The sequence below is a fragment of the Nostoc sp. genome, from assembly GCF_036919495.1.
In the GTDB taxonomy this organism is placed as follows: Bacteria; Cyanobacteriota; Cyanobacteriia; order Cyanobacteriales; family Nostocaceae; genus Nostoc.
The window spans coordinates 1-57671 of the sequence record NZ_JBALBZ010000150.1; the positions used below are offsets into that span (position 1 = coordinate 1).

At 42.3% G+C, this 57671-nt stretch carries 44 protein-coding genes and 7 pseudogenes (1 of these 51 running past the window's edge); 16 read left to right on the top strand and 35 right to left on the bottom strand.

Annotation, left to right across the window (positions count from 1 at the left end):
* The 7 genes and pseudogenes from V7K25_RS20940 to V7K25_RS20970 form a co-directional block, all read right to left on the bottom strand.
* Positions 1-396 (bottom strand): annotated as a pseudogene (locus V7K25_RS20940) (hypothetical protein); the annotation flags it as partial.
* Positions 397-408: 12 nt separating this feature from the next.
* The gene (locus V7K25_RS20945) at positions 409-1866 is read right to left on the bottom strand and encodes a tyrosine-type recombinase/integrase (protein WP_335160386.1); all 1458 of its coding nucleotides are present in this window, start codon (positions 1864-1866) and stop codon (positions 409-411) included.
* Positions 1863-3035 carry a tyrosine-type recombinase/integrase gene (locus V7K25_RS20950; protein WP_335160387.1) on the bottom strand — a complete coding sequence of 391 codons (1173 nt, stop codon included), beginning with the start codon at positions 3033-3035 and terminating at the stop codon, positions 1863-1865. The genes V7K25_RS20945 and V7K25_RS20950 overlap by 4 nt, the downstream gene beginning before the upstream one ends.
* A gap of 105 nt (positions 3036-3140) precedes the next feature.
* A pseudogene (locus V7K25_RS20955) lies at positions 3141-4055 on the bottom strand (YifB family Mg chelatase-like AAA ATPase); the annotation flags it as partial.
* Positions 4056-4202: 147 nt separating this feature from the next.
* Positions 4203-4907, bottom strand: a complete 705-nt coding sequence (locus V7K25_RS20960; RefSeq protein ID WP_335160388.1) for a DevA family ABC transporter ATP-binding protein — start codon at positions 4905-4907, stop codon at positions 4203-4205.
* A 95-nt stretch (positions 4908-5002) separates the two neighbouring features.
* On the bottom strand, positions 5003-6178 hold the full coding sequence (gene devC / locus V7K25_RS20965; RefSeq protein ID WP_335160389.1) for an ABC transporter permease DevC: 1176 nt from the start codon (positions 6176-6178) through the stop codon (positions 5003-5005).
* On the bottom strand, positions 6175-7485 hold the full coding sequence (locus V7K25_RS20970) for an HlyD family efflux transporter periplasmic adaptor subunit (protein ID WP_335160390.1): 1311 nt from the start codon (positions 7483-7485) through the stop codon (positions 6175-6177). The genes devC and V7K25_RS20970 overlap by 4 nt, the downstream gene beginning before the upstream one ends.
* Positions 7486-7620: 135 nt before the next feature.
* Here V7K25_RS20970 and V7K25_RS20975 point away from each other — a divergent pair, with 135 nt between their 5' ends.
* From V7K25_RS20975 to V7K25_RS20985, 3 genes are all read left to right on the top strand, one after another.
* Positions 7621-7980 (top strand): hypothetical protein, encoded by a 360-nt coding sequence (locus V7K25_RS20975; protein ID WP_335160391.1) that lies wholly within the window; start codon positions 7621-7623, stop codon positions 7978-7980.
* Positions 7981-7983: 3 nt separating this feature from the next.
* On the top strand, positions 7984-8598 hold the full coding sequence (locus V7K25_RS20980; RefSeq protein WP_335160392.1) for a TetR/AcrR family transcriptional regulator: 615 nt from the start codon (positions 7984-7986) through the stop codon (positions 8596-8598).
* 148 nt (positions 8599-8746) lie between these two features.
* On the top strand, positions 8747-8962 hold the full coding sequence (locus V7K25_RS20985) for a hypothetical protein (RefSeq protein WP_335160393.1): 216 nt from the start codon (positions 8747-8749) through the stop codon (positions 8960-8962).
* On the opposite strand, the gene infC is transcribed toward V7K25_RS20985, so the two are convergent.
* On the bottom strand, positions 8959-9447 hold the full coding sequence (infC, locus tag V7K25_RS20990; protein ID WP_100899045.1) for a translation initiation factor IF-3: 489 nt from the start codon (positions 9445-9447) through the stop codon (positions 8959-8961). The two genes, V7K25_RS20985 and infC, sit on opposite strands and share 4 nt — an antisense overlap.
* Before the next feature lie 237 nt (positions 9448-9684).
* Here infC and V7K25_RS20995 point away from each other — a divergent pair, with 237 nt between their 5' ends.
* Positions 9685-11028, top strand: a complete 1344-nt coding sequence (locus V7K25_RS20995) for a DEAD/DEAH box helicase (protein WP_335160394.1) — start codon at positions 9685-9687, stop codon at positions 11026-11028.
* A 178-nt stretch (positions 11029-11206) separates the two neighbouring features.
* Here the strand turns inward: V7K25_RS20995 and dnaG are convergent, their stop codons facing one another.
* Positions 11207-13156 (bottom strand): DNA primase, encoded by a 1950-nt coding sequence (dnaG, locus tag V7K25_RS21000; protein ID WP_335160395.1) that lies wholly within the window; start codon positions 13154-13156, stop codon positions 11207-11209.
* Positions 13157-13414: 258 nt separating this feature from the next.
* Between dnaG and tftA the strand changes: the two genes are divergently transcribed.
* Together tftA and V7K25_RS21010 are read left to right on the top strand one after the other, a co-directional pair.
* The gene (gene tftA / locus V7K25_RS21005; protein ID WP_335160396.1) at positions 13415-14767 is read left to right on the top strand and encodes a hormogonium tapered terminus morphoprotein TftA; all 1353 of its coding nucleotides are present in this window, start codon (positions 13415-13417) and stop codon (positions 14765-14767) included.
* Between the two features lie 111 nt (positions 14768-14878).
* The gene (locus V7K25_RS21010; protein ID WP_335160397.1) at positions 14879-17476 is read left to right on the top strand and encodes a BsuBI/PstI family type II restriction endonuclease; all 2598 of its coding nucleotides are present in this window, start codon (positions 14879-14881) and stop codon (positions 17474-17476) included.
* A 108-nt stretch (positions 17477-17584) separates the two neighbouring features.
* Here the strand turns inward: V7K25_RS21010 and V7K25_RS21015 are convergent, their stop codons facing one another.
* The gene (locus tag V7K25_RS21015) at positions 17585-19429 is read right to left on the bottom strand and encodes a tetratricopeptide repeat protein (RefSeq protein WP_335160398.1); all 1845 of its coding nucleotides are present in this window, start codon (positions 19427-19429) and stop codon (positions 17585-17587) included.
* A gap of 327 nt (positions 19430-19756) precedes the next feature.
* On the opposite strand from V7K25_RS21015, the gene V7K25_RS21020 reads away from it, so the two are divergent.
* The 3 genes from V7K25_RS21020 to V7K25_RS21030 all read left to right on the top strand — a co-directional run bounded on the left by V7K25_RS21020 (position 19757) and on the right by V7K25_RS21030 (position 25901).
* Positions 19757-20497 (top strand): RNA methyltransferase, encoded by a 741-nt coding sequence (locus tag V7K25_RS21020; RefSeq protein ID WP_335160399.1) that lies wholly within the window; start codon positions 19757-19759, stop codon positions 20495-20497.
* A gap of 174 nt (positions 20498-20671) precedes the next feature.
* On the top strand, positions 20672-22243 hold the full coding sequence (locus V7K25_RS21025; protein WP_335160400.1) for a serine hydrolase: 1572 nt from the start codon (positions 20672-20674) through the stop codon (positions 22241-22243).
* A gap of 67 nt (positions 22244-22310) precedes the next feature.
* Entirely contained in the window at positions 22311-25901 is a 3591-nt protein-coding gene (locus tag V7K25_RS21030) for a beta strand repeat-containing protein (RefSeq protein ID WP_335160401.1), read from the top strand.
* A 38-nt stretch (positions 25902-25939) separates the two neighbouring features.
* On the opposite strand, the gene dprA is transcribed toward V7K25_RS21030, so the two are convergent.
* Positions 25940-27055: a DNA-processing protein DprA gene (gene dprA, locus V7K25_RS21035; protein ID WP_335160402.1), complete on the bottom strand. Its 1116-nt coding sequence runs from the start codon at positions 27053-27055 to the stop codon at positions 25940-25942.
* A 156-nt stretch (positions 27056-27211) separates the two neighbouring features.
* Between dprA and V7K25_RS21040 the strand changes: the two genes are divergently transcribed.
* Positions 27212-28372, top strand: a complete 1161-nt coding sequence (locus V7K25_RS21040; RefSeq protein WP_335160403.1) for an alpha/beta hydrolase — start codon at positions 27212-27214, stop codon at positions 28370-28372.
* A 224-nt stretch (positions 28373-28596) separates the two neighbouring features.
* On the opposite strand, the gene V7K25_RS21045 is transcribed toward V7K25_RS21040, so the two are convergent.
* From V7K25_RS21045 to V7K25_RS21065, 5 genes and pseudogenes are all read right to left on the bottom strand, one after another.
* A complete protein-coding gene (locus tag V7K25_RS21045; RefSeq protein ID WP_335160404.1) occupies positions 28597-29127 on the bottom strand; it encodes an ElyC/SanA/YdcF family protein in 531 nt (176 codons plus the stop codon).
* Between the two features lie 158 nt (positions 29128-29285).
* Positions 29286-29942 carry a DUF2301 domain-containing membrane protein gene (locus V7K25_RS21050; protein WP_335160405.1) on the bottom strand — a complete coding sequence of 219 codons (657 nt, stop codon included), beginning with the start codon at positions 29940-29942 and terminating at the stop codon, positions 29286-29288.
* Between the two features lie 728 nt (positions 29943-30670).
* Positions 30671-31566 (bottom strand): annotated as a pseudogene (locus V7K25_RS21055) (NB-ARC domain-containing protein); the annotation flags it as partial.
* A gap of 272 nt (positions 31567-31838) precedes the next feature.
* Positions 31839-33098 carry an ISAzo13 family transposase gene (locus V7K25_RS21060; RefSeq protein WP_335160406.1) on the bottom strand — a complete coding sequence of 420 codons (1260 nt, stop codon included), beginning with the start codon at positions 33096-33098 and terminating at the stop codon, positions 31839-31841.
* Between the two features lie 342 nt (positions 33099-33440).
* Positions 33441-33642, bottom strand: a pseudogene (locus tag V7K25_RS21065) (hypothetical protein); the annotation flags it as partial.
* A 10-nt stretch (positions 33643-33652) separates the two neighbouring features.
* On the opposite strand from V7K25_RS21065, the pseudogene V7K25_RS21070 reads away from it, so the two are divergent.
* Positions 33653-33958 (top strand): annotated as a pseudogene (locus V7K25_RS21070) (transposase); the annotation flags it as partial.
* 7 nt (positions 33959-33965) lie between these two features.
* Here the strand turns inward: V7K25_RS21070 and V7K25_RS21075 are convergent.
* From V7K25_RS21075 to V7K25_RS21140, 14 genes and pseudogenes are all read right to left on the bottom strand, one after another.
* Entirely contained in the window at positions 33966-35153 is a 1188-nt protein-coding gene (locus V7K25_RS21075; protein WP_335160407.1) for an amidohydrolase family protein, read from the bottom strand.
* A gap of 1 nt (position 35154) precedes the next feature.
* A complete protein-coding gene (locus tag V7K25_RS21080; protein ID WP_335160408.1) occupies positions 35155-35592 on the bottom strand; it encodes an SRPBCC family protein in 438 nt (145 codons plus the stop codon).
* Positions 35593-35665: 73 nt separating this feature from the next.
* A complete protein-coding gene (locus tag V7K25_RS21085; RefSeq protein WP_335160409.1) occupies positions 35666-36187 on the bottom strand; it encodes a DMT family transporter in 522 nt (173 codons plus the stop codon).
* A gap of 55 nt (positions 36188-36242) precedes the next feature.
* Positions 36243-37340 carry an NAD(P)-dependent alcohol dehydrogenase gene (locus V7K25_RS21090; protein ID WP_335160410.1) on the bottom strand — a complete coding sequence of 366 codons (1098 nt, stop codon included), beginning with the start codon at positions 37338-37340 and terminating at the stop codon, positions 36243-36245.
* A 98-nt stretch (positions 37341-37438) separates the two neighbouring features.
* Positions 37439-39595 carry a xanthine dehydrogenase family protein molybdopterin-binding subunit gene (locus tag V7K25_RS21095; protein ID WP_335160411.1) on the bottom strand — a complete coding sequence of 719 codons (2157 nt, stop codon included), beginning with the start codon at positions 39593-39595 and terminating at the stop codon, positions 37439-37441.
* 13 nt (positions 39596-39608) lie between these two features.
* A complete protein-coding gene (locus V7K25_RS21100; protein ID WP_335160412.1) occupies positions 39609-40079 on the bottom strand; it encodes a (2Fe-2S)-binding protein in 471 nt (156 codons plus the stop codon).
* Positions 40080-40306: 227 nt separating this feature from the next.
* Positions 40307-41734, bottom strand: coding sequence for a hypothetical protein (locus tag V7K25_RS21105; protein WP_335160413.1), 1428 nt, complete (start codon positions 41732-41734; stop codon positions 40307-40309).
* Entirely contained in the window at positions 41694-43286 is a 1593-nt protein-coding gene (locus tag V7K25_RS21110) for a hypothetical protein (RefSeq protein ID WP_335160414.1), read from the bottom strand. The genes V7K25_RS21105 and V7K25_RS21110 overlap by 41 nt, the downstream gene beginning before the upstream one ends.
* A gap of 499 nt (positions 43287-43785) precedes the next feature.
* Positions 43786-44979, bottom strand: coding sequence for a calcium-binding protein (locus tag V7K25_RS21115; protein ID WP_335160415.1), 1194 nt, complete (start codon positions 44977-44979; stop codon positions 43786-43788).
* Positions 44980-45754: 775 nt separating this feature from the next.
* Positions 45755-45898, bottom strand: a pseudogene (locus tag V7K25_RS21120) (IS4 family transposase); the annotation flags it as partial.
* A gap of 299 nt (positions 45899-46197) precedes the next feature.
* On the bottom strand, positions 46198-46827 hold the full coding sequence (locus V7K25_RS21125) for a glutathione S-transferase family protein (RefSeq protein WP_335160416.1): 630 nt from the start codon (positions 46825-46827) through the stop codon (positions 46198-46200).
* Positions 46828-46979: 152 nt separating this feature from the next.
* On the bottom strand, positions 46980-48038 hold the full coding sequence (locus V7K25_RS21130; protein WP_335160417.1) for a methyltransferase: 1059 nt from the start codon (positions 48036-48038) through the stop codon (positions 46980-46982).
* A 175-nt stretch (positions 48039-48213) separates the two neighbouring features.
* On the bottom strand, positions 48214-49077 hold the full coding sequence (locus V7K25_RS21135) for an NAD(P)-dependent oxidoreductase (RefSeq protein ID WP_335160418.1): 864 nt from the start codon (positions 49075-49077) through the stop codon (positions 48214-48216).
* A gap of 574 nt (positions 49078-49651) precedes the next feature.
* Entirely contained in the window at positions 49652-50758 is a 1107-nt protein-coding gene (locus tag V7K25_RS21140) for a calcium-binding protein (protein WP_335160419.1), read from the bottom strand.
* Between the two features lie 219 nt (positions 50759-50977).
* Here V7K25_RS21140 and V7K25_RS21145 point away from each other — a divergent pair, with 219 nt between their 5' ends.
* Positions 50978-51880: a LysR family transcriptional regulator gene (locus V7K25_RS21145; protein WP_335160420.1), complete on the top strand. Its 903-nt coding sequence runs from the start codon at positions 50978-50980 to the stop codon at positions 51878-51880.
* 90 nt (positions 51881-51970) lie between these two features.
* Here the strand turns inward: V7K25_RS21145 and V7K25_RS21150 are convergent, their stop codons facing one another.
* The 4 genes from V7K25_RS21150 to V7K25_RS21165 form a co-directional block, all read right to left on the bottom strand.
* Entirely contained in the window at positions 51971-52201 is a 231-nt protein-coding gene (locus V7K25_RS21150; protein WP_335160421.1) for a hypothetical protein, read from the bottom strand.
* Between the two features lie 221 nt (positions 52202-52422).
* Positions 52423-52827, bottom strand: a complete 405-nt coding sequence (locus tag V7K25_RS21155) for a hypothetical protein (RefSeq protein ID WP_335160422.1) — start codon at positions 52825-52827, stop codon at positions 52423-52425.
* A 267-nt stretch (positions 52828-53094) separates the two neighbouring features.
* Positions 53095-53220 (bottom strand): hypothetical protein, encoded by a 126-nt coding sequence (locus V7K25_RS21160; protein ID WP_335160423.1) that lies wholly within the window; start codon positions 53218-53220, stop codon positions 53095-53097.
* A gap of 30 nt (positions 53221-53250) precedes the next feature.
* Positions 53251-54024, bottom strand: coding sequence for an AIM24 family protein (locus tag V7K25_RS21165; RefSeq protein ID WP_335160424.1), 774 nt, complete (start codon positions 54022-54024; stop codon positions 53251-53253).
* Positions 54025-54174: 150 nt separating this feature from the next.
* Between V7K25_RS21165 and V7K25_RS21170 the strand changes: the two genes are divergently transcribed.
* Both V7K25_RS21170 and V7K25_RS21175 read left to right on the top strand, forming a co-directional pair.
* Positions 54175-54381, top strand: coding sequence for a hypothetical protein (locus tag V7K25_RS21170; RefSeq protein WP_335160425.1), 207 nt, complete (start codon positions 54175-54177; stop codon positions 54379-54381).
* Between the two features lie 87 nt (positions 54382-54468).
* Complete coding sequence (locus V7K25_RS21175; protein WP_335160426.1) at positions 54469-54789, top strand: hypothetical protein; 321 nt, start codon at positions 54469-54471, stop codon at positions 54787-54789.
* Positions 54790-54930: 141 nt separating this feature from the next.
* Here the strand turns inward: V7K25_RS21175 and V7K25_RS21180 are convergent, their stop codons facing one another.
* The gene (locus V7K25_RS21180; protein WP_335160427.1) at positions 54931-55272 is read right to left on the bottom strand and encodes a putative toxin-antitoxin system toxin component, PIN family; all 342 of its coding nucleotides are present in this window, start codon (positions 55270-55272) and stop codon (positions 54931-54933) included.
* Here V7K25_RS21180 and uppS point away from each other — a divergent pair.
* A pseudogene (gene uppS, locus V7K25_RS21185) lies at positions 55200-55622 on the top strand (polyprenyl diphosphate synthase); the annotation flags it as partial. The gene V7K25_RS21180 and the pseudogene uppS overlap by 73 nt on opposite strands.
* 819 nt (positions 55623-56441) lie before the next feature.
* On the top strand, positions 56442-57671 hold the 5' portion of the coding sequence (locus tag V7K25_RS21190; RefSeq protein ID WP_335160499.1) for an iron uptake porin. 690 nt of this gene lie beyond the right edge of the window; 1230 of the gene's 1920 nt are visible here — the first part of the coding sequence; its start codon is at positions 56442-56444; its stop codon lies beyond the right edge, outside the window.

Consider the following 57671-nt stretch of genomic DNA (forward strand, 5'->3'; position numbering starts at 1 on the left):
ATATTTACGTTCTCTAGGGCTTCCATGTTTAATAGTTTCAGAACTCTCGCAGTATGGACAATTTACACCCGCAGGTTGAGCTTGAGTTTTCTTACGGCCCAAAGTAAAGCTCTTGCGACATTTCTTACATAAGCATTTTTGGACAATTCCATGTTTGCGTTCTGTAGGGCTTCCATGTTTAATAGTTTCAGAACTCTCGCAGTATGGACAATTTACACCCGCAGGTTGAGCTTGAGTTTTCTTACTGCCCAAAGTAAAGCTCTTGCGACATTTCTTACATAAGCATGGCTGGACAATTCCATGTTTGCGTTCTTGAAGTCTTTGTTTTTTAATAGTTTTAGAACTATCACAGTATGGGCAATTTACACCCGCAGGTTGAGCTTTTCTTTGACTCATTATGTATTTATTTTACTGTTGCAAGCTAACAATGATAGGGTTGAGAATATTGATGAATTGACGAGCGCTGTTAGCGCGACGACTGTCTGATTGATTGTTCTCCAGACATTTATCCAATAACTGTTGGTTCGCCTGTTTTATCTCTATTAATTTAAGTAAATGCTCCTGTGAAAAACGAATATGTTCGCAACCTAAACATACATATTCATACTGGCATTCTTTAAATTTAATTTCAGATCGAGTACAAAGTCCTAGTTCCACCTGTCTAGCTGTCCATTCTTCACGAATGAATTCACTATCTTGGTCTGTGGAATAAATAGCAGTCCGTTCTCCATCTTTGTTTACTAGCACTCTCTCTATACGCTTTTCCTGCTGTTGTGGTGAAACGTGAACATAGGAATCCTGCATATCAGGATTAGTATGTCGTAACCCATGCTGAATTAAATCTGGGCGTTTACCCATACGATCAGCTACTGTTGCATAAGTGCGTCGAAACATATGAGTCGTTACATACGCCAGTTTGCCATCATTAGTACGAATATCGTTTTCTTTAATAAGCGATTTTAGTAGCTGATTAAGTTTTTTATCTATTTTTATAATTTGCTCTTGATGGTATTTAAAAGTGAGTGGCCAACCTTTACAACCTTTACTGTTAAACCCTGGTCTACGGCTTCTCCAGTTGGGAAACAACCACGGGAATGTGTCCCCAAAATGCTCCCGGACAAATGCCTGTTGTTGATGCACTAGCGGTATCAATTCTTCAGGTATGTCTTGCTCTTGTTCTATGTCATTTTGTTTGCCTGTACACAGACGGATTCGGTGTATCTCCTTGCGTGTCCTTAAGCAATCCAAAGGAATTTTAGCAAGTTCTATACTTCTAGTTCCCAACGCCTCATGTAACTTGAAGATGAGATACATAGGTTTATCTAGTTGTCCCAAAGCTAGATCAATTTTATGTTTAACCTCCTCTGGGATAATGTTAGGAGATTTCGCTTGTTTATCAGATCGCGAACCCCATTGAATTTTAAACTGAATACAACCTAGTTCATTTAGTACAGAAAGGAATCCTAAAACAGCACCTTTATTAACTTCGGTTACACTTTGTGCCCACTTTTGCACAACTTGATCATTTAAGACAGATAGTGTGACATACCCGTGATTAACCAACCAAACACTAAATTTATTCACTGCACTAATAATAGTACCTAGCCTAGCTAGGCTCCATCGTCGGTTTCCGACCGCAATAAGTGCTGCCAGCTTAAGTAAATCTTTCAACCACTCCAGAGTAATTCTCTGAAAATTTATAGTATTACGTCCGCTTATGTGTGCCTGTTCTCTCAGTAGAGGTAAGTCCTGCTCTATATTCCAGATATCTCGTTGCAACTTTACATCAGTGATATATGTAGATGCTATATTTCCAGGATCAGAAAGTATTTCAAACAGTTGTGCCTCTTGTAATGCTAGGGTCATTTTCCTTCCGTTATACGTTCCATTTCATTCAACATTTCAGCCTCGTCAAAGGAATGCTCGTAAATATCTAAGGTTGTAGCGATTGACTTATGCCCCAATTGTCGTTGTACACTCTTTGCTGTCTTCTCTTGATCTTGCCCTTTTTCCCTTCCCTTACGAATGTTGTGAGTTGCAAAGGTGTGCCTGAACAAGTGCGGATATACCCTTGTTATGTCGATATCTGTTTTTTGATGAAGTCGTTTTAGCAACTTGTTTAGATTTTGCGGTTCTAATGGTTTACCGTAACTGGGTGAACCTTTATGTAAGACGACGAAAACCATGTCATGTCCTAAATTTTTGACCACATCATGGGGATAATCGATATCAGAGTATTTACTAAGGATTTTGCAAAACTCTCGATTTGTCATAAGTCCAGCTAAAGAAAGTTCGCGTTCCCGACCTTTAGCATAAGCATGATTAATATTGTCTCGCCGTACTATCTTTAGTGTTCGAGCATTCCAATCTATATCAGTCCAATGAAGCCCCAGTAGTTCACCTTTTCGCATGCCAGTATCAGCTAAGAGCCAAAGGATTAGCTTGTCTCGATCTTGGTAACAGGCATTAATTAGGGTACGCACTTGATCAGAGTTTAGACACCCAGGAAACTTTTGTGGCTCCTTGTATTTCACCAATTTGACTTTAACAAGTGACTCCTTTCTATAGCCTGCAAACATCCCAATTCGTTTCTGTCTATAGAGTTTACGATATTCCCACAGATACTTGTTATCGATAGTTCCATTACTAATGTGAAAATCATAGAATTGCACCACAGCAGTCAATGCTAGGTTCGCTGTAGATTCGTTACGTGGAGATAAGATATCTTCTGAGTTAGGAGAGGCAAACTTTTCCTCAAGCAGCAGCCCACCAGTTAAATACCAGTAGCCGAACTCAGCCATTTTCTCTTGATTAAAGTCTTGCCAGTTAAGCATTTTTATGTCTAGATATTTCCAGAAATCTTTGAGCTTTTCTGCGTATGTCTTAATTGTTCCGACAGCAGAACCGCCTAATTGCTTAAACCGCAGAAACCGCTCAACAGGCTTAATAACCTGATAATTATCATCCACCAGATGCCACCGAACTAATTCTTTACCGTGCGGTAGGCATTGTACTGACTCCAGAACTTTAGCCACTATGAATACTGTGAATAGGATGAATAACTTACTTGAAAGCAAGTTTACACGATTAGTGGTGATGTTGTTGTTGTTTTTTTGAATAGATAGTTAATGTATATAAAACAGGAACAGCACACCCCTGTGAGATAATGAGATTTCCCCAGGACGAGGAAAGCTACCACCACCAACGAGAGAAGGCCCGGATGCTGAGTGGTGAGGACTGCGAAAAGGGCGATCGCGTACCAAGGAACCGCGATTTTTCAATAAACCAGCCACCGAATGGATCCGAGTCACTTCTAAAGATTCGGTAAAACTTAGGGGCGGCAAAATTCCTGGTAAGCGCCGTGCTAACATGGTTTTTCCACTACCAGGCGGACCGACAAAAATTAGATTATGCCCACCAGCCGCCGCAATTTCTAAAGCACGACGCCCATGAGCTTGTCCTTTCACATCATGTAAATCTGTGCCAGGGTAAGATACTGTTGCTATTTCTGTTGTACGATCAATTTGCACAGGTTTGTAACGCCCCGGATTATTTAAAAAATCCACCACATCAGACAGATGTTTGCAGCCGTAAACAGCTAAGTCTTGAACCACTGCTGCTTCTTGGGCATTATCAGCAGGGATTACTAAACCTGCAATTCCCATCTTTTGGGCTGCTGCTGCGATCGGCAAAACACCAGCCACCGGACGCAAACTGCCATCTAGAGAGACTTCGCCCAAGAATAGATAATCCCCTAACAAATCAGCGCTAACTTGCTCAGAAGCCGCCAAAATTCCCACACTAATAGGCAAATCGAAACAGGGACCTTCTTTCCGTAAATCTGCCGGAGTTAAATTGATTACAATTTTTCGCATGGGAAAGGCGAAACCTGCATTCTTCAGCGTTGCTTTAACTCTTTCTCGTGATTCTTGAATCGCTGAATCTGGCAGTCCCAAGACAACAATTCCCGGTAATCCCCCTGACACATCGACTTCTACGCCGACTTTTACGGCATCGATGCCCACAATTGATGCACTCCAAACTCTGGCAAGCATTGATTATATAACAGTAAACCTTTCAAATCTCTAGCAGATGATTCGCTACATTGGCATTAGTGAAATTACAGAGGCTATTTTTGAGCAAAATAATCAAACACCGTTTTCTGCCTGTTTTCTTAATAAAAAATCTTGAGGAGAACCAACTTAACCGGCTGCAACAACAGCAGTGTCATTTATTAACTTGCCATCTTCCATGTAGACGATGCGATCGGCAATATCTAGAATGCGATTGTCATGAGTAACTAAAAGAATAGTACAATGCTGTTCTTTGGCTAGGGTCTGCATGAGGTTGACCACATCTCGTCCCGATTTACTGTCAAGGGCGGCGGTGGGTTCATCCGCTAAGACAATTTTAGGACGACCGACCAAGGCACGAGCGATCGCAACTCTTTGTTTTTGTCCCCCAGATAAATCATCAGGATAATAATTCAGGCGATGCCCTAATCCTACCTCCTCTAACATTTGGGCTGACCGGGTTTTCATTTCTGCCGGGGAAATATTATTATGTACTTCCAACCCCATTCTGACGTTCTGGAGTACTGTCAGGCTACCGTGCAAGTTGTGCGCTTGGAAAATATAACCGTTATTGCGTCGCGCTTGGGTAAGTTGTGCTTTGTTAGCGCTACACAGTTCTTGTTCCAATATCTGCAAACTGCCGGATTGAGCAGAACGCAAGCCGCCGACTAAAGTGAGAAGTGTAGTTTTACCAGAACCAGAAGGCCCAGTCATAATAATAATTTCGCCAGCGTTAATATCGAGGTTGATATCAAAAAGAACTTGCTTGCGAAGTTGACCATGACCAAAATAGTGGTCGAGATTTTTAACAGAGATGACGGGTTTGCTAGTCATAAATAGCTCGATTACTCGTGATAATTGTCATTTGTCCGCAGTCATTAGTCCTTTTGAGTAACAAATGACAAATGATTAATGACAAAGGACTAATTTCAAAACATATCTGCGGGATCGGCTGACTGTAATTTACGGGTGGCGATCGCACCAGAAATTACACACATAATCATAGTCAGAGTTAATACCGTCAAAGCTCGTGCTACGGTCATATAAAGTGGTAAATTGGTAGCATTACGAGTTAAATGATAAAGTCCTAAAGGTGCGATCGCTCCTGGAATAAAGCCTAAAACTGCCAAAATTATTGCCTCTTCAAACACCACACCTAATAAGTAAAGATTGTTATATCCCATTGCTTTGAAAGTCGCATATTCTTTTATATGGGAATTCACATCTGTAGAAAGAACTTGATAGACGATAATCACGCCTACCATAAACCCCATTGCTACACCCAGGCTGAAGATAAAGCCGATAGCAGTATTTGTTTTCCAGTAATTTATTTCAAATTCGATAAATTCTGCTTTGGTTAAAACTTTAACATCATTATCTAAATAAGCTTCTAAAGCTGTTTTCATCTGTTTTGGGTCGTAGCCTGGTTGTAGTTGTATTAAACCTAGACTGACACCGCTAGCTTCTCGTCTGGGAAATAGTCGCAGAAAGTTCTGGTCGTTGGTGATTAAAGTACCATCGGCTATGAAGGAAGCTCCGACTGAAAATAAGCCGCTAATGGTAATTGTCCGGCGTTCTATTTCGGTTGTGACAGTTTTACCTTGGTCAATTTTAGCGATCGCATCATTGTAATCTCCTCTAGAGGCGCGATCGAACAAAACGGTATCTGGTAGCTTAAGAGCATCTAGCTGGCGATTCACATCCGCTAAGTTAAACACTTGCCGATCGGGATTGAACCCCATAACTAATATTGTCGTCTTCTGATGTGTTTGGGGATTTTTCCAATCAACAATGTTAATATACATTCCTTCTGCCGACTTTACACCTGGTACATCCATTGCTTGATACAGCCGTCGCCGCGTAAAGCTAGACATATTTGCTAGGTTACGTGCTTGGGGACTGATGACAAACATATCAGCCTGCATACTGCGATGCAGGATTGTATTACTTTCAAACAGGGCAGTCTGAAACCCTAGCTGCATGAACATCAGAACATCGGCAAAGGCAATACCTGACAATGCTACTAAAAGACGGCCTTTTTCATGACTTAGTTGCAGCCATCCTAAAGGCGTTCGCCGCCGCAGTTGCTGGATAAATCCAATCACAGTTCAATTACCGCCTTGACTTGCAAATTAGTTAAGCTAGAAGCATTTTGGCTAGATAGTTTATTCAGTTGCACATGCACTTCCACTACTCTGGCATCAATATTGCTAGAGGGATCAGCGTTGATCAGATTTTGCCGCTTTACCTGCATACCAATCCAATCCACTCTTCCCTCTAATTCATGGTGTAGGGAATCACTACTTACCCGCACATCCTGTCCCGGACGCACTTTCTTGATATCACTTTGGTATACTTCTACTACTGCATACATCTGGTCGGTTTGGCCTAGAGCCACAATTCCTTCATTGCCAACAGTTTCTCCGGCTCGTGTATTAATCTCCAAAATTCGACCGACTTTAGGAGCCACAACATAAGCCTGCGCCAGTTGTACTCTAATTTTATCTGCCGTGGCTTGAGCGCTGTCTACCTCTGCTTGTGCGTTTGCTATATCTGTTGGACGGACTTCAGCAGTTTGATTCAAGTTAGCTTTTGCTTCGTTAATCTGCTGTTGCAAGCTGGCGAGGGTTTGATCTTGGTTGGCTTTTGCTTCCTTAAGTTGCTGTTGTAGGGTAGCTACAGTTCTTGTCTGGGTGGCTTGGCTTTCAATTAACGCTTGAGTGGAAGTTTCGGCATTTAAGCGTCTGCTATCAACTTCCTGGCTAGAAATTGCTCCTGCTTTATATAAAGCCTCGTAGCGCTGCACGTCAACTTCGGCATTACGTCTCTCGGCTGCGACGCGAGCCACTGTTGCTTGCAAGCTGCGTTGTTGCCCAAGGAGTTCTGCTTCTATACGATTAATTGTGGCTTGCTGAGTTTTAATATTTCCTTCTAGTTCTACTTGCAAACGATTCACCGTAGCTTGACGCGCTCCAATTTCTCCTTGTTTGGCTCCAGCTTTTACCTGGTTAAGGCGAGATTTGGCAACTTGAACTTGTTTTTGTGCTTCAATCAAACTAGCTTGTAGGCGATCGCGATTGTCCATAACCGCAACTACCTGCCCTGCTGTGACGCGATCGCCTTCTTTCACCAATAGTTGCTCTACCCGATTTCCTTCACCAGTTGTAGAAGGCGCTGACAGTTTTATTACCTCTCCCTTTGGTTCCAACCGCCCTAATGCTGTTACTGTTTTTACTACAGGCTGAACTGCTACTGGGATTTTTTGTTTCTCATTAGCTATAGTCTGGAACTTCATCACAGCATAAACACTGATTCCGCCTATTGCTAGAGCTGTAATTATTGCAAGTAGAACAGGCGATCGCACAAGATTCTGAGAAGACCTTAAACCCTCTGAATTCCTGTTTTGCTCCATACTATTTTTCCCTTACCACCAGTAGCAACTTGTACTAAACTGTCCAGTTCAATTCATGCTAAACTAAACTGACTAGTTTAGTCAATATGATACAACTAAACTTGTCAATCAATTTACTCGGCATTATGCAGCAGAATGCTATTCCTGCCCCCTGCCTCCTTCAAGGAAGGATATATTAGGGACTTCCAACTAAAAAAATATCCCATCGCATTTAGGGCAGGGGAGCAGGGGGCAGGGAGCAGGGGGAAAAACAGTAGTGTTGAGTCCAGAAATTGGGATAATTTATTTTTTGGAGTTCCCTTGGACCTCTTGCATAAATCAAAAAAAAAGAACCCCACCCCGCCAAAGCTACGCTTTGTCTCCCCTCCCGAAAAGCGGGGAGGGGTTGGGGGTGGGGTGTTAGGGACTTTTGCAAGAGGTCTATTTATTTTCGCCATTTTGGACTGGGGCATTTTCCAGCATCTATTAATATTGTTTATAAGAAAGGATGATTAATACATGGTACGCATCAAAGCTGACGAAGTTGATCGAGACAATTCCGTTGATAAAGTGGAGCAAATTCTGCAAGGGGCAATGCAAGAATTCCTTCAACATGGCTATGCTGGCACAAGTATGGATCGGGTAGCAGTAGCAGCAGGTGTTTCTAAAGCGACAGTCTACAGCCACTTTCAAGATAAAGAAGGACTTTTTAAAGTACTGTTAGAGCAACTGGCAAGCAAAAAGAACAGCTCCATTTTTGGCACAGAACCTATTGAGGGAGAACCAGCCGCCATACTGCACCAGGTAGCAACCAAAGCATTAGAGCAGATGCTTAACGACAAAGAACATAGTGCATTTATGCGAGTACTAATCGGAGAATCTGGGCGTTTTCCTGAGTTAGCTCAAATTTGTGTTCAGGCGATGATTAAGCCAGTAGCAGAAACTCTGACTCAGTACTTTGCGGCTCCTGAACTAAAGATACCTGACCCAGAGGCAACAGCGAGAATTCTCATAGGAGCATTGGTGCATTTTCATATCACTCAAAATGTGATGCATGGAGAGGACATTATACCAATGGAAAGCGATCGCCTGATTGATGCCTTGACACACCTAATCAATAAATGCGCCGATTAGATTAGCTATTTCCCGGTACTTGTTCGGTCAATATGTGAAGCGCATTAGAGAAATCTAAAAGCCGCACCTTTAAATGTCAGTGCGGCTTGCAGAAATAAATATTTGTACAAAGGATCTGAAATGTTTCTATGCCCCAGTACTTGGGGTTATGGCATCCCTCACTGGTTTAAGGTTCCATATTCATCTCCAGTGTAGCTCTGTGCAAGTGCTAGTGGATGCACAGCGAAAAAATCCCCTTGCTACCTTTAGTGGGGATAATCTCAATGTTTTTTCCATAGAAGCTACAGTGTTGCCTGCCTCCAGCTTTTTTCGTTCCTTACAAGCTGTTACAAATATATCCTCTAGCGATCGCAAGATTAACTAGGCAGGAATCACTTGAACAACTAGTGCGCGTTTATCCAACGACTGGATTTTACCTACTTGACTGAGATCATTTGCAATTCGGTCTAGCAGTTCTCCTGCTTTGTCACGATATTGATGTTCTCGGCCTCGTAAACGGATGGCAAACTTGACTGAATCGCCTTTACTCAACCACTCACCTGCTTGTTGGATGCGTAAATTGTAATCAGCTACGCCCACGTTTAGACCAAATCGAACTTCTTTTACCGTGGGTCTAGCACTCTGGCTCTGACGTTTTTTCTTTTGATACTGAAGCTTGCCATAATTAAGAATCTTGGCTATTGGAGCCTCTTTGCCTTGGGAGACTACAACTAAGTCAAGCTCTAAGCTCTCGGCTAGCTGTAGCGCCTCATTGGTGTCGATCAGACCACGATTGTTATTCTCATGGTCAATCAAGAAGACGCTAGGTGACTTGATTTGTGAATTAATCAGTTGCTTTTGGATTGCGATAACGAATTTCTCCTAATTGTTCAACACTTTACATTCCAAGTAATGCTAATTTAACACAACGCTGAATTAGAGCAACTGTTAACCACACAATGGACTACAATCTGTTAAAATGTGGAATTGCGGCACTCGCTCTTCAGTCTTTGCGCTATTGCCCATCAGCTTTTCAACGCTTTTTAATCCGTCCGCCTAAGACTGACGCCGCCATTGGCGACAGGCCGATGTTATTTTTGGAGTTTTATGTCTTTTTCTACTCTCGGCTTGTCCAATGAAATTATCCGTGCGGTTACCGAACGCGGGTACACCGAACCCACGCCAATTCAGATACAGGCGATTCCTGCCGTCTTGTCGGGTAGGGATTTGCTAGCTGGGGCACAAACTGGTACTGGAAAGACCGCTAGTTTTACCCTACCACTTCTGCATCGGTTGTCGTCTGACAAGAGCATCAAAGGTACATATAAGGGATACCCGCCGATCCGGGCGCTGATTCTCACCCCGACTCGTGAACTCGCTGCACAGGTGGAAGAAAGCGTGCGCGAATATGGTAAGTACTTGCAGCTAAACTCGATGGTGATGTTCGGCGGAGTCGGTATTAATCTGCAAAAACAGCGTTTGAAGAACCGAGTAGATATTCTAGTCGCTACTCCAGGGCGACTGTTAGACCATGTACAGCAAGGGACGCTGAACCTGTCGCATATTGAGGTTTTGGTTCTGGATGAAGCAGATCGGATGCTGGACATGGGCTTTATTCATGATATCCGCCGCATTCTCTCACTCCTGCCCAAACAGCGACAAAATTTGCTATTTTTCGCTACTTTCTCGGACAAAATTAAGGCACTCGCCGCCGGGCTGCTTAATAACCCGACGATGATTGAGGTAGCACGCCGCAACGTTACCGCCGAGACGATCGCTCAAAAAATTTACCACGTAGACCGTGACAAGAAACGTCAATTACTTGCTCACCTGATTCGCCGAGATAATTGGTATCAAGTGCTAGTATTCACCCGCACTAAGTACGGCGCTGACCGTTTGGTTAAGCAGTTGGGCGAAGACCGCATTCAAGCACTGGCCATCCACGGGAATAAGAGCCAGCCGGTGCGGACTAATGCTCTGGCAAAGTTCAAGAATGGCAGCTTACAGGTATTGGTGGCGACAGATATTGCTGCTAGGGGTCTTGATATCAGCGAACTGCCTCATGTAGTTAACTTCGATCTACCCAATGTACCGGAGGATTATGTTCATCGCATTGGGCGCACTGGCCGCGCCGGCGCGTCAGGTGAAGCGGTATCGCTGGTGTCAGTCGATGAATACCCTCTATTGAAAGATATCGAAAAACTGATTGAGCAGCGCTTGCCAAGGGAAGTAGTGGCTGGTTTTGCGCTCAACCCCGATACCAACCCCGAACCAATCCCAAATGGACGGCAACACAGAGCCAAACCCGAACGCGATCAGCGTCCGGCTCGGACTCCTAAACCTTTACCACAGACATCGGGTAAACGTAAGGCAGCGCCACCGGCTACGAATGGCGATAAGCCTGGTGCACGTTCGTCGGCATCGCGCCGTTCTGCTAAACGCGATCGCTGATCTTTGTTAAGTGTTTAAATGGAAAACCTCTCTCCTAAGAGGAGAGAGGCTTTGAATTTTCTCCCCATTCCCTTGTAGGGAATGGGACTAGGGGGTTAGGTTTCGCTCTGTTCTTTTCTACATAAGGTGAATGAAAAGTCATTTCTAATCAAGAGTTAGGTTGGGGGTAAGGGCGAGGCTATAACAACTCGGTGATGGAAAATAACCGTTGTCGGTCTATCTTTTGAAGCTTGATTTTTTCGGCGTAGAAAGCCTGATAATAAGATTGATACCGCTCTGGTTCAGCTTCGGGATCGGTTTGTTGCCATAGTTCCAAAAAGTGGCGATAGCGTTTTTCAAGCATCACTAAATCCATGCAAGCGATCGCAGCTTGAACTACTTGCGGAGTCCGAAGTATTTCTTTCTGATTTTTTTCATCCACATGAAATAAATGGGAAATTAACCCCATCTCGCTGCCAAATTCTAAAAACTGGTCTTGCAGGCGGGAAATTAAATCTGGTGGAGATGCAAAATTTTTTGTTTCTCCATCAACGGATGAAATTTCTAATATCTGTTGCCATAAAAATCGGTGGTGGGAAAGACTAAATTGCAAATCTCGCTCCTCTAGTTCGTCAATAATCACTTGACGCTGTTCGGGACAATGCAAGTAAATTCGCAGCAATAACGCCTCTGCATGTTCTAAAAGGCTGCGTTCTGTGGGGAGTGGAGAGTGGGAAACTTTGTTACCCCCACCCCCCCATGCTTTTTTCGCTGACACAGGTTTAGAGTATGTAGCCGGAGGAGGAGCAATTTGAGTTAACAGATTTTCGACTCGTAGGGGTATAAGTCTGGTATCTCCTAAGCTGAGTATTTCTGCACAGTAGGAAACGTAATAGTTGCGTGTATCGCTGTTAACTATATTTTTAAGTAATTTGACTAATTGCTGAGTTACTTGCTGAAAATCAGTAGCCTGTTTTAAATCGCGGTCTTGAATAATTTGCTGAATCTGCCAGTCTAACCAAAGTGGCGCATTTTTTAGCAGTTCTCCATAATCTTCTGGGGTGTGGCTATGCAAGTATTCATCAGCATCTTTACCATCGGGTAAATTGAGAATTTTTAGCTGAACTTCGCCTTTGTATGCTAGTTCGGCAATTTCACCGATCGCCCGTTCGGCGGCATTGGTTCCGGCTTTATCAGCATCAAAGTTGAGTACTAATTGTTTCGATTCGGTGTAGCGTAATATTAACCGGACTTGTTCTAAGCTTAAGGCTGTACCAAGTGAGGCGATGGCGTTATTAATACCAACAGCGTGGAGAGCGATCGCATCAAAATATCCCTCTACCACCACGGCTTGATCGAGTTGAGAAATCCCACCTTTGGCTTGATCGAGGGCAAATAATGTTTTGCCTTTACTAAAAAGCTCCGTTTCTGGTGAATTCAGATATTTAGGTTGCTCATCAGTCAGGGTTCTACCACCAAAGGCAATGACGCGCCCTTGAACATCACGGATGGGAATCATCAAGCGATCGCGGAATACATCATAATAACCGCCTCCTTCCCGCCGTGGCTTAATCAATCCTGCTTTTTCTAGTATTTGTACTGGGTAATGTTTATCTTCCACTAGATAACGGTAGAGAGTTTCCCAACCTGCGGGGGCATAACCTAAACCAAATTGCTGTATTGTTTCTTCTTTGAATTGGCGGTTAGATTGCAAATATTGAAGTGCCTGTTGCCCTTGTGATTGTCTGAGGGCGTGTTGATAAAATTGTGCTGAGGAAGCCAGAACTTCATATAACTGCTCACGCAAAGATAGCTGACGCTGTAATTCTTGACGTTGTTCGGGTTCTAGCGTTTGCACAGGTACTTGGTAACGCCGTGCTAAATCCAACACCACATCAGCAAAAGAACGTTTTCCCAATTCCATGACAAACTTAATGGCATTTCCTCCGGCTTGACAGCCGAAGCAATAGTACATTTGCTTAGTCTGGCTGACGGTGAAACTGGGGGATTTCTCATCGTGGAAGGGGCACAAACCGACGAAATCTTTCCCACGTTTGCGTAAGACTACGTATTCCGAGACGACATCTACAATATCAGCCCGTAGTTTAACTTCCTCAATTGTATCTGGGTGCAGGCGGGGGATTTGCATATTTAGTCATTAGTCATTGGTCATGGGTCATTAGTCATGGGTCATTAGTCATTTGTCATTAGGCATTGGGCATTAATCAATAATTCTTCTTCTCCTGCCTCCCCTGCTCCCTCATCCCCACTCCCTGGACATTAACTTTGGAGAAATAACAAAGGATAAATGACTTTAGACTTCTGATGGCTATTATATTCTTGTTGTTAGATTAAGAATGATTTATATAATTGCTTACACTTAATTTTATCAGAGGAAATACTTAAAATGGGGCGTATTTTTATTTCGGCGGCTCACGGAGGCAAAGAAGCTAGAGGGATAGATCCAGGTGCGATCGCAGGTGGTACAACTGAAGCTAAAGAAATGATTCTGCTGCGAGATTTGATTGTCACCGAATTGAGAGCGCGGAATGTAGAAATTTTGGCGGTTCCTGATGACTTGAGTGCCGCCCAAACCATCACCTGGATCAATTCTCGTGGTCGCCGGGGTGATGTCGCCCTAGAAATTGAATCTAATGCCGCTAACAGCCCTTCTGTGCGTGGGGCTGGCGTTTTCTATATTGCTAATAATAGCGATCGCAAGAGTAATGCTGAACAATTGCTAGTGGGATTGTTGCGCCGTGTACCCCAATTGCCGAATCGGGGAGTCAAGCCAGATACAGATAGTGGATTGGGTAGTTTAGCATTCTGTCGCCAGACAACCCTTCCAGCTTTGATGATGCAAGTAGCGTTTCTGAGCAATCCAGAGGATCGGGCTTTGCTGCAAAGTCGTCGCCGCGATTTTGCTTTGGGAATTGTCGATGGATTGGTGACTTGGAGTCGTATAATTGACCCCACTCCTGGAACTCCAGCCGAAGCAAATTATCCGCCAATTAATATTAATATTAATGGACAAAGTTATACAGAGCAAGGTGTTTTAGTTAATGGTAATGCTTACATCCCCATTGATTTAGTAGACCTTCTCCGAATTGACCTTTCCAAAGCAGCTAATGTCAATCGGATTACCTATCACAAAATAGTTTATGTCAAAGCGATCGAACTGCGAGATTTTAATGTTGCAGTCACTTGGGATGCTGCGACGCGTACTGTTACCTTACGCTCGAATTTGGCAGTTTGCCCTGGTCAATTTTCGCGGGTGATGTCGAACGGTAATACTTCCGAAGTCCAGTTACAATTATTTCTGAGAAACAATAATGAAAATGCTTTAGTAAGCTTTCCTGACATCCCAAAACTTTATCGAGAAGAAGCAGGTATAGAGGGAGTGAACTATGATATTGCCTTTTGTCAAATGTGTGTAGAAACTGGATTTTTACGGTTTGGTGGTGATGTTAAACCTGAGCAAAATAATTTTGCAGGCTTAGGTGCAATCGGTGGTGGTTCGGAGGCTGCATCTTTTCCAAGTGCCAGAATTGGAGTCAGGGCGCATATCCAACATTTGAAAGCTTACGCCAGTTTAGAACCTTTGGTACAGGAAGTAGTAGATCCGAGGTTTCGCTTTGTCACACGCGGGATTGCGCCATTAATCGATCAGCTATCAGGGCGGTGGTCAGCAGATTTGGATTATAGTACGAAGATTTCAGCAATGCTTAAACGATTATATGAATCAGCAGGACTTCTTTAAATCAGGAAAGGAAAATTACTCAGGTTCTGCACTGTGCGATCGCAAACGTGGTCTGCTTCAGCTAAAAATGCTGTAAAGTTGTAAACTTGATAGCAATTAAGAATACAGACCGTGATCCTCCCATCAAGCAGTAGAGCGTTAGCAAGTCATAACAGTAGTTTAGAGTTTACCAGCCTCGCAAAACTATCAAGTGGAAACTTGCTTGCAGAAGTGGATCTGCGTCGGGCTGTAGTAAGTTTAAAGCTAAGGCAAGAAAAAAAAGCGTCGATGGGTCAGTTTCTGACTCCCGCTTCAGTAGCCCAATTGATGGCTGGGATGTTTAATAGGTTGGATTTGCCTGAAATATCCTTGCTTGATGCTGGAGCCGGAATTGGTTCATTAATAGCCGCTTTTGTGATACAAGTATGCCAGCAGCAAAAATCCACGTCAAGTTTGCGCGTTGTAGCTTATGAAATTGACCCTTTTTTAATTCGATATTTGCATCAGACTCTAGAGCTATGTGAGAAAGAATGCGAACATGTAGGTATTTCCTTAAATTACGAAATTCGTGAGACTGATTTTATTGAAGATGCAGTCAGGCTGCAAAAGCTTGGTTTACTGAATAGTGCGATGCCTACGGCGGTAAACTACGCAACAGAATTTACTCATGCTATTCTCAACCCGCCTTATTTGAAAATCAATGCCAATTCCAAGGTGCGCGAATTGCTGCGTTCAATCGGTTTGGAAACTAGCAATCTTTATACTGGTTTTATGGCTGCTACAACGCAACTTCTAAAACCAGGTGGGGAGTTTGTAGCAATTACCCCGCGCAGTTTTTGTAATGGGCCATATTTCCGTAACTTCCGCAAGATGTTTTTAGAGATGATGGCTTTAGAGCAAGTACATCTTTTTGAGTCACGGCAAGAAGCATTTAGTGATGATGATGTTTTGCAAGAAACTATCATTATCCAAGCTACAAAACAAAGGCAAAAATCTAGCAGCGTCATCGTAAATACTAGCTCTGGTGCTAATGATGACTTGATAATGTCACACTCTGTACCATATACAGCCCTAGTTCACCCCGATGATCTAGAGCAGTTTATTCATATTATTCCAGATAATCTTAGCCAGCAAATAGTTCAAAAAATAGCACTTTTAAGCTGTAACTTGAGCGATTTAGGAATAACAGTTTCAACTGGACGGGTAGTAGATTTCCGAGCAAAACCTTATCTAAGAAAAATTTTAGAAAAAAATACTGTTCCATTAATTTATCCGGTGAATTTATCAAATGGATATCTAGATTATCCAAAAATAACTAAAAAGCCTCAAGCAATAGTCTGTATACAAGAAACAACAAATATTCTAATACCAAATGAGCATTATGTCTTATGCAAAAGATTTTCATCGAAAGAAGAGAAAAGGCGTGTTGTTGCAGTGGTTTATGATGCCAACCAATTTAATTATGCCTATGTCGGCTTTGAAAATCACTTGAATTACTTTCACAAAGATGGGCGTGGACTTAGCCTTACTTTGGCTCGTGGGCTTGCTGTTTATCTCAATTCAACCCTAGTTGATGCTTTTTTTCGGTTGTTCAATGGGCATACTCAGGTCAATGCAACAGATTTGCGAAAATTAAAGTACCCTAATTTGTCACAACTATTGTCTTTAGGAACGGGATTTAAAGAGCAGTTTCCTTCTTTGCAAGAAATTGATGAACTTATAGAAAATAAGCTACTGAGTATGTCAAATCTGTCAGAGAATAATCCAATTGCAATTAAGTCTCGAATTGATGAAGTGTTGCAAATATTGACACAAATGGGCTTTCCACGGGCACAGCTTAACGAACGATCTGCTTTAACTCTCCTGGCCTTGCTTGACTTAAAACCGACAGACTCTTGGGAATTAGCAACTTCCCCTTTAATGGGAATTACGCCGATGATGAACTTTATGGCTCAACATTATGGCAAAACCTATAAGCCCAATACAAGGGAAACAGTTCGCCGACAGACAGTACATCAATTTCTGGATGCAGCTTTGATAGTTGCTAATCCAGATGATTTAAGTCGTCCTATCAATAGTCCTAAAACTGTATATCAAATCGAGAGAAGTGCGCTCGAATTATTACGAACCTACGGTACTGACGAATGGGATAAGAGCATTTGCACCTACCTGGCTTCAGTTGAAACTTTGAAAAAGCAATATGCTCAAGAACGTGAAATGTCTCGTATTCCCATAGTAATTAATGGAAAAATTAAAACTTTATCGCCAGGTGGTCAGAATATTCTGATTGAAAAAATTATTAATGATTTTGCCCCCCGTTTTACTCCTGGTGGAAAACTCATCTATGTTGGGGATGCAGATGAAAAATTTGGCCACTTTGATGAAACAGCATTAGCAGATTTGGGCATTAATATTGATTTCCACGGCAAAATGCCAGATGTGATTATTCACTTCACAACAAATAACTGGTTGGTGTTGATTGAAGCTGTAACTTCACATGGCCCAATTAATCCTAAACGTAAGAAGGAACTTGAAGCCTTATTCAGATATGTCCAAATACCTCTGGTGATGGTAACAACATTTCTCAACCGTAAGGCAATGGTGGGATATCTGGCAGAGATTGCTTGGGAAACAGATGTTTGGGTTGCCGATGATTCAACTCACCTGATTCATTTCAATGGTGAATATCTATTGCAGGCTTACCAAACAGATAAGAAGCAAACTTCGTGAATATACGAAAATAGGCTTGGTGTTAGTGATATTTTGCCCCGGAAGATCCCCCCAACCCCCCTTAAAAAGGGGGGCTTAATTGCCTCCTTTTTTTAACGAATTACTTTTTTACATATCTTGTTTATATTCTTCTAACAATTGCGGAATGTGATCGTACCCATCTACACCGATAACTGCAATCATTTTCGGGCGATGTTGCTGTAAGAACTTTTGGAAAGCTTCTGCCCCTATTTGTCCTTGTAAAATTGTTAGCAACCCTGCTGGTTGACGCCACTCACGAGAAGCAATTTGCTCCAAAAGATACATCCCCAAGCAGCCTGTGTAAACAGTTTTTTCAGAGTTTTGTAGATGATAATAAGCTTCTGCTAAATAAGCTAAGTTACGTCCTTGGAGATACAAATCACCGGAAAATTGCGCTGTTTTAAAGCCATCTTCAAGATATTTAATTGCACTTTGGTGTTCTCCAATTACTAGATAGGCAATTCCTAAGCTGCTAACACATAAGGCTTTACTTTGAATATCGCCTAATTGTTCTGATAATTTTAAACCTTGTTCCAAATAGTTAATTGCAGCTTCATAGGTTTCTGGTTCTAAGTTTTCCAGTTCTTGAGCCTGCATGACTTCGCTGTAACCTAAATTTACCAGCGCGTTTGCTTCTCCTGTTTTATCACCTGCTTGCCGACTCAGTATCAATGCTCGTTGACTGTTGTTAATTGCCTCAGCATAATTTTGCTGTTGCACGTATGTGCGGCTGAGGTGGTTGAGATTGGCAATTTCACAGGCGCGATCGCCTGCATTTCTGGCTATCTCTAATGCCTGCTGATGAAAATCAATAGAGCGCTGGTATTGTCCTAAAGCACGCTGAGAATATCCTAAAAGTGTCAAAATCCGTGCCTTTTCTTGCGTTCCCTCGCCTCGTCGCAATGGTTCATCCAAATAATCTAAGGCATCTCGCAAATAAGTGCCTGTAAAAGAGGCAAAAATCCCGCCGTAAAAGGGAAAATACGGACGCTGGGCAAAGGTTCGCAAAATCTGGAGCATGATTTGAGAACAAGCATCGCTATATACTGTCCCAATGCTCCTAAAACCACTTGCTAACTGACTCCAAATCACTGCAAAGGTCAAAAATGTGGAAATGGACAACTTTGGCCCGGCCTTAATATCGTAAGCTTGTTGGTCAAACCAGCTAATTAGTCCCCGTTGCAAGTACTGTAAAATCAATGCCATTTCCACCCAATCTCTAAGGGTGATTCCCCGTTGTCGCTCGGCAAACTCTATTGCAGATTCTTCCATAGCTAAGGTGCGAAGCAATGCTTGGGGTAATTCACTGTTGAGTTGTTTCGCCCAACTTGCCCAAGGGCCACGTTCTCCCGGTACACCGCCAAATCCCAAAGATTCTTTTTGCTCGTACATCCAACTGAGCAAGTTGTCTTGCAATCGCTGCCAAGAAGCTAAACCACGGGTAATTCCTTCGGAAAACTGTTGTAAATCAGCATCTGCCTGGGCAAATTGCTGTAATGCTTTTGATAATTGCTGTAGCTGTTGCAAATTTAGCGGATATTTCTGATTGGGATCAGTAACCCGTAAAAATACCGCTAGACGCTCGTCAGCAGGAGCTGTAGTGATTTCTGTAACTGCGGAGGCGATCGCTTCTGTGGTTTTGTTTTGCTCTTGCCACCGTTGCCATTGACTTTGAATGGTCTTAATGGCTCTCAAACTGCGAGTAGCCTTAGCTTTTTTGAGTTCGTCTTTTTCATTATCGACTTGATTTTGGAGAGCATTCAAGCGATCGCTCAAAGCTAGCTCAAAGACTTCCCCTGTCCCGGAAGTAATTCCTTTAAGCAGCATTTGGTACACCATCTCAACAGAGCTAATTTTGCCCTTGAGGGTGGTTTCGACAATTTCATCAATTAAGGCAAGATAGCGATCGCGCAATGGCAAAGAGTCTGGCACTTTAGCTACTAGAGAACGTCCATTCTAATTCTAGTCTGAGTTTGACTGAGTGGATTAGACGCTTGTATAGCTTGGGAGCAAGGGGTAGGCAATGTCTTGCGAGTGTGAATCGGTTCAAGTTGTTATTCATTTTCGTGGTTTTTGACCTTTTTTATCTCTTTGTGAGAAATCCGGGTTAGTTTTAAAAGAGGTAATTGTTCATCACACCTGCCGTAGGCATTTACCTGCAAAGTTTAGAATGATGTCAAGGAAACTTTTTAGCAGAACATAGACAATGCTGAGAATTGGCCTAAAAATATCATTTGGTGCGATCGCAGGAGGCAAAAAATGGGCTTGGCTGGATTAAGAATTGTGTTGGTAGAGCCAGCTGGGCCGATAAATATCGGAGCGATCGCCAGGGTAATGAAAAATTTCGGGCTATATAATTTAGTATTAGTGAACCCCCAATGCGATCCGTTATCAACGGAAGCTTTGATGATGGCTGTTCATGCTCAGGAAATTATCGAATCTGCGGTATTAGTGCCGACCTTACCAGAAGCATTGCATGGATGTGTACGAGCGATCGCTACCACTGGTCGCGTTCGCAGTTGGGAAACACCCTTAGAAAACCCCCGCACTGCACTACCCTGGTTACTAGAGGAACCAGAAAAACCCGCAGCACTGATTTTTGGCAGGGAAGACCGGGGATTAAGCAATGAAGAATTAAATTATGCACAAAGGTTTGTTGGTATTCCCACGAGTCCAGATTATGTAGCCCTAAACTTGGCTACCGCCGTAGCAATTTGCTGTTATGAATTGTCACAATGTACCCAGCAACCTGACAATAAAACCTTAACCCAAACTGAACTCGCCCCTTTAGATGTTGTGGAAGGATATTATCAGCAATTAGAATCATTATTATTAAAAATTGGTTATGTATATCCCCATACGGCAGCTAGTCGGATGGAAAAATTCCGCCAACTATATAATCGCGCTCATCTGAAAACAGGAGAAGTCTATATGCTGCGAGGGATTTTGCAGCAGGTAGAATGGGCACTTAAAAATCAGAGGGATGGTGAAAACTTGTAATTATTTGTTTAATATAAACGCAATTACCCCCCCAAATATTTAATATGGCTTAAACTAAACACAAAAATGCTACTTAGTGGCAAAGTGCAATTTGAGTATTAATATTTGCTTAAAGATTAAGTTTTGGGTTAGGAGTCTGCAAGAAAACAGCCAAGTGGGTCACAAGGAGTAACTGTGCCAGAGTCAAGTGACGAACTAACAGCTTTCTCGCGGCGTCAACCCTTGAATCGCCGCCAGCCGCCACAAAAAGTTCAAAAAGTGGTAAAGAAGAAAGTTAAAGCAGTTAAAGCTAACAGCCAGCAGCAAGCTGCCAATGGACGAGAAGCGGCGCTACGCCCAAAAAATCCGATCAGTCCTCCCCCAATCCCTAGTGCTACACGCAGGGTAAAATCGGGGTTAGTCATGCCAACGGCAGTAAAACCAATACCTAGTGTGAAGGGGAAAATTCCTCCCTTTCGACCAGGTGCTGTGATGGTGAAAACAGTGCGGATGGAAAAGCCAAAAAGAGGCCTGCGTTCATCGCGGAAGACGCGGTTAAAGCCAATGGCCAAAACCTTGTTATATATTGTGCGGTTGTTGATTGTGGGTGTTGGCATGGGTGCAATTGTTGGCACAGCATTGTCAGTATTAGACCCGGCTAATCGCATTAGCACAACTTCTGCGCCGCAATCTAATAATAGTGTGGTGCGATCGCAACCACAACCTACCCAAACTCCCCCAACTGCACCTTCGAGCTTATACCTATCCCAAGAAATTATTTCCTTAAAAAATTCCGTGCAAAATTTGGCGGCGACCAACCCAAATCTTAGACCTGGAGTTTTCTTAGTAGATTTAGATACTGGTAATTATGTAGATATCAATGGCTCTACCAGTTTTCCGGCGGCTAGCACAATTAAAGTGCCGATTCTAATTGCCTTTTTCCAGGATGTAGACGCGGGTAAAATTCGCCTGGATGAAATGCTGACCATGCAACAGGATATGATTGCTGGCGGTTCTGGAAATCTGCAATACAAACCAGCCGGAACCCAGTATGCCGCTCTGGAAGTCGTCACTAAAATGATTACAATCAGCGACAACACAGCGACAAATATGCTGATTGCGCGACTGGGAGGGATGGATGCCTTAAACCAGCGTTTCCGGGACTGGGGATTGACAACCACAACAATTCGTAATCAACTGCCAGATTTGCAAGGGACAAACACCACTAGTCCCAAAGAATTGGGGAATTTAATGGCGATTGTGAGTCAGGGAAATTTAGTGAGTATGCCATCACGCGATTTAATGCTCGATATCTTGCGTCGCACTCAGAGAGACACTCTGCTACCATCGGGTTTGGGAACAGGCGCGAGAGCATACCACAAAACGGGCGATATTAGTACTATGCTGGCAGATGCAGGTTTAATTGTTGTTCCAACTGGCAAGCGCTACATAGCCTCTGTTATGGTACAACGCCCCAATAATGACCCTCGCGCCGAAAAATTGATTAGCTCAATTTCTGGTGCTGCCTACCAAGAATTTAGCAAAAATGCTGTTACACCCAATAATACCACAAGCAATATACCTGCAAATGGTTATCAGCCCCCTGTTATGAATCCTGCTTTGCCCAACGGTACGACAGGCACTGTACCCATGAGCATTTATCAGCCTCCTATTGTGAATCCTGTACCTAACGGTATGGGAGGCACTGTACCGCCAAACGGTTATCAATCTCCAGTTATGAATCCTCAGTATTATCCCCCAAGATAATTTGGGAATTTGGTATTATTTTTATGGTTTTTGAAATAATCATAAATTTATACAAGTCATAAATCTGATGAACTATATCGGCGACGACAACGCGAATAATCTGCTCGGTGGAAATGATAATGATGTTTTGATTGGCCTTGCTGGTAACGACACCCTCAATGGTGGTGGTGGAAGTGATGGACTTTATGGCGATGATGGCAATGACTCACTCATCGGTGGCGCAGGTAATGACAATCGAGATACCTATTTGGGATATTTTGATTCAAGTCGCTACGGTGGACTTTATGGCGGAGCCGGTAATGATACCCTCAACGGCGGAGATGGAGATGATTACCTTGACACAGGTACAGGGATTGATAGTGTCATCGGCGGTGGAGGGATTGATACCCTCAACATCGACTATACCGGAGAAAGCACACCCCTGACGATTAACTATCTTAACGATAGCTCGGCACTGGCTAGCGATCGCGTCAAAATTCAGGGAGTCGAAAGTATTAATATTGTTGGCAGTACAAGCAGCGATAGCATTAAAATCTCCGCAACCACTGGCAAAGATACAATCTTCGGTGGAATCGGTAATGACCTAATCGAAACGGGTTTAGGCGATGACCTACTCGTTGGAGAATATGACAATGACACCCTCAATGGTGGTGGTGGAGGTGATGGACTTTATGGCGATGATGGCAATGACTCACTCATTGGTGGCGCAGGTAATGACAATCGAGATACCTATTTGGGATATTTTGATTCAAGTCGCTACGGTGGACTTTATGGCGGAGCCGGTAATGATACCCTCAACGGCGGAGATGGAGATGATTACCTTGACACAGGTACAGGGATTGATAGTGTCATCGGCGGTGGAGGGATTGATACCCTCAACATCGACTATACCGGAGAAAGCACACCCCTGACGATTAACTATCTTAACGATAGCTCGGCACTGGCTAGCGATCGCGTCAAAATTCAGGGAGTCGAAAGTATTAATATTGTTGGCAGTACAAGCAGCGATAGCATTAAAATCTCCGCAACCACTGGCAAAGATACAATCTTCGGTGGAATCGGTAATGACCTAATCGAAACGGGTTTAGGCGATGACCTACTCGTTGGAGAATATGACAATGACACCCTCAATGGTGGTGGTGGAAGTGATGGACTTTATGGCGATGATGGCAATGACTCACTCATCGGTGGCGCAGGTAATGACAATCGAGATACCTATTTGGGATATTTTGATTCAAGTCGCTACGGTGGACTTTATGGCGGAGCCGGTAATGATACCCTCAACGGCGGAGATGGAGATGATTACCTTGACACAGGTACAGGGATTGATAGTGTCATCGGCGGTGGAGGGATTGATACCCTCAACATCGACTATACCGGAGAAAGCACACCCCTGACGATTAACTATCTTAACGATAGCTCGGCACTGGCTAGCGATCGCGTCAAAATTCAGGGAGTCGAAAGTATTAATATTGTTGGCAGTACAAGCAGCGATAGCATTAAAATCTCCGCAACCACTGGCAAAGATACAATCTTCGGTGGAATCGGTAATGACCTAATCGAAACGGGTTTAGGCGATGACCTACTCGTTGGAGAATATGACAATGACACCCTCAATGGTGGTGGTGGAGGTGATGGACTTTATGGCGATGATGGCAATGACTCACTCATCGGTGGTGCAGGTAATGACAATCGAGATACCTATTTGGGATATTTTGATTCAAGTCGCTACGGTGGACTCTATGGCGGTGCTGGCAACGATACCCTTATAGGTGTACAGCCTACTAGTTCTAACCCTGGACGAGGCGAACAAGACTATCTAGCAGGAGGAACTGAAGCAGATCGCTTTATTTTGGGGGATTCCACTTGGATTGGTTACGATGACGGCAATAGTGCAACCAATGGAAATAGTGACTATGCCGAAATTGCTGACTTTAACGCTGCTGAAGGGGACATTATTCAACTTCAAGGAACAAGCAGTAATTATCTTCTAGCTATTTCCGGTGCAGATACTCAAATATTGATCGACAAACCCGGAACCGAACCAGATGAACTGATTGCCATCATCAAAAATCAAACAGGCTTGAGTCGAACTGGTAATTACTTTGTCTATAAGCCATTGCTGGCTAACATTACCCTAGCCCTATCTTCAAACAGCATCACTGAAGATGGAACCACCAACCTAGTTTACACTTTCACCAGAATAGGTAACACTACCAATGCCTTAACTGTAAACTATAGCGTTGGTGGTACAGCTACCTTCAACACCGACTACAGCCAAAGCGGTGCAGCAAGTTTCGCTGCAACCACAGGAACTATTATCTTTGCAGCTGGTGCAAGTACGGCAACTCTCACCATTAACCCGACAACAGACACCACTTTTGAAAGTAATGAAACCGTTGCTTTAACTTTAGCAACAGGCAGTGGTTACACCATCGGCACTACAACAGCCGTCACTGGAACTATTACTAATGACGATTCTTCGTCGTCCGTCAGCATCAACCTCAGTAATAACCAGACGATAGTCGAAGGTAACACCAGTCCGCAAAACGCTAGTTATAGTGTTAGTCTCTCCAACGCCAGCACCCAAAGTATTACCGTTCAATATGCCACTACTAACGGTACAGCTACAGCAGGGGTAGACTATACCAGCACCACGGGAACCTTGACTTTCAACCCAGGTGACACCAGTAAAGTCATCAATATTCCCATTCTCAATGATTCTTTAAATGAAGCAAATGAAACCTTTACTTTAACCCTAAACTCTCCCACCAATGCCAGTCTTGGCACAACAGCAAACATCACCACAACTATCACCGATACCCTCACTGCTTCCGTTACCACGACTTTGCCAACCAATGTAGAAAATCTCACCCTCACAGGAACAGCAGCAATCAACGGCACAGGTAATGCAGGCAATAATATTCTCAAAGGGAATAGTGCCAATAATATCCTCTCTGGGGGCGCTGGGAATGATACCTATTCTTTTCTAGCTACTACTGCCTTGGGAACCGACACAATTACAGAAACGACAACAGGTGGTACTGATACGATTAACTTTAGCGGTACTACAGTTTCGGTAAACGTAAATCTGGGCGCAACCTCATCGCAAACGGTTAATAGCAATCTCAAACTGATTATTGCCAACAACGCGATCGAAAACGCAACGGGTGGTACAGGTAATGACCGTCTCACTGGTAATACACTGAATAATATCCTGATTGGCGGTGATGGAAATGACCAGTTGCAAGGGCTAGGGGGAGATGACAGCCTCCAGGGAGGTAATGGTAATGATATTCTCACAGGAGGAACTGGTGATGATAAATATCTGTTCCAAATCAATGGTGTATTTAGCACAGCATTAGGTGTTGATTACATCAGCGAGTTTAAAGCGGGACAAGACCAGATTGTGCTGAGTAAAACCACCTTTAATACTATTACTAATACAGTGGGACAAGCTTTAACTGACTTTGCAGTTGTCAGTGATGATCAGTTTATCAACGCCAGTAATGCCCATATTGTCTTTAGCCAAAGTAGTGGCAGTTTATTTTATAACCAAGATGGTAATGTTCTGGGTACAGGAAGCGTGTTTGAGTTTGCTAGTTTAGGGAATCCTGATATTACTTTGAGTAGTAGCGATTTGAGTCTGGTTGCCTAGTTTTCTAGGTAGTAGGCTGTTATCAAAAAAGTTAACTCTTAACTTTTTTGATACCGCATTCCTGGTAATTGCGAAACGAAACCCATAAGTTCCAACTGTAACAACGCACCGGAAACTGAACCAGCAGCCATGCCGGTTTGCTGGACAATAAAATCGAAGGGTAAAGCATCACTTGCGATCGCATCCATTACCGTTTGCAATTCTGGCGATAAAGTTGGTATTAACTGTTCTGGTGCTGTGGAAGCCTCGACTCCATCAATTTGTGGTATTGCTCCTAGCATTGTTAACAATTCATCTAATTCTTTGAGGATGAAAGAAGCTCCTTGACTCAGTAACTTTAAGCACCCTTGGGATGGGTGATCGTCCACTCTCCCAGGCAGTGCATAGACATCTCTACCAAATTCATTTGCGTAGGTAGCAGTAATTAAAGCACCAGATTTGATCGGCGCTTCCATTACGAGGATGGCGCGGCTTAAACCTGCAATAATCCGGTTGCGGCGGGGAAAGTGGGTGCGATCGGGTGGGGTTTTCGTGGGGTACTCACTCACGACTAACCCAGCCGTCAAAATTTGCTTGTACAAATCTCGATTTTTATGTGGATAGATGACATCTACACCAGTTCCTAAAACTGCGATCGTGCGTCCACCTGCTTTCATGGCGGCGATGTGGCTTTCTGTATCAATTCCCTCTGCCATACCAGAAACAACTGTAAAGCCATTTTTAGCCAAAGCTGTACTAATTTGCCGAGTCCAACGGATACCGTATTCTGAGGGTTGACGGGTTCCGACAATTCCAACCATCGGTTTTTGTCCGAGATTTTCTTGGAGTTCGACTTCACCGCGATAGTACAAAATCGGCGGTGGACTCGGAGTTTCCAACAATAAGCGGGGATAATCTGCATCTGCTGGTGTCCAGAAATGGGAATTTTCTTGCTGGTGCTTGGTGAATAGTTGTTCTGGATGCAAACGCGATCGCTGTTGTACTACTTTTTCTAGTGTCTGATAACCAAAACCTTCTACTTCTCCTAACTGTAGCTTGGTAGCGTTCCAAGCTGTTGCTAACGTGCCAAAATGCTGTTGCAGCCGCCGCAGTAATACCGGGCCAATTCCCGAAATTTGCGCCCAAGCTAGCCAATATGCGCCTTCTTCTACCACGGTTTCATCCTCACTACTTGATTGAGTATTCCCAAATTGGGGTTGTTTGTTGAGGGGGATTAGGGGGATGAGGGAGCAGGGGAGGCAGGGGAAGAATAATTAATGACAAATGACCAACCCCTTGACTTTTGACCCTTGACTCTTGACTATTAACTATTGACTATCTTCTTATCTTCTGTGATGAAATATTTCTATCGTCTTTTAATAAGCCTATCTGGGTGCTTAATATTTTTACTGTTGCACAGTGGGCTTGGTTCCTTGCCTAGTTTGGCGGCTGAGAAAGTTACTGTCAGATACGGATTGTTTGAGCAATCGCTCCCTGTGGCGGATATACGCAACTATGCCGACAACCAAAAGGTTTCTGCCGATCTGCAATCTTTCTTGCATTACCTCAGTCCTAAGGAGAAACAGAAGTTTCAAGATGCCCTTCAGGTAAAAATGTCTCTTGATATTGTGGCTTTAGATAAGCTGATAAATACAGGAATGGGCAAGCAAATTTTAGCTTTTGCATCCCAAGCGATCGCCCGTCGCGATCAAGCCAGTATACAAGCCTTACGATCTGCCATTATCATAGGAGCAAAATCACCAGAAGGTCTAGGATTAGTCAGTTTTCTAGCAGCCTATCCCAGTAATCAACTAGTTGTTGATGTGTCAAAAATTTCTAAGCTAGCCAGCATGGCAAATTCCTCTTCTGGTTCTGCTGATGGACCTCCAAAGGATGATGTAAGTTCTTCACCTTTAGGAAAAATTGCACTACAATATCAAATACTTGCCGCCCAAAATAAACAGTTTTCAGGTTGCTTATTTGGTGATTCTGTTTCGGCTGAACTTGGTAATACCCTTGGAAATGGTACTTTTAATTTTGGGTTAAATGGCTTGAGTACAATCTCATTACTAGAACAACTGAAAAGTTTAATTCCTACCAAGGTTACATGCGAAAAAGCTATTATTGCCATAGGTGGAAATGATGCTTGGTATGGAATTAGTGATGAGTTGTTTAGCAAAAATCTGCAAGAAGCGATCGCACTTGTCCGCACAATGGGAAATAAAGAGATTTTTCTCATTCCGGGTTTTTATTCAACAGTTGCAGCAAGCTCAGATCCAACTATATCAGCCCCAAATTCTAAAGTTGAACAAATTAATGCTTTGATTAATAAAGTTGCTGAAATAGAAAAAGTGCCAGTTGCAGCAGCAGGAGTAGCACCATTGTATGAGAATAATGTTCTTAAGGATAATTTATCGAGCGATGGCGATCATCTGAATGCAGAGGGTCTAAAAATTTACCGACAAGCATTATTACAAATTCTGCAAAAGTAATATGATGTTTGTTTAATTGCATATAGTAAAAGCACCCCACCCTAGCAAAGTTACGTTTTATATAGCGGTTTTCAGTTTTCAGTTGAAGTAGGTACTTAACCCTATCCCTAAGCCCCTAAGAACAAGCTCCTCACTTGCTCTGATATAGCTCATTTAATTAAAAAAAGCTACATAAAATAATTCGTAGTTCGTAACTCAAAATTACGAATTACAAATTATTACTTTTAGGATTTCCAATTCAAAAACCGCGCATAAATATAAGCTATGCCTTCATCAATAATTGTCCGTACACCTTGGCTATAATCCCACCATTTGTTTGGATCATAATCTTGTGTTTTGGCAGCGATCGCACCAACTTTGATGTTAGGGCTAAGTAGTTTTTTGAATAGCAACCAACTCCTACGGGTGTGAACATCTAAAGAAAAAACATTAATTGATTGTAGCTTTAAATTGGAATCGGATAGCCAACGATTAAATTCGGCAGCAGATGCATAACTACGATCCTTGATTACCACAGGTGTCGGCACAGCTACCACCTTCTCTGATTCTAAACCGAGTTTTTTGAAAGTGGCGGCTGACACTTCTGCAAAGTTCTTATATTCACTAAGATAATTTCCTTTTTCTATTGAGCCTCCTGTGGTAATTACTAGACTATAAGAACCGTTTTTAAATTCAGTCAAAGCTTGTTGTATGGCATAATCTGGCAGCCATCCTTCAACAACTAATACTTCTGCTGATTTGATCGGGGAAGTCACGGCGAGAAATGAGTGTACATGAGTAATAGTGAAGAATATTAAATAAGCAATCGAAGCGATTGCAATCGCCCACCCCTGAGCCGTAAGTGTCCACATTTCTTGGCGTTTTATTAATTTGATTTTTGGAAATTTTCGACACCGACGATTTTTTGCCTGCATTAAACCTTAGCTAAACGTTGTTCTTTCAAGTAAGTAAATACAGACTTATCTCCGATATCAGCAGGAATTGCTTGCACTGTCTTTCGCAGGGCAAACACCAAAAACAACGTTGCCCAAATTCCTAATAAAATACTTTCCCCCTGAGTTGGTAAAATTCCCACCAAATGTCCTAACAATAGTAGCGGTACTATTAGGGTTAATACTTTGGTTTCCAGGCGATTGAAGCAAAAAGCCTCTTTAAAGTAAATACCTGTCAAAGCAACGAAGATAAAACCAACTCCAAATAAGGTAAGAGGCTGATTGTAAACAGTAAGAGCTAAAGGTTCACTACTAGAGATTGCCAGAATCACTGATGCTATACTACCGATCGCCCAAAAAATTTGCAATATTCGGTGCAGTGATGCCATATAGATATGAATGGTAAATAAACTTACACCAAGAGCGACACTAAAACAAGTATAAAGAGGTGTAAGTGCGGTAAAAATAGCCGGGTTATTGTTGAGCAAAACCAAAGCACTGCCTATGGCAAAGCTCAGTGCTGCTACCATTAAGCCAGCGCGATAGATAATTACGCCAGTGCGATCGCTCTGAGTAATTGTAAATTCCCCAAACTGACCTTGATAAACTTCGGGTGGAGGTAGTGTTTGCGTAGTCATAATTAAAATATAGTTATGAATTACTAATAGAGTACAACAGTAAATTGCTGAAGGGTTACTTTTATTATTATGGGCAATGAGACAAACTAACTGTCACAATCCCTAAACTATTAAGCCATTTTTGTAGTATTTAGTTGAGTTGACAGACACGCTAGAGTCATGAATTATCTCTACCATTTAACCGGATTTCCTTCGAGAGCGAAAGACATAGCAACAGTAAAGCACGGCGTAAATCTAGATACCATCTCAATTAACCAGACTAACAAGAGGATTTTGCCCCTTGTTAAAGGTAGGCAAAATTCCGCCATCTTGTACTAGTAATTAGCAATGGTTTGTATAATATCTAGTTTAGCTGAAGACTTGATTCTAACATTAGACTTTAGCTGTAAATAGTATATATTGACAAATTTAGAATTTAGTGTATATAAAGCTTTGGCGATCAGATAACACCATAATTAGTTGATGTAGGAAGATGAGGTGAGCGATGGCGCTCTTTCTCCCACCGTAGGCGATCGCATTTGTCTAAAGAATTGCAAAACTGTAGACTCTTGCTTGGCTTAGCGTCAGATATTGCTCTTTGTCGAGGATGTGCGATCGCTTAAAATGATTTCCACTCAAGTCAATAGCGTTCGCTATTAGACATGTATTATGTGTGTTATCAATAATGCCTTGGTTTAGCGTCTACGCATAGTTCAGCACCAGAAAGCAGGGATATCCGCTCAATAATGTCAGGAATGGTTGACATAACCTTGAGCAGTGCAGTTGGAAATTTTTTCAACTTGCTTCGGAGCTTTTATTTCAGTGAATAGTTGAATCGCTCGATTAAAATTGATTTGGCTGTCATCAGGCTTTGCCCTCTTTTGATAAGTTAAACCTAATTGGAACTAAGCTTCAGGCAGGTCACACTTAGCACCTATTTTATCTAAAAGTTCGATTGCTTCTGTATGATGAGTAAGGGCTAATGCAAATGCTTGTTGTCGATGGATTTCTGCTATGCTTGCGTTGCCAGAGTAATAGTCTTTTGTTGACAAGCGATCGCTTGACTAATCTTACCTGTTATCCAATATAAATCGCCCAATATCTTATAAAGTTCGCTGAGATTTTGGTCATTATCAAGATTATTAACAACTCGATCAATTGCTGCAAGTATCGGTTGAATTAAACCCATCCGATACAATGTACTACCAAGAGGTAAAAACTGCTGCCATTGATTATTCCGGCTTTTTAAAATGACCTTACCAGCCAACTCAAATTCATTAATATCTATGTAGTGATAATATGCTTCTAAAGATGCTTTGTAAGCTTTAAAAGTTTCAATTTGTTTAACACTAGTTGTCCAGAATTCTGCGGCTTTGTGGTTGGCAATTTCCCATTCATTCCTGGGGCGTAAACGCGCGATCGCTTCTTTCCGAATCACGGGATGCAACCAGTATTCACCTTTCTCGCACTCCACCAAAGACCGATTTCTCAACGAGGCGATGATTTGGCGATGTTGATCGGGTGGGACATCCCAAAGGAAACAAAACAATCCTTGAGATGGAATGGTGGGTATATCTTGGTAACGATAACATCCCAAACGACAAAGTAGGCGATATGCTTGAGGATCAAGGGCTATGACTTTCGATCCCTAATGGGAAAATTATACTCTAATCTCATGGTAGTATATGCGTTTTAACCGTCAAATAGGCTTTTACCACGGTACTATTTGCTGAAAATAAACCTATTAACGTTAAAGGTGATGCATCACCAGACAACGGGGATATTATCTACTGGAGCAAAAGGAAATCTCAACTCTATTGATGATGTTACTTTAAAAGCCCCGAAAAAGCAGAACCATATATGCGGATACTGTGGATTAAAATTCGCAGATAATGTATGTGCCTTTCTCTATTAATCTCAAAAAGTGTGTTCGCCCTTGTTATTAAATAAAGAGGAGAGATCCAAATAATTCGGAGGTAAAAATCTGTAGTTCCAGTCATTATTGAATTGAGATTTTTGTAGGCAGACTCTTGACAATTTTTGGTTATTTATATCCATATCTATCTGACATTTATTTTCATCATTTGGAGTTATAATTATTAGGTCTTCATTGGTGGTAATAGTACTAATTAAATTAATTGCCACTTCTTTAATGGTTAGTGGTCTACCTCTCCAGTTTTCTGTAATCAGACAGAACATACGATGTTCTATGTTGTTCCACTTACTTGTAGCAGGCGGAAAATGTGCAAATTGAATGATAAGTCCAATTTCGTTAGCAAGTTTCTGGAGTTGGGCCTTCCATAACTGCAAGCAATACTCATCACGCTCACTACAGTCTGCTGTAATAAACAATTCTGTAGCATTCTTATAAATTTTTTTGCCCATATCTTGCCACCATCGACGAATTGACTCAACAGTGACATCTACAGTTTCATTATTAATGCCCACATTTACCCACCCCTGGCTTGTAGTCAAATCATAAACAGTATTTAAGAGTTCTTGATGATCGGCAAGATAATCAGTACTAGCCTTGATAAACTGTTTTTTCGATTGATATTCTGTTACATCATTTTTATAGTGTTCAATAACTTCTTTTTTCTTGATTCTAAGTGAAATTGTCAGTTGTCTACGGGCTTGGAAACTTTGTACTTGATCATAGATATATTGAAATTGAAGATTCCGATCATAGTTAGAATATCGCTCTTTTATTTTATAGTTGTTTTGTAGACTGTAGCCCAGTTCATAGAATAAGGAAGCAACCTTTCTAGCACTGATAACATGACCCTTCGTTCGTAATTTTTCAGCTATTTTTGTGGTGCTTTCACAAGTCCAACGTAGAGGTGGGTCTGAATTTCCACAACTCACTGGTTGAATTAATGATTCCAGGTCTTGAATCAAGGTTTGGTCAGTGTCTAGCAGACGCTTTCTACCACCTCCTTTACCTCGAACTTTCTCCTGAAATTGGGTATGTTTGATTTGAGTATCTGGCTCAATTTCAAGCTCACGGATTCCGACGCGAATCGTTTTTGGTGACAGACCTGTTGCTTGAGAAACTTGCGTAATTCCACCTCTTCCGAATGCAATAGCTTCTGCGGCAGCCCAGAGACGTATTGATCTCTCGTTCAGATGAGGATAAAGGGAATCAAATTTAGCTTTGATAAACTCTTTTGCTGACATACAGCAATCCTAATATATTAAACAGTTATAAATTTATCAGAGATTGTTTAATATTTTATGCAATTTTTGTCAGTAATAGGTTAAATTATCCTTTTTTCAAGGGTGTTGCGAAGAAGGATTCAGGTCTAATATTCAGGAAGCAGAGACGGACGAGACTGATAATCAAGAGAACCAGCAAGTAGAGCTTGTGCAAAAAAATCAATTACAGACCTACCTTGACCTTTTTTTAATTAAAAATTAAAAATTAAAAGTTAAAAATTAATAATAATAATTTTTAATTAATTTGGAGTACAAGCCCCCACTTATTGCAATTTTTAATTAATAATTAATAATTTTTAATTGGATCGAAGCGACTTGACGGCGGCAGGTTTGCACCACAGTTAACAAATTGGCAGTATGTTGAAACCGCTCCATTGAACGGGAACCACCGCTAACATGAGCGTTTGGTCACAGCCAAACGAATCGTTCGCGAAGCGTGTCCGAAGGACTCTCGTTCGGCCTGATTGTTATCAGGAGGAACTTCTCTTAAGTCAAGGAAATACCATGAAGCCCAAAAATCTGGACGTATTAAAGTCATCGTACAGGACAATAGTCCGATACATCAGTGTAAAGAAGTACAGCAGTTATGGTCAAAGTGGGAAGACATGGGTTTGTACTTATTCTTTCTAGCCAAATATTGTTCTGAAATGAATCCAATTGAATTGGAGTGGCAACACCTCAAAAAAGATGAACTAGCCTCGAAAACTTTTGAGGATGAGTTATATCTTGCTTATGCTGTCATTGATGGAATTCAAAGAAGAGGAGAAAAGGGAAACTACAGTACACAACGTGTAAGATTTAACTCTAATTCTTCTACTTAATTCTTTGTTACATAGTTAAAAATTTTCTCCCTGACTTACTTACAGGGGTTTTCAGTTTAAACAAATTTTCCGCATTCAGATGGTATATTTTTTTTCTATCGACATCGCTCATAGGTGTACTATCTATACCTTCAACTGCTTTGGCAGTGGATTCATACGGGTAGTCAATGGCAAACAATATACGGTCAGAACCTAATACTGAAAGCGCAAACATCAAAGCTGGAGACCAGTTTACCCCACTGGTAGCAACAACAAAGTTATCCATGAAATATTCGCTTGGTTTTTTTTGCCGCTTTTTTGCTTGACTCGAATCATCCATTTTTGTCCAAGTTTCATTAGCAAAACGACCGTCGATCCGGGAAAGCCAAAACGGTATACCTTCGCCTAAATGCCCTAGAATAAATTTAAGTTTGGGAAAGCGATCGAATAAACCACTCAGGATTAAACGCATTGCGTGCGTGCTAGTCTCCACAGCAAAACCCCAACCAGCACCTTCGAGACCGTATGAGAGAAAAGGTTTTATCATCTCTGGAGAAGGTGTTCTCGGATGTAAGTAAATTGGTATATCCAATGCTTGGGCAGCTTCAAATATTACCCAATACTTTGATTGATCCAAATACTCCCCGTGAGTGTGGGAATTAATTATTGCACCTTTAAGACCCAGATATTTTACTGCTCTTTCCAACTCGCGGGCGGCCTCATTCGGTGCTTGGGGTGCCACTGCCGCAAGTCCAGCATACCGATCTGGGTAAGCAGAGATGAATTCAGCTAGTTGATCGTTACTCTTTTTGGCAATATCTACAGCTTTGCCGGTGCTGAATACTTGAACACCCGGCGACGTGATTGACAGTATCTGCATATCAATTCCATTTTGATCCATATCACGAATGCGACTGGCTCCAACATCAGTGAGGCGATCGCGGATCTCTTTAGTTGCAGGGCTATTCAGAAACGGTTTGTACAATTTTTGGAATCCGGGTTCTTTTTCGGCATCGTTTATGAGGAGTTTGCGCCACTCATCAAATAATTCAGGCGTTGCAAAAGCCTCTTCAATTGCAATTTTCTTGAATACGCTCTTGCTGAACTCAGTAGTTTGGTTGGTAACTTGGGATGCATCTGTTGCCAATGGAGCCACCACCGCACCGACGGACAGATCAATTGCTGTTTTCAAAAAAGCTCGTTTGCTAAAATCCATATTACCTGCTGAAAATTTTGTTCAAGGCATCAAAACCGACTTGAAACACCTGTTCTAGATTCTGCCGTAATTCGGTTTCTTCTTCAGGTAAACATTTAAAGTTTGCCAGCCATTCAATATAAGTGCGATCGGCATCTGTAATTGGTAACAGCCGTATAGTACAAATGTAGTCTTGCATCGGCTTGTTAGGCTCTAGCAGAAAATAGGTGCAGACATATTTTTGATCGTCAAGTCCTAGTAATTGCTCCCGCAGCTTCAGTCCATCTTCACGATTAAAACTACGGATACAGCCTATTTTGTCGCTAGGCTCACCATTTTCTATATGGCTGTCGATTACAGACGGATACCAAGCAGGCAGGCCATTAAAGTCTCGGATTTTCGCCCATACTTGTTCAACCGATGCGTTGATTACAGAACTGGTTGTAACGTTTACTAGCATTTCATTCCTAGACTAACTCTGCTTAAAATGAGTTTAATTGAGGGTAGATTATTGCTGATCAAGGTTATGTTCCCTAAAGGCTGGCATCAAAGCTCTTGAAGAAATTAGGTAGCCAACTGATTTCTTTAACATTAGAAAATGTGACTAGCCCTACACCTGCGATCAAGAAGATGATACCGGCAATTTTTTGGAGCGAAATCGGGTCTTTAGGAGACTCTAAGATACCTAGATGGCTGACCACTGCTGCCATCACCACCTGACCCAACACAAACAAAACAAAGAAAGTACTAGCTCCCAAACGGGGAATCAAGGTGGTGGTTCCGAAGACTAACAAAGCACTAAAGACACCACTGAGATATAGATGTATGGGAACATTTTTGAATTTTGAAGCGATCGCTAACCCATCTATGTTTGATGTCAAAAGCAAGGTTATAGACAAAGCTATAAAGGTAGTAGCCAGACCCATGAAAAAGAAAGCTATATTGGCTAGAATTGGCGAACCTACATACCGAGCCACAGAGCTATTCATTGGCAGATAGATGGGGGTAATGGCTCCCATCAAGAAGGCACCTAATAGAAATATTATAAATTGCATGAGTTAGATTTCCTTTTCCTTTGTATTAACTTCAAAAGCCGTAAAGGACGGCTGATTATGATATTTTCAGGACTGGCTTGATCGCCTTGCCCGCTTTAGTATCCGCTACAGCTTTGTTGATATCCTGGAAATCATAAACGGTAATCAAACGTTCAAAGGGAAAGCGCCCTTGCTGATTTAATTCCAGTAATGTCGGCAAAAAGGTATTTGGTACAGAAGACCCCTGAATAATTCCCCGCAAATTTGCTGCACGTTTAAAAATCTGCGTTGGTGAAAACGGATATTTCTCGCCAAAATGAGGCGCGATCACCATACCGCATTCGCCACCAGTGGCTAAACAGTCAATGGCATCATTGAGCGCTTGTTCATTCCCGGAGGTTTCCAGAGTATAGCGAACACCATGAGGGGCAATCTCCTTGATTCGTTCGGCAACTCTCCCGTCCTTGGCATTCAATACATGGGTTGCACCCAACTCCAGGGCTAGATTTAAGCGTTCTTCCACCACATCAATAGCAATCAATGGCCACGCGCCGACTAGTTTACCTGCCATAATGGCACTCAAACCGACAGCACCAGCACCAAAAACCGCCAGTCCGTCTCTGGGGCCAACTTTAAAGGTATTGAGAATAGAACCTGCACCGGTTTGAACCCCACAAGGAATGGCTGCCAACCTCTCAGCAGGCTGATCGCTGTTCACTGGCACGACATTGCGCTCCACTGTAATTGAGTGGGTAGCGAAGGAGGACTGCTGAAAAAATGCACCGGAAATCCGCTCTTTGCACAACTTAATCGTGTGGGAACCATCTAAGCGAGTACCACCAAATCCCAAGGGGATGTGATGATCGCAGAAATAAGGCTGACCCTCCAAACACCCATGACAAGTACCACACCAGGGATAAGAGATGATTACGCGATCGCCTAGTTTAACTCGGCTAACACCCGACCCCACAGCTTCCACGATCCCTGCACCTTCGTGACCTAACACAACCGGCATTTTCATGAGATTTTGCGCCACAAAATCTGTATGACAGATGCCGCTAGCTTGATTACGAACCAATATTTCGTTGCTGCGTAAATCATCAAGTTCAATAGTCTCGAATGTAAATTGCCCCTGGGGTTCGTGGACTACAGCAGCAGTTGTCGTTGTGGTCATTTTGCCTCCTGGTTAGCTGTAAAGAAAATTCGTGGGTGATGCGTCTTAAATCGGTATGCTATGCAGTCACACTAATTTATCTATGCTTGCTGTAACTTTTATGCGCTTATGGGTAATCGCCGAATCCGTTTGCCTGTGGCCGCAAAAATCGCGTTGCATACCGCAGGTGCGATCGGTGGTGTGGAAATTTCACCCACACCACTAGGTTTTTCTGTGTTTTGCACGATATAAACTTCGACCTTAGGCATTTCATTCATCCGCAGTACGGGATAATCGTGAAAATTACTTTGCTGTACACGACCGTCTTTAAAGGTAATCTCTCCATACAAGGCGGCGGATAAGCCATAGACAATGCCCGATTCCATTTGGGCCCGCACAGTGTCAGGGTTGACCACAATGCCACAATCAACAGCACAAACTACTCGGTGAACACGGGGTTGTCCGTCGGGGGTGACGGATACTTCGGCAATCTGGGCGACGGTGCTGCCAAATGATTTATGTAGAGCTAGTCCTTGGTGTACACCGACTGGAAGCTTGCGTCCCCAACCTGCTTTTTCAGCAGCGAGGTTCAAAGTGGTTCGGTGTCGTGGTTGCTCACCCAGCATGGCAAGCCGGAATTCAAGCGGATCTCGGCCGGCGGCGGTGGCCAATTCATCCAAAAAAGACTCGACAACAAAGGCAGTAAAACTGTGACCAACTGAACGCCACCACAGCACTGGTATACCATTATCAACAGGGTGATAGTCTACAAGTTGGTTAAGAATTGTATAAGGGTGATCTGCCCCTTCAATTGAAAGGTGATCGATGCCTTCATGAATCAATAATTTTTCAAATGGAGTACCCTTGCCAATTGATTCACCAATCAACCGATGAGACCATCCAGTAATGTTGCCATCTTTATCAAGCCCAGCAGCAATTTTACTGTAATGCACTGGTCGATAATAACCGCCACGGATATCGTCTTCGCGTGTCCAGATTACTTTCACCGGCTTGCCAATGGCTTTGGATAGTTGCACGGCTTCTTTGACGTAATCTCCATGTGGATTAGAGCGTCGTCCAAAGGAACCCCCTAGTAAAGTTGTATGAATCTGAACTTGTTCGGGCTTTAGTCCGGTAATTTCACAGGCAGCTTGTTGATCGGTTGTGTGCATCTGTGTGCCTGTCCAGATATCGCAACTGTGCGATCGCACGTCAGCTACACAGTTTAATGGCTCCATCGGCGCATGGGCTAGGTAAGGTGTTTCGTAAACTGCTTGGAGCTTTTTCGCTGCTGCATCAAGTGCGGGTGTGACTTCGCCCGTTTTTCTCACCACTAGCCCTGGACTATTTGCGAGATCAGCATATTTGCTCTGTAAACCTTCAGAGGAAAGCTCGGCATTGGGGCCTTCATTCCATGTGATTGTGAGGGCATCACGCCCTTTTTTAGCAGTCCAAAAGCTATCGGCCACAACTCCTATACCCATAGGTAGCACTACCACATGCTTTACACCTGCAACGGCTTTGGCTGCTTCAGCCTCAAAATGTTGCAAGCGACTGCCAAAAACTGGCGGCCGCGCAATCAGAGCAATCAGCATTCCGGGAACTTGGACATCGATCCCAAATACTGCTTTCCCTTTAACCTTGTCAGCAGTGTCCAAGCGCTTAATTGGCTTACCAATCAGTTTGAATTCACTGGGTTTTTTGAGCGTAACGTTTTCTGGGACTGGCATTTGGGCGGCGCGATCGGCTAATTCTCCAAAAGATAAGCGGCGATCGCTAGCTTGATGTAAAATATAACTTTTTTCAGCAATACAACTCTCTGGTGATACATTCCAGGTTATGGCAGCCGCAGCGATCAACATTTCTCGTGCTGTAGCACCAGCCAACCGCAGTTGATCCCAAGTGGAGCTAATGCTAGTACTAGCGCCGGTACCTTGATAATTTTTCCATACTGTATGGTCATAGTCGGGATGTACGGGGGCAGACTCAATGCGAATTTTGTCCCAATCGGCTTCGAGTTCTTCAACGAGTATCATCGGTAAAGAAGTATAAACCCCTTGCCCCATTTCAACTTTATGGACAATAATCGTCACGGTATTATCCGGCAGAATACGGATAAAGGCATTGGGCTTTGACAGGGGCTTGGTTGAATTAGCTGGAGAGGTTGCGGCCTCCACGCGGCTAGTCGGTGGCAGATAAAACCCAAGAAACAAACCTGCTCCCACTGCGCCAGATGCCTTGAGAAAACTGCGGCGCGTAGTTGTATTGTTTTCCATTCTGACAACCTCCTTAACTTTGCTGGCTCAACAACTCGGAAGCTCTATGAATGGCGGCTCGTATGCTTTGATAAGTACCGCAACGACAAATGTTACCAGACATCGCAGCATCAATATCGGCATCCGTGGGTTGGGGATTTTCAGAAAGCAACGCAGCAGCAGAGAGCATCTGCCCCGACTGACAATATCCACATTGCGGTACATCAAGTTCTGTCCAAGCTCGTTGAACTGGGTGATCGCCGATATCCGACAGTCCTTCTATCGTTAAGATATCTTGATTGATACTTGCCGATACTGGAGTCACACATGAACGAATCGGAATACCGTTGAGATGTACTGTACAAGCACCGCATTGCGCCATCCCACACCCGAATTTAGTCCCATTTAGCCCAAGATGATCCCGAAGCATCCATAGAATTGGAGTGTCTTCGGTGATATTAACCTCTCTATTTTCTCCGTTCACTTTTAAATTTATAGTTGCCATATTAATTAGTTATTAACCTCTCTTTAACTATCTATACTTTTATTAGGAATTACGCACTGTACAAACGAATTCTCTTGTGTATCAACGTCAAGAAAATCATTTTTCTATGGTAAATACAGCCGTGCTGTAGGGGAAATTTATATATTACCCCTACAACAGATGTGGTTTTTAAATCATCTATTTAACTTTACCAAAACCGTGAACCATGAATATGCTTTTCCAAACTGTTACTTGTCAATGTGAACTTTTTGGAAAATTGGTGTGTCACAAGACCCTATAGGACGCATTCGCAACCCAGCTTCAATCAGCGCAAACACGGTCTTTGGTGAATTTATTGCGGTTGATTCAGGATTATCTTGAAAACGAGCGATCGCATCTGGCAGTCTGAATTCTGGACTAAACAACATATCCAATTTCCCTATTCTATCGAATGCAGATAATGCATACGCAGCCACCATATAACTGGAGCCATAAGTACTTTCGAGATAGTATTCAGAAGCAAATATCTCGGCTGCACTATTCGAGAATATTGACCAAATATACGGATGAAGTATATCAGGACATCCTAACTGGCAAGCCAGATGAATCAAGTAAGTGCATCGTAAATAAGCATCAACTCGGAAGCCATCTGTTGATTGTATATATCCTTCCATACACTGATGAAAGAATGTAAGTATATCAGGTATATAGACATGAAGCACTCCGAGATTATCTAATGCATAGATAAAAAATGTTATCTGCGAAGTCTGTGAGGCAGGCGAGAGCGTATGATAAAGCGATACAGCTTGTTCTACCCAGTCCCTCTTATAAGTTAGATAATCAGGACAATCCAACACGGCAATTGCATTAAGTATGAGTGAGAGCGGAAATAGATAGTAATCCGATCCCTCATGAACTCCATCTGAATCTCGCCTTAATGAATCACTTAACTCCGAATCAAAGATATCTAAAAGAGTCTGAAGATGATTTTGCTCTCCTGTACATACTTGCTCTCTGCAACCGATGATGGCCAAGACGGAAAAAATAATCGCGGAACCTCTACCACGGTAAAAGATATCAGAGATAGTTGTAGCCAATTGCAAAGCTTTATCAGTATATGTATCCCCATTTTCCTGCTGTAATACTAACAAGTCGGTAAACTCTGCCTGTCCTACGGCCAAGAGCAGATTAGCGAATAGTTGTAATTGCTCATAACGCAGCTTATTGCTCGATAAATCTAATTTCGCTACTTGCTCTAAAGCCCTTTCTAGATGCCAACGAACAAGATGTCGATAGGGTTCAAGTTGACCGACCTTCACTAAACTTTCCGTTAATAAAGCACAAGCACGTGCGTACTGCCAAGGTTCACTCGGTAACTGGTTGATAGCGCTTTTAAACTCGTCATGCGATCGCTCTTGAGCAAGGTAACTATTGAACGATATAGCTTCACATCTTGCCAGGATGCCATTAAGCAAATGATGTGCAAATGTATTGTAATTAGTGTTATTTTTTTGAGATAGCGCAAAACTTATTTTGAGCAACCGATCCGATTTCTCTGGTTCAAAGCCTGTTGCTTCCTGTCCGATTCCTAAGCCGTGAACGCACCAGTGCCAAGGGGTTGGAAAAACCCGTCGTTCATTTAGCAGCCCTTTGAAACACTGGCGCTGACCGATCATCTGACTGATTTGCGGCGAAATTTTCGGGAACTGCATAATCTAAAGGTGCTTTTACTGTTGCTGGTTCATGGTTGAAAATCTGGAAATTAGGAACCGGGATGCCGTGGAATTCATCTATCTTTCCTTCGAGCATATCTAGAGTTAAATTAAGCCACTTGATCCCTTCAACGTAAATTGCTAATGGACGTTTTTGGTGATGTGCATTGTCGATCAAAACACCATCATTGTTCTTGCTGAAGTGGTACGGGGGCATTGCCGCAAAGTGGGTACCCATAAGGAAAACAAAACGTATGAGCCAGTTAGGATCGTTCTGATTTACATCTGAATCTGGATTGTCCAACTTCCAAGCAGCAGTCATCACTTCGCTGAAATGTTCTTCTATCCCACTATATGAAAGTTCGTATGGGTTTTCTTCATCAAAAGCGATCAAAATATGGGGTATTTCTCTGTGGAGTTGGTAGGCAAGATCAAAATACTCACCGTGAATCTTATCATAGTTGCCGAGACTATTATGCCAGGGCTTATTGTCGTACATCGGATCGTCGGCATTAGTATCAACACCGTTCTCATAAAATCCAATAGCGCGCGGATCGAGGAAACAAATCTCTATATCTTCAGCAGTAAACGGAGGGTTTGTGACAGAGAAGTTGTCATAATGTTTCAACAATGGCTCGATATTGCCAATTTTGATATTCTCTGTATTAGTATCGCCCATAACCAGAGAGTGGAACTTCGGCTCTAAAATCGAATGGTAAATTAGATTTTCTCGAAACTCTCTGAGCAGGCGAGGCAAGTTACGCATTCTCTTGCCGTTAATCATAATGTCTTCGCTTTTTAGCAGGCTGTCATTGAAAGTTTTCGGTGCTGTTTCCTGCGCGAGAGCAAGACGCTTTTCAATTTTGGTGAAATAGGATTGCTCCAAAGTAGGCTGTGACATTTTGCGCCGACGCTGACTGTGAATCTTTTCATTCAGCAGCCGGAAGATTACGCAATAGAGTGCGGCTACGATTTGCTTGGACGGATTACACCTTCTGACAAACTGGCTAACTTCGATGCCAGGAACAAAAGTCATGTCGTAAATATATTCGTAGATTGTAAATCCATCCTCTTTTACTGTTTCTTCGCGCTCAATCACTTTCAATACTTGAGGAAAAAGAGGCTTAACTAATTCCGGCAGATTCATCAAGTATTGAGTCTGACTCTTGGCTTTCGCACAAGGAGGCAACATTACATCGCTGCCTTCCCGTTCCCATTTTGGGGTAATCAGACGTTCACTTAACACCTTACGAACAAATTTTCCACTACCTGGTTTTTCTAAAAAGAGGGTCATAGATTCACTTCCTCCATATCCAAATCCTAAAAAAGTCTCGTCAGGATTTAAATAATTAGTCAGATCATCTGGAGTTAGATGCTTAACAAGTACATCGCAATATTCAAGGATGTCGCAATGTTGTTGATCTAAACCCAAAGTATTAGGCATAACTTCTAATTTGCTAGCTTCACGATTGTGGTTCGGTTTGGTTTTTTGAAAAGACTGATCTTGGTGTTTCATAAATCTTTATATGTTATTGATTGCAATAACTAACGTGCAATTTGATCGTCTGAAGTTAATCCTCAAGTGATCGACCAAATATACATACAATCTACGTTTATGCAATTCCTGAATTGTTTGGAAAAACCTCAAATGTTTCTTGAAAAATATTTAGGTTTTTTCCCGCCTTATATCCCTCCACTGTATTTAAGTACAAAATACAGTGGAGGGATATAAGGCACAAGACTTAAAAACCCTTTTTCTTTAACCAAACCGTATTGAGAAAGTGTAGAACAAATGAAAGCGTTGATATGTCAATAGGAAAATGCTCGCCTGAAGAAGCGAATACAAGGGCTGCAACTGAGCAAAATTCAACGGATGAACGCATGTGCGATGGCGCTTGCGCCATCGCACATACTAAGTTTTAAAATTAGCGTCAGCTTCCACGCGTTCGCTAAAAAACTGATGGATATTGCCGAGATAGCCTCTTTTTGGCTTTAATTACAGCCCGTAAACCAAGTTAAACGAAAGAGAACTGGTTAGTATGATTAAGATTGAAATTTGTAGCTGCTTGTCCTTCAATTAAACCTATAAGTTCAGCAGAAATATTTGAATCACCAGTGAAGAATATAGATGTCCCAAATGGAAGACTACCAACAGATTGAACCAATAAATAATCTGATGCTGAACCTTTGAGTTCGATAGTATCAAAGTGAGATTGAAAGTCTTTGATGATAGCGTAATCTTGATTTCCAGTGGATAACCGATTGCCGTCATCGTAGTAAACAGCGTTCTTGTCACCTAGAACGAAGGTATCTCTTCCTTGACCACCTGTAAGAACGTCAATCTCACCCTTTCCAAAACCCGAAGTATCAACAATCGGATTGACGCCATTTAGTCTATCTGCTCCCGCACCACCATTCAAGGTGTCACTTCCACCACCACCAGTCAAGGTGTCACTTCCACCACCACCAGTCAGAACATCGTTGTCATCACCACCTTCGAGATTATCATTCCCGATCCCACCAGTCAGAACATCGTTGCCATCACCACCTTCGAGATTATCATTCCCGGCACCACCATTCAGAATGTCATTGCCATCAACCCCAAACAGTAAGTCATTACCTGCATCGCCAAAAACCCGATCGTTTCCACTACCACCAACTATTAAATCGTTGCCATCACCACCAATAAGAGTATCATTACCACCTTCACCAGTAAAAACGTCATCCCCAGCACCGGTAGAAACAAAGTCGTTACCATCGCCTGCATCAATGGAGTCAACGGCATTACCACCAATGATAATATCGTTGCCAGCTTCGGCAAAAACTACCTTTAATTCGCCTTTAATACCTGCACTAAGGTCGATGGTATCGTTGCCATCACCACCATTAATAGTATCGTTGCCAAGGCCGGATGTGATAATGTCGTTGCCAGGGCCACCTGAAAGAAGATCGTTTCCTGCACCACCATCAATAGAATCATCTCCTTCTTGTCCAACCACGAGATCGTTGCCATCACCACCATCGATAGTATCATTGCCTTCTCGAGTAGGAATAGTGTCGTTCCCACTACCTGCAATAACGAAGTCGTTACCAGATCCAGTAGCTATCAAGTCATCTCCTGCAAAGGCAGTAACAGTAATATTATCCTTTGAGCTTATGAGTGCGAAAACATCATTTCCTTGAGTTCCGGTAACAAATACGTTTGCCATTTCTGCTTTTTACCTCTTGTAGATGTTGTTGTAAAGTATTGGAATTCACACATTGAAGCCACTAATATGGGAGCCTTTCAATGCGTAAGCTGTGATAATAATAGACAAGGATTAACTTACTAAAATTCCACTTAATGCAGATAAATTTAGCAGCATTAGAGCAATACCTATAGGTATTGGTTTCAAGCAGCTAATAATTAAAAAATTACTAGCTTTACAGCATTATTAAATTGAGAATTACTCTCACGGAATTGAGCTATTTTGTTGAAGAATAAAACTTATAATCAGGATATGGTAGTAAGCAATGCTAACGTCTAATTTTGCATTAATTGTTGTTTAGCATAGTTACTATGTCGAAATTAACGTTCACAAAATTACAATAGCATAACCAAATATGACTATTCAAGTAAGATTTGCCCATTAATAATCACGCAGAAATAACTTACTTATTTTGGCGTAAGGATTGAGGTCTAAACTTGAGGTATTTAAAGATGTCGCTTGTACATCTGCAATAAATCGAAACGTTTTCCCCAAAGAGCGATCGCTAAAATTTTTGTAGTCTGTGATACTGTTTAATACTCCAAGGCAAATGCATCTGTGACTCGTTCTTAAGCCGATATATAACTAATAGGAATGAGGATTAAATAAGATCCAGAAATGGGTCATGCAATAATAAGCTGAATCTGCCCATTGAATTCTTCGATTCTATGACTCCGTATTCATCCAAGATTGAGCAGCAAATGCAACGACTATATTCGTCCTTAAACAAGAAAGGGTCGAATGGTAGAGATAATTCATCGGCAACAGCATCTGCTAAATCAATTAAAACAGCATAAAACAACCAAGTTGCCCAGACTTGTAACTTGATACCATTAATAGAACCAGTCCACAAATAAGACAGTCCCAATAAACGTTTAACTACTCTTAAGCCAATCCTTGCTTCACAATATGCAAACACTCTAGGTGTTCCTGCATTATTTAATCGCACTTTATTTGCAAAACTAACCACACTCAGTGGTACGGATGGTGCAAGACAGGTAATTAAAAAATATTTTGGAGAAGTTTTAGCAATTCCTTTCCCAGAAGGTGGATTTGACTTAGATACTCCAGACGATTACGAGCAGCTTTTGATAAAAAATGGGACGGGATTTTAAATTTAATACACTAGATTGTAGGTAGTTAAGGGTTGTAAGCTGTTGCATACAACCCCATTTGAAATTATACGGACACTTTTTTCACATTCTCAAGCTGACTGACCTTATCCCACCAACTCCGCAGTTTCGGAGTTTGAGCAGTAATTGCCTCAAATTCTGAAGTCTGTGATAGATAGATGAAGATAGGAATTACGTAGAAATCGGCAATACTTAGCTCGCTACCAAGTAGATACGGGCTACTAACAACTACTGATTCAATTGCCTCTAGAGACTTTTGTACAGGCGGTACAGCCTTTTGTACCAAGTCAGAATCTGTCTGGCCGCCCTGACTTGGTACAATCAAGGATTGCATCACAATTGTTCCAAAAGGAGCATAAAGATAGTTATCAATAATCCCTATTATCTGATGCATCCGCGCTTTGAGGATCGGTTCAGATGGGCTGAATTTGTGATCAGCAAACACTATATTGAGGTATTCAGTGATTGCTGTTGTTTCGTAAAGCAGTTCCCCATCCACTTCCAGAGTCGGTACTTTTCCAAAAGGATGTTTGGATAAATACTCTGCTGACTGGTTTTCTCCATTAAAGATATCAATTCCTTTAAGGGTATAATCTAAACCTGCTGACTCTAGCAGCAACCGGACAGTGCGAACATAAGTACTGAGGGGAGTTCCGTAAACTATGAGTTTGGTCATTATCTTCAAATTCCCAATCAAAAATTCCAGAGTGGAGTTGGTAAGACTTTAATGTTGAAAAAACTTTATCGCTACTCAATTTATCCAGTAATGCTTGCCAATAGGCACAGGGCTATCATCTTTGATTACTGAATCGGTGTTCTAGCGATCGCCTACTCTGGCTTTCGAGCAGTTACAAAACTCCAATATTCAAAGGTCGGTTTAACTTCAATGTCAACAAACCCAGCCTCTGCCAGTATGGTAGATAGCTCCAGACCTGAATATTCTTGTCCGCCAGCACACCAAATCTGCATAATCACGTTGAACGCCGCAGTGGATAATGGCCCTGTCCGATGATCGTTAAATAGCCACTGGTGAATAATTATGCGTCCACCAGGCTCTAAACTATCAAAGCTTTTTTTTGTCAGAAAACGGTTTTTCTCAAGGTTGTAATTGTGATATATCAGCGAGTAAAAATGCAAATCAGCAGAGGGGAAAGGATCATTCCACATATCCCTAACTTCAGTGGTGATTTGCTCTGAGAGTCCATACTCTGCAATATACTCTTGGGCGACTTCGCAGACTGGCGCTATATCCAAAATTGTGGCTTTCAATTTAGGCCACTTGAGGGTTGCACCGATGCTGTGAGCACCAGAACCCCCAGCAATATCCAGCAGATGTTTATTGCTAGAGAGGTCTAGAGTTTCAGGCCACGCCAGGGCGGGAGCAACACTAATGGAATGCATGGCTTTTGTAAAAGTGCGCGTAACTTGATCTTTATTTTCTTGTTCGTGAACTTCGTATAGAGAATCACCCTCATAAACAATAGGAGCATCTGTCAAAATTGCTTTCTTAACTCCCACGTAGGAGAAGGAATCGGCGTTAGCAATCATCAAATCCAAATAGCCGCAAAAAGAAGTAGGGTTAGTTTCAAGTAAATACTCAGAAGCAACATTCGTAAGGGAGTAGTATCCATCCTTTAGTTCGATAAAATCCAGAGATGCACATACAGATAAAAGCGTTCCTGCTGCTCGTGGTGCAAGGTTTAGACTCTGGGAAATCTCTTCTAAAGTGCATGGTGTTTCCGCTAGGAGGGGAAACAATTTTAGTTCATGAGCAACTAGCAAAGTTGGATAATTGTATAGACCAACTATCACATCCCAAACCTTTGTACCAGATGTTTGTGGTTTGTCAAGCTTGTTAATTGGAGCTTTACTTCTTACTTGGGTCATTTTAATTCTCCTAAGTAATTGCAAAAATGGGTAGTGGTAAATATGTAGTAAAAACGCAGAATTACTAACTTAAATTGGCGTTGTTATACATATTAGGGAGAATGGTAAATTTTGCCTATCAACATATTTCGTTCCCCACTTAGCCTGAATATGAAAACCAAAGTCAACTGCAAAACTATAGATATAGATGAGATACAGCAGTGATATTCTCATCACCGTGACCTCGCCTGATAGCTTCCGTAAAGACATCCCGAGCTGTTTTTGCCATTGGCACCAACGCACCATTTAGTTTGGCTGTGTCGAACACATAACCTAAATCTTTCTCCACAAGCTCAATAGGAAACATTGGGGCGAAGTTGCGAGCCAGTATTCCACCTGCTGCTGCTTTAGCTGCCGGGCTACACACCGGAGTTGAGGACACAATGTCCATCACCTTGGTTTCATCTAGTCCGCAACGTTGCATGAGTCCGATCAACTCGCTTACAGTTGCAACTTGCACACTGAACAGCGCATTTACAGCAAGTTTGACAGCTGCTCCGCTCCCACTTGGCCCAGCATGGTGTACCGCGTTGCCCATAGCTTTTAAAACTGGCTCTGCCTTTGCAACAGCATCGGCTTCACCACCAACAAAGTAAATTAACTGGCCTGCTTTTGCCTGCGGCCGAGAACCAGCTACTGGTGCATCCAAGAAGGTGATTCCGTTCTGAGAAAAGCACTTTGCGAGTTCCCGTGCCCAAGCAACAGTAACTGTTGAACTTTCAATAGCTACGGAGTTTTTAGACAAGCCAGCCAGTGCACCAGTATCAGGATTTAACCATACATCCCTTGAGGCATCGTCATCTCGCACCATGCAGATAGCAAAGTCTGCTTCCTTCACAGCTGCACGAGGTGTATCGGCGGCTTCAGCCCCCATTTCCACAAGAGGAGCTGTCTTACCTGGACTTCGGTTCCATACCTTAACCTCATGACCTGCCTTTAAGAGTGCTGCGGCCATGGGCGACCCCATCGCACCCATACCAAGTACAGCAACTATAGACATATAATTATTTCCTTAGAGACATGATTGTTTTCTTGGGGATCAGCTTACTTTATCTATCAAATGGTATCAATAGTTGCTATTGCATCACACTCGTGCATAATATACAAGAATGGATTTGGAAAACTTATGTATTTTCATTGAAGTTGCCCGCCGAGGCTGGCAGATTGGCTAACTGAGGCGACAGTAACTCATATTAGCCGACAGAGGGGATGGAAAATATTGAGGCTAATATGAGAAGATTCTTCCTCGACAGGCTAGAAGAAATCCTTGACTAGCCAAAAAAACTCGTTCCAAGTTTCCGTATAAGAAGCTTATTCATCGTGGAACTGGAACACAATTCCAACCACTCAATTTTTCCATTATTAATACTGCCTAGTTCTTAACCGAAAAGTATTGAGACCATTTGAGCGTTGCACCGATGCTGTAAGCACCAAAACCCTCGGCAATATCCACATAGACGAAAACTGTGCGTCGTCCGGTTATTCATTCCATATTCATCTAAGTACAGATAGAATGTGGGGCTTCTGCCCGATTAAGCTAAAAAATTCACAAAGCACTAACATTTCTTTCATATCTAGCTAACGAATGTGAACTGACTAGCTTTCGCTAAATCTAACGCTGAAGAGGAAACATCTTTGAGAACTGCAATCAACTCATTGTCACCGAAAAATATTCCTGCACCGGAGGTAACAGAACCCTTATTTATATCAGCTAAACGATAGTCTAAGATATTCCCTCTAAGCTGGATTGAGTCAACCTTTTTAGAAAAGTCAGTGATAAAAGCATAGTCTCTAAATCCTTTACTATCGTAGAAGACAGAAAGCTCGTTTCCTAGAACAAAAACATCTCTACCTCCACCACCAGTGAGAACGTCTAACTCACCTGAACCGAAACCTAACTCAGGATTAGTAGCTTCTACCCCGGTAAGAATATCATTCCCGTTTCCTCCATTAAGCTTATCATTGCCCTGACCCCCCAAAAGAGTATCATTTCCCGAACCACCAGCTAAGGAATCGTCTCCTGAAGTAGCATCGATAAAGTCATCCCCGGAGTTTCCGTCGAGAGAGTCATTACCTTCATTGCCGAAGAGTTGGTCGTTTCCTATTCGTCCGAAAATCCGATCATTACCAATTCCTCCAATCAAGATATCGTTACCGAGTCCCCCATCGAGGAAATCGTTCCCCCCCTCTCCAGCTATTGCATCATCACCACCACCACCGAAGAGGGTATCATCACCATTTCCACCGTCTGCAAGGTCAACTCCATCACCACCTTGCAAAAGGTCATTGCCATCTTCAGTTGCGACTGTGTTCAGTGTACCAGATGTGAAGATAACATCTCTACCATTACCGGCAAAAACAGTATTAACACCATCACCAGTGATGATCGTATCGTCACCATTATCTCCAATCAAGATATCGTTACCGTCGCCACCATCAAGGAAGTCATTTCCATCTTGAGCAGCGAGGAGATCATCGCCCTTACCACCGAGCAGAGTATCATCTCCGGCACGAGCTGGAATAATATCATCCCCATCTCCTCCAACCAGCCGATCATTACTGGCACCTCCAAAAATTAAATCATTACCCTCAAGCCCAAAGATAGTTAGCTCTCTAACTTCTGTAATCACGCGAACGAATACATCATCACCATTTGTACCGAACAAAGTAATGCTGGACATAATCACTCCTGTAAATGCAACTACAACTTCAAAACAGTTTCGCTTGTTTGAGGATAATATTCGTAATCTTTACTTAGACGACGATAGCGACCAAGCTATATTTTTTATTTATAAACATCTTCTTAGAGACACGATTATTTTCTTGGGGATCAGCTTACTTTATCTATTAAATGGTATCAATAGTTGCTATTGCATCACACTCATGCATAATATACAAGAATGGATTTGGAAAACTTACGTATTTTCATTGAAGTTGCCCGCCGAGGCAGTTTTGCAGCAGTCGCCCGAGACCACAACATAGATCCCTCATCTGTATCGCGAGTCGTCGCCTCTCTTGAGGAAGAATTAGGCATACGCTTATTCCAGCGAACAACACGGCACTTGACCCTAACAGAGTCCGGAAATCTCTACCTGTGTCGTGTTGATGCTTTGTTAGATGAGCTAGAGCACGCTCGTGACGAAGCCCTTGCAATCAGTGTTGGCCCTATCGGTACTTTGAGAGTCACGACCTCAGTAGCGTTTGGTCATAAATTCCTTGTGCCCTTACTCCCAGAATTTCGGGATTTATTTCCCGATCTCAAACTTGAACTACTACTAACAGATACAAATCTTGATTTAGTATCTGAACGCGTGGATTTAGCGATCCGTCTAGGACCAAATATTCAGATTGGTGTTATCTGCGTAAAGTTATTCAACACGCGCTACCGAGTGTGCGTTAGCCCTGCTTACCTGGAGCGTGAGAAGTACTTGCACGTTCCAGACGATCTCCGAGTTCATAAGTGCCTACTTTTCACTTTACCCAACTTCCGATCAAGGTGGTTATTCCGTGACAATAATGGAATAGTCAGCGAAGTACCTATTGAAGGTGATGTAGTGATATCAAATGCGTTAGGACTTCGTGATTGCGCGCTTGCTGGTATGGGGCCTGCACTGTTAGCCAACTGGCTGATTGACGAAGATATCACTCAGGGAAAGCTTATTGACTTATTCCCAAATTATCATGTGACTGCGACGGATTTCGAGACAGCTGCATGGCTTTTATACCCTAGTCAAACCTATTTACCAAACAAAGTGCGAATCATGATTAACTTTCTAAAACGAAAATGCTCTGACTGCAAATAAGATGAGTTATTGTTTCAGGATTAAGAGCATCTCAATCAGGCTTGACATCAGGAATCATAAGGATTTAATGTATTATCTAGGACTTACGCATTAACAAAAAATATCATCTATAAACTGAAGTTGGCAAGCTGGATTAAACTTAGCTGGTTGCAGGGCGGATATAGGTGATACAGGTAATATAGATTGTGGTAAAGGTTCCTGCTCTAGTATTGGCTGAGTATCGTTTTGAGTCTCTGAGTTTGCAGTCTCCTGGTTTAGAGAACCATAAACAAATTCAAGCGCTAGCGCATCATCTAGGGGCTTTCGCTTTTTGGCAGTCATGACAACATCCCTAGAATTTCTTTAAATAACCGTTCATACTCCCGCGCTGACTCTGCCACTTGACGGCCAGGTAAATCCCAAATTGTTGCAGCTTGACCAAAAGTTGCCAAGAACCTTAATCCTGGTTTGTAAATGCCTTGATTGCAGGTTTGAGCGATGAGTATTGCAGGTCGCTACACCTACAAGGACAGGAACTAGGAAGTGAGGAGAAGTGGCGGATGTCAGTTATCATTTCGTAGGTTAATTGGGCGGATGTCGCGGATCTTGAGGGTTCTTTTACCGGAGGTATCGTCGTCATCAATCGTGACCAGGTATTTCACGACCGTATGGTTTGCATTTCCACCAGTCATGGTGACAATAAATGCTGAGTAACTGTTAGTGTTTGTGCCACAACCACTTCGGTCATGAAAGGTTTGATTCCATTCACCAATATGGACACCCTCGCCTCGTGGCTCATCACCACTTTGTTTAATTTCATTGAGGAGAGCTACTTTCAGTTGAGAAAGCTTTGATTTTTTATCAGCAAGCATAAGTAAAAGAAACCGATCGCGATTAAACTGGTCAAGGTTGCCGCCGTTGCTGCATTTATCTTCGTAGTTGGCTTCAGCTGAATCCGGGCTGGTCATCACCAGTGCTGGGATCTTGGGAGACTGAGCGGCGTGCCCAGAAGTTGTCGCTAGTGCCAGAACACATAAAGTAAAAAAACCAAAGCGCATTCAATTCTCCGAGCGTGAATTAGTGTGTCCAATCAAGATTAACTGCAACGGATACTAAAGGATAGGGTTTGCCTGGTAGGCGTATGTAGCAAAGGGGTGAAATGAGCAGTGATACCGAAAGTTACGCGCTTTGACTTGATGAGCCGTTTTCAACCCAAGCGATGACCCTCATAATTCTTAGAGGAAAAGTTGCACACTTGAGGAGCGTAGTTTACCGCCGCAGGCATCGCTGTTTTGTGGCAGTACACTGGTACTATGAAAATCCACCAGTGCGATGCCTACAGAGGAACGAAAAGCGACCATCGCAATGCACCCGTGCAATTCTCTGCCACTTTAACTCAAATTACTGCTGCCACCGACTTGGGCTGCTCCCTCTGGTGCTGGTGGGTGGTAAGTCATAGACTGTAACCCCAAACGACCAGGGCCAATAAAACGGTTGAGAGTGAATGAAATACCGCCAAGCATTACTCCAATTGCTCCGAAGATGCCGCCACTAGATTGCAGCGCTGTTACTGTCTCCATCTTCACTGATGAGTCTTTCCATAACCATGCTCCTGGCTCTACATCAAGTACTTCCCCAGGAGCAAGGTACTTTTCAAAGACATTACCGTAACCGTGGATTAAAAGCAGCCCTCCCTGTTGCTGACCAATGAAGCGGTCAATAAATAAACCACCACTGCGACTAAAAAAGAGGTTTGCTAGCCCTCGCTGGAAAAAGAAACTGTACTCAATATTACTCGTAGCCAATAAAAACTGATGTTCGCGCACGTCCACTGTCTGTCCACGCTCTAATTGCAGCACCACAATCTGTCCTGGAGCCTCACGAGAAAAAGCTATATTCCCTGGCCCATGTGCTTCACTGATAAAAATTTGCAGTCCAGCAAAGAAACGCTTGGCTGCCCCTTTCAAGCCTTTGGCACCAAGACGAACATTAGGATGTTTCCACAGTAAAATATGATGTTCAAAGTAAATCGATTGCTGTTGCCCTAGATGGACATCTACTACAGGTACTACTTCTCCCTCAATTCTCAAGGTCAAGTCACCAGAATGAAAGAAATCTTTCGGATTTTTTAATTCAGGTATCGGTTCACTACTGAAGTCTGACATAGTCTTTACTTTTTGATGGTTGTTTTATAAATCATTTTCTCCCAAACTCCAATTAGGGGTACTGTACTATATTATTTATAATCCAGAGTATGGCAACACGATCGCCACCAACCTTTTGAAGTTTATCGCTTAGTAGATGGTAGCTATCAATTGCAAATTGGTGAACCCTTTTGGATGCCAGAAATTGGTTTGGGAATTGGTAGAGGGCAATACATATCTGGTAATATCCAGCGTCAGGTTTTGTATTGGTATGACCAACAAGCAAAGCGCTATCAAACTCCAGAAGAACAGCTTGAATTAGCACAAAAACAACTTGAACGTTATCGTCAGCAATTTGGAGAACTGCCAGAGAGTTGACCAGTGAGGGAATTCGTAATTTTTTATTCTTTGAAAGAATAAAAAAAACCCGTAATCTGCTGTACTTCGATAACCTAAATTGTTATTTTGCCAGTCACATTTGTTATTTTAAGGTTGATTGAAATTGCCGTGTATGAAGAAATTTTTTGCCTGGGGAATAAAAAGTATCAAATACTCATTGCTGAGAGTGGGATGAGGTACTGGGCAAGCCTAGCCTATGAAGAAATTGTCACAATAAAAAAGAAAGGCAAACCCAGGCAGTTATTAAAGTGGTCATATATTGTAGAACTGAAGCAGGGTTCTGAGCTATTCGATACTCTTGTCCCAGATGGAGGTGCTTGGGCACCGTTGATAACCTATTTAAAAGAAATTGCTCGACAACACTCAGAAGGTAATTTTCCAAGTTAAAACAAGTAATTCATAAGCTTGAATAAGACTGGTAGATTTTAGTACTATTTTTTCGCCGACTCTTCTAACTGCATCAGATAAAACTGCCGACTTCAGCCGACTGAAAAAACGAAGTGCGCTCGCTTGTTTTGATACGGTGTGTTATGCCGCTATCTTATCTCTGCGGAAATCAACCTCCACATACATATCAATTAGTGTTGTCACTGAATCAATTAAATAAACCCATCTTTCGTATTGTGTCTCAGTTAATTTTAAATGAGGACGTTTTAAAACTTCCTTATACTCTGCAATAATCTCTACTGATACAACCCGCTCAAAAGCAGAATTAGTAATCATAAATAAAATTACTGCCTCTGGATTTTTATCAGCTATAGCAGCAGAGACTACGATATTAGTATCAATAATAACTTTTATCGGCTTTACCCAAGTCTCTACAGACGGAAATGGAACGTTCAATGACAGAAACGTTGAACAATCAAGCAATTCACTTTACTGTTGCAGTCAACTACGGTAGCCGCAACGAAATTATCAGAGTTTGCCGTCAAGTAGCTCAACTCGTGCAGCAGGGCGAACTTAGTGCGGAACAAGTGAATGAAAATATTCTAGAACAACATCTCTACACAGCAGATACTCCAGAACCCGATTTGCTGATTCGTACTAATGGTGAGATGCGATTGAGTAATTTTCTCTTGTGGCAAATGGCGTATACAGAGATGTATTTCACCGATATTCTTTGGCCAAATTTTAATAGAGAAGCATTTCATCAAGCTTTGTTGAGCTACCAAAGACGCGATCGCCGTTTTGGTCAAGTTAAAGCTTCAGTGTCAGCTTAGTGTACCAAACATCAGACATCGCCTAAAAATCAAACCAGATTTTTGCCATGAGCGATAAAGTAAAAGCACCCACATTACCACGATGGTATATGAGCGCTAATAAATGAAACATTATTGAGGATAATCTATCTGCTATGACAGACCGAAGTAACTATAAGAATAGCAGGCGGTGGGTAAATAAACTGCAAGGGTAGTTACAAATGTTTTGTTAAAAATATTACTTACTGTCAGGTATTGTTTATTTTGCTAAAATGTGATATTAAGACTCTTGTGAGGTCTAGAGTAGGCTACAACCGCAAGAGAAATTATTTCGATTGTTTTCTTTCTGATTTTACCTGCACCCAAATCGATCAGCGATCGCAGGCTCTTAATTTTTTTGAGTAAATTATTCTTTGGTAGGTATTGAGCCAAAATCCTCGGCTCAATACCTATATTCGTTATCACAAAATCAGACTTATCTAAATTCTTATTTTGTCAATATAGTAATCCTATTTTATATTTGAACAGAGAAAATTTGGAAGGCTTATGAATCAGGCATCCTACGGCACGTACTGTTCACAAACCATTTATGATTTACTATAGTAACTATAAGAACTATCAATATAATTTGTTGTTAATTCTTTCCAAAAATAGTATTTACTATAATTTAATACTTGCGATATAAGCTGATGTTTTGGTAAGTTAATTCAGAAAAAATCCTGATACCAAAAATTTAAAGTTAACAAGACTCTCTTGCTAGATTTACTTTAAATTTACTTATCAATGCATTTTAAAATCGCAATTAATTTTTCCACTATTTTATTGGTGTTGGGAGTTATGATGGCAAAATATCTACTAGCTTCTGCTAGTGGGATGGGATTTTTATGTTTAATTGCCGGGTTATCACCTGTGCAAGCCCTTCCTAGTTTAGAAATTGCTGATAAAAACGTAGCTGTTAATCAAGATGATGGCAGCTATCAAAAAAATGATTCTTATCAAAGCAATTTAGCAAATAATATCTCCACTAAATTGCTGATAGCTAATGAGACTAAAAACAAATTACCCTCAGTCAATCAACAGCAAACAAATCAAGGTTTAGGAGTAGATTCTACCGTTAACTTTTGGCAGCCAATCACACCACAATCTGCAAATTTATCTCCAACCTCATACAAACTTGCACAAGTAACATCCGTATCTCAATTGTCTGATGTACAGCCGACCGATTGGGCTTTTCAGGCACTACAATCTTTAGTCGAGCGCTATGGTTGTATTGCAGGTTATCCCAATCAAACCTATCGCGGTAATCGGGCGATGACTCGCTATGAATTTGCTGCTGGTTTAAATGCTTGTTTAGAACGAATCAACGAACTTATTGCCACTGCAACTGCTGATTTGGTCAAGAAAGAAGATTTAGCCACATTGCAGAAACTACAAGAACAATTTGCGGCGGAATTGGCAACATTACGGGGTCGAGTAGATGCTGTAGAAGCTCGCACAGCAGAACTAGAAGCAAATCAGTTTTCTACGACTACTAAACTAAATGGTGAGGTAATTATTGCTGGTGTTGGTGCTAGCGGTGGCGCTCCTAATGACAGTGACCCGAACATCATCCTAGTCAATAGAGTACGATTAAATCTCACCACTAGCTTTACAGGTAAAGATTTATTAATTACTGGATTGCAAGCCTATAACTTTTTGGGTGGAGCCGATGGACAAGGTAGCTTACAACAAAATTTAGGATTAGCTTCACCGCTTTTAAGTGCAAGTAGCGCCCGTACCAGTTTTGAGCCGCAATTTCCGGGGTTAAATGTCAATACTTTGTCGCCTGTTGGTGCAAACAGTGTTCAGGTTTACAAATTGCTGTATATCTTTCCCGTCGCTAATAAATTAACCTTGTTTGGGGGAACTGCGGCGGAAACATCAGATGCTTTCCCAGCAATTACGCCTTTTTATGGTGAAGGACAAGAGTCAATATCTCGTTTTGGCGGCTTGAATCCTGTGGTACGGATTTCTGGTGGGACTTCGGAAACTGGTTTAGCATCGGCGGCGGGATTTATTTTTAACATTTCC

Excerpts from the sequence above, each read along its gene's own strand:
- V7K25_RS20945 (WP_335160386.1), bottom strand. The coding sequence starts at position 1,866 with ATGACCCTAGCATTACAAGAGGCACAACTGTTTGAAATACTTTCTGAT.
- V7K25_RS20960 (WP_335160388.1), bottom strand. The coding sequence starts at position 4,907 with ATGACTAGCAAACCCGTCATCTCTGTTAAAAATCTCGACCACTATTTT.
- V7K25_RS20970 (WP_335160390.1), bottom strand. The coding sequence starts at position 7,485 with ATGGAGCAAAACAGGAATTCAGAGGGTTTAAGGTCTTCTCAGAATCTT.
- V7K25_RS20975 (WP_335160391.1), top strand. The coding sequence starts at position 7,621 with ATGCTATTCCTGCCCCCTGCCTCCTTCAAGGAAGGATATATTAGGGAC.
- V7K25_RS20980 (WP_335160392.1), top strand. The coding sequence starts at position 7,984 with ATGGTACGCATCAAAGCTGACGAAGTTGATCGAGACAATTCCGTTGAT.
- V7K25_RS20985 (WP_335160393.1), top strand. The coding sequence starts at position 8,747 with ATGGCATCCCTCACTGGTTTAAGGTTCCATATTCATCTCCAGTGTAGC.
- V7K25_RS20995 (WP_335160394.1), top strand. The coding sequence starts at position 9,685 with ATGTCTTTTTCTACTCTCGGCTTGTCCAATGAAATTATCCGTGCGGTT.
- dnaG (WP_335160395.1), bottom strand. The coding sequence starts at position 13,156 with ATGCAAATCCCCCGCCTGCACCCAGATACAATTGAGGAAGTTAAACTA.
- tftA (WP_335160396.1), top strand. The coding sequence starts at position 13,415 with ATGGGGCGTATTTTTATTTCGGCGGCTCACGGAGGCAAAGAAGCTAGA.
- V7K25_RS21020 (WP_335160399.1), top strand. The coding sequence starts at position 19,757 with ATGGGCTTGGCTGGATTAAGAATTGTGTTGGTAGAGCCAGCTGGGCCG.
- V7K25_RS21030 (WP_335160401.1), top strand. The coding sequence starts at position 22,311 with ATGAACTATATCGGCGACGACAACGCGAATAATCTGCTCGGTGGAAAT.
- V7K25_RS21050 (WP_335160405.1), bottom strand. The coding sequence starts at position 29,942 with ATGACTACGCAAACACTACCTCCACCCGAAGTTTATCAAGGTCAGTTT.
- V7K25_RS21060 (WP_335160406.1), bottom strand. The coding sequence starts at position 33,098 with ATGTCAGCAAAAGAGTTTATCAAAGCTAAATTTGATTCCCTTTATCCT.
- V7K25_RS21075 (WP_335160407.1), bottom strand. The coding sequence starts at position 35,153 with ATGGATTTTAGCAAACGAGCTTTTTTGAAAACAGCAATTGATCTGTCC.
- V7K25_RS21080 (WP_335160408.1), bottom strand. The coding sequence starts at position 35,592 with ATGCTAGTAAACGTTACAACCAGTTCTGTAATCAACGCATCGGTTGAA.
- V7K25_RS21085 (WP_335160409.1), bottom strand. The coding sequence starts at position 36,187 with ATGCAATTTATAATATTTCTATTAGGTGCCTTCTTGATGGGAGCCATT.
- V7K25_RS21090 (WP_335160410.1), bottom strand. The coding sequence starts at position 37,340 with ATGACCACAACGACAACTGCTGCTGTAGTCCACGAACCCCAGGGGCAA.
- V7K25_RS21095 (WP_335160411.1), bottom strand. The coding sequence starts at position 39,595 with ATGGAAAACAATACAACTACGCGCCGCAGTTTTCTCAAGGCATCTGGC.
- V7K25_RS21100 (WP_335160412.1), bottom strand. The coding sequence starts at position 40,079 with ATGGCAACTATAAATTTAAAAGTGAACGGAGAAAATAGAGAGGTTAAT.
- V7K25_RS21105 (WP_335160413.1), bottom strand. The coding sequence starts at position 41,734 with ATGATCGGTCAGCGCCAGTGTTTCAAAGGGCTGCTAAATGAACGACGG.
- V7K25_RS21110 (WP_335160414.1), bottom strand. The coding sequence starts at position 43,286 with ATGAAACACCAAGATCAGTCTTTTCAAAAAACCAAACCGAACCACAAT.
- V7K25_RS21115 (WP_335160415.1), bottom strand. The coding sequence starts at position 44,979 with ATGGCAAACGTATTTGTTACCGGAACTCAAGGAAATGATGTTTTCGCA.
- V7K25_RS21125 (WP_335160416.1), bottom strand. The coding sequence starts at position 46,827 with ATGACCAAACTCATAGTTTACGGAACTCCCCTCAGTACTTATGTTCGC.
- V7K25_RS21130 (WP_335160417.1), bottom strand. The coding sequence starts at position 48,038 with ATGACCCAAGTAAGAAGTAAAGCTCCAATTAACAAGCTTGACAAACCA.
- V7K25_RS21135 (WP_335160418.1), bottom strand. The coding sequence starts at position 49,077 with ATGTCTATAGTTGCTGTACTTGGTATGGGTGCGATGGGGTCGCCCATG.
- V7K25_RS21140 (WP_335160419.1), bottom strand. The coding sequence starts at position 50,758 with ATGTCCAGCATTACTTTGTTCGGTACAAATGGTGATGATGTATTCGTT.
- V7K25_RS21145 (WP_335160420.1), top strand. The coding sequence starts at position 50,978 with ATGGATTTGGAAAACTTACGTATTTTCATTGAAGTTGCCCGCCGAGGC.
- V7K25_RS21150 (WP_335160421.1), bottom strand. The coding sequence starts at position 52,201 with ATGACTGCCAAAAAGCGAAAGCCCCTAGATGATGCGCTAGCGCTTGAA.
- V7K25_RS21155 (WP_335160422.1), bottom strand. The coding sequence starts at position 52,827 with ATGACCAGCCCGGATTCAGCTGAAGCCAACTACGAAGATAAATGCAGC.
- V7K25_RS21160 (WP_335160423.1), bottom strand. The coding sequence starts at position 53,220 with ATGGTCGCTTTTCGTTCCTCTGTAGGCATCGCACTGGTGGATTTTCAT.
- V7K25_RS21165 (WP_335160424.1), bottom strand. The coding sequence starts at position 54,024 with ATGTCAGACTTCAGTAGTGAACCGATACCTGAATTAAAAAATCCGAAA.